This window comes from Rhodonellum sp. (assembly GCF_030656585.1).
Classification (GTDB): Bacteria; Bacteroidota; Bacteroidia; order Cytophagales; family Cyclobacteriaceae; genus Rhodonellum; species Rhodonellum psychrophilum.
Genome location: NZ_JAUSPP010000052.1, coordinates 1 through 43,597, shown reverse-complemented (window position 1 = coordinate 43,597; position 43,597 = coordinate 1). Strand labels below are relative to the sequence as shown.

35 protein-coding genes are annotated in these 43,597 nt (G+C 41.3%); 16 read left to right on the top strand and 19 right to left on the bottom strand.

The annotated features are described in order from the left end of the window. Positions 1-4: 4 nt before the first annotated feature. A complete protein-coding gene (locus Q7J63_RS12780; protein WP_304886635.1) occupies positions 5-610 on the bottom strand; it encodes a hypothetical protein in 606 nt (201 codons plus the stop codon). 112 nt (positions 611-722) lie between these two features. On the opposite strand from Q7J63_RS12780, the gene Q7J63_RS12775 reads away from it, so the two are divergent. The 4 genes from Q7J63_RS12775 to Q7J63_RS12760 all read left to right on the top strand — a co-directional run bounded on the left by Q7J63_RS12775 (position 723) and on the right by Q7J63_RS12760 (position 7,044). Continuing rightward, a complete protein-coding gene (locus tag Q7J63_RS12775) occupies positions 723-866 on the top strand; it encodes a hypothetical protein (protein ID WP_304886634.1) in 144 nt (47 codons plus the stop codon). A 184-nt stretch (positions 867-1,050) separates the two neighbouring features. After that, entirely contained in the window at positions 1,051-5,037 is a 3,987-nt protein-coding gene (locus Q7J63_RS12770; protein WP_304886632.1) for a two-component regulator propeller domain-containing protein, read from the top strand. A gap of 946 nt (positions 5,038-5,983) precedes the next feature. After that, on the top strand, positions 5,984-6,286 hold the full coding sequence (locus tag Q7J63_RS12765; RefSeq protein WP_304886631.1) for a hypothetical protein: 303 nt from the start codon (positions 5,984-5,986) through the stop codon (positions 6,284-6,286). A gap of 35 nt (positions 6,287-6,321) precedes the next feature. Beyond that, entirely contained in the window at positions 6,322-7,044 is a 723-nt protein-coding gene (locus tag Q7J63_RS12760; protein ID WP_304886629.1) for a hypothetical protein, read from the top strand. Positions 7,045-7,203: 159 nt separating this feature from the next. Here the strand turns inward: Q7J63_RS12760 and Q7J63_RS12755 are convergent, their stop codons facing one another. From Q7J63_RS12755 to Q7J63_RS12725, 7 genes are all read right to left on the bottom strand, one after another. Then, a complete protein-coding gene (locus Q7J63_RS12755; RefSeq protein WP_304886639.1) occupies positions 7,204-7,722 on the bottom strand; it encodes an IS3 family transposase in 519 nt (172 codons plus the stop codon). A 3-nt stretch (positions 7,723-7,725) separates the two neighbouring features. After that, on the bottom strand, positions 7,726-8,040 hold the full coding sequence (locus Q7J63_RS12750; protein ID WP_304886627.1) for a hypothetical protein: 315 nt from the start codon (positions 8,038-8,040) through the stop codon (positions 7,726-7,728). Beyond that, entirely contained in the window at positions 8,037-8,330 is a 294-nt protein-coding gene (locus Q7J63_RS12745; RefSeq protein WP_304886625.1) for a transposase, read from the bottom strand. The genes Q7J63_RS12750 and Q7J63_RS12745 overlap by 4 nt, the downstream gene beginning before the upstream one ends. A gap of 28 nt (positions 8,331-8,358) precedes the next feature. After that, positions 8,359-8,625, bottom strand: coding sequence for a type I restriction endonuclease (locus Q7J63_RS12740; RefSeq protein ID WP_370691910.1), 267 nt, complete (start codon positions 8,623-8,625; stop codon positions 8,359-8,361). A 534-nt stretch (positions 8,626-9,159) separates the two neighbouring features. Continuing rightward, positions 9,160-9,492: a hypothetical protein gene (locus Q7J63_RS12735; protein WP_304886623.1), complete on the bottom strand. Its 333-nt coding sequence runs from the start codon at positions 9,490-9,492 to the stop codon at positions 9,160-9,162. 1,348 nt (positions 9,493-10,840) lie between these two features. After that, positions 10,841-13,108, bottom strand: coding sequence for a catalase/peroxidase HPI (gene katG, locus Q7J63_RS12730; RefSeq protein WP_370691909.1), 2,268 nt, complete (start codon positions 13,106-13,108; stop codon positions 10,841-10,843). 930 nt (positions 13,109-14,038) lie between these two features. Then, complete coding sequence (locus Q7J63_RS12725; protein WP_019598231.1) at positions 14,039-14,908, bottom strand: sugar phosphate isomerase/epimerase; 870 nt, start codon at positions 14,906-14,908, stop codon at positions 14,039-14,041. Positions 14,909-15,501: 593 nt separating this feature from the next. Here Q7J63_RS12725 and Q7J63_RS12720 point away from each other — a divergent pair. From Q7J63_RS12720 to Q7J63_RS12670, 11 genes are all read left to right on the top strand, one after another. Continuing rightward, entirely contained in the window at positions 15,502-16,941 is a 1,440-nt protein-coding gene (locus Q7J63_RS12720; protein ID WP_304886619.1) for a hypothetical protein, read from the top strand. Between the two features lie 350 nt (positions 16,942-17,291). Beyond that, on the top strand, positions 17,292-18,578 hold the full coding sequence (locus Q7J63_RS12715; RefSeq protein ID WP_304886617.1) for a S8 family serine peptidase: 1,287 nt from the start codon (positions 17,292-17,294) through the stop codon (positions 18,576-18,578). 20 nt (positions 18,579-18,598) lie between these two features. After that, positions 18,599-19,549: a hypothetical protein gene (locus tag Q7J63_RS12710; protein ID WP_019598226.1), complete on the top strand. Its 951-nt coding sequence runs from the start codon at positions 18,599-18,601 to the stop codon at positions 19,547-19,549. Positions 19,550-19,731: 182 nt separating this feature from the next. Next, positions 19,732-20,727: a hypothetical protein gene (locus Q7J63_RS12705; RefSeq protein WP_019598225.1), complete on the top strand. Its 996-nt coding sequence runs from the start codon at positions 19,732-19,734 to the stop codon at positions 20,725-20,727. A gap of 42 nt (positions 20,728-20,769) precedes the next feature. Next, a complete protein-coding gene (locus tag Q7J63_RS12700) occupies positions 20,770-21,798 on the top strand; it encodes a hypothetical protein (RefSeq protein ID WP_304886613.1) in 1,029 nt (342 codons plus the stop codon). 24 nt (positions 21,799-21,822) lie between these two features. Further along, positions 21,823-24,105 (top strand): hypothetical protein, encoded by a 2,283-nt coding sequence (locus Q7J63_RS12695; RefSeq protein ID WP_304886612.1) that lies wholly within the window; start codon positions 21,823-21,825, stop codon positions 24,103-24,105. 175 nt (positions 24,106-24,280) lie between these two features. Then, on the top strand, positions 24,281-24,568 hold the full coding sequence (locus Q7J63_RS12690) for a hypothetical protein (protein ID WP_304886610.1): 288 nt from the start codon (positions 24,281-24,283) through the stop codon (positions 24,566-24,568). Continuing rightward, a complete protein-coding gene (locus Q7J63_RS12685; protein WP_019598220.1) occupies positions 24,552-25,322 on the top strand; it encodes a hypothetical protein in 771 nt (256 codons plus the stop codon). Before Q7J63_RS12690 ends, Q7J63_RS12685 begins: the two co-directional genes overlap by 17 nt. Then, the gene (locus Q7J63_RS12680; RefSeq protein ID WP_304886608.1) at positions 25,294-26,823 is read left to right on the top strand and encodes a hypothetical protein; all 1,530 of its coding nucleotides are present in this window, start codon (positions 25,294-25,296) and stop codon (positions 26,821-26,823) included. The genes Q7J63_RS12685 and Q7J63_RS12680 overlap by 29 nt, the downstream gene beginning before the upstream one ends. Position 26,824: 1 nt before the next feature. Beyond that, on the top strand, positions 26,825-27,592 hold the full coding sequence (locus Q7J63_RS12675; protein WP_019598218.1) for a hypothetical protein: 768 nt from the start codon (positions 26,825-26,827) through the stop codon (positions 27,590-27,592). Positions 27,593-27,701: 109 nt separating this feature from the next. Continuing rightward, positions 27,702-30,137 (top strand): hypothetical protein, encoded by a 2,436-nt coding sequence (locus Q7J63_RS12670; RefSeq protein WP_304886605.1) that lies wholly within the window; start codon positions 27,702-27,704, stop codon positions 30,135-30,137. A gap of 559 nt (positions 30,138-30,696) precedes the next feature. Here the strand turns inward: Q7J63_RS12670 and Q7J63_RS12665 are convergent. The 9 genes from Q7J63_RS12665 to Q7J63_RS12625 all read right to left on the bottom strand — a co-directional run bounded on the left by Q7J63_RS12665 (position 30,697) and on the right by Q7J63_RS12625 (position 40,798). After that, positions 30,697-32,259, bottom strand: coding sequence for a calcineurin-like phosphoesterase C-terminal domain-containing protein (locus tag Q7J63_RS12665; RefSeq protein WP_304886603.1), 1,563 nt, complete (start codon positions 32,257-32,259; stop codon positions 30,697-30,699). 14 nt (positions 32,260-32,273) lie between these two features. Continuing rightward, positions 32,274-33,707: a SusD/RagB family nutrient-binding outer membrane lipoprotein gene (locus Q7J63_RS12660; protein ID WP_304886601.1), complete on the bottom strand. Its 1,434-nt coding sequence runs from the start codon at positions 33,705-33,707 to the stop codon at positions 32,274-32,276. A gap of 14 nt (positions 33,708-33,721) precedes the next feature. Next, positions 33,722-37,204, bottom strand: a complete 3,483-nt coding sequence (locus Q7J63_RS12655; RefSeq protein WP_304886599.1) for a SusC/RagA family TonB-linked outer membrane protein — start codon at positions 37,202-37,204, stop codon at positions 33,722-33,724. Positions 37,205-37,286: 82 nt separating this feature from the next. After that, positions 37,287-38,258 (bottom strand): FecR family protein, encoded by a 972-nt coding sequence (locus Q7J63_RS12650; RefSeq protein WP_304886597.1) that lies wholly within the window; start codon positions 38,256-38,258, stop codon positions 37,287-37,289. 113 nt (positions 38,259-38,371) lie between these two features. After that, positions 38,372-38,899 (bottom strand): sigma-70 family RNA polymerase sigma factor, encoded by a 528-nt coding sequence (locus Q7J63_RS12645; protein WP_304886595.1) that lies wholly within the window; start codon positions 38,897-38,899, stop codon positions 38,372-38,374. An 88-nt stretch (positions 38,900-38,987) separates the two neighbouring features. Beyond that, positions 38,988-39,263 carry a hypothetical protein gene (locus tag Q7J63_RS12640; protein ID WP_304886593.1) on the bottom strand — a complete coding sequence of 92 codons (276 nt, stop codon included), beginning with the start codon at positions 39,261-39,263 and terminating at the stop codon, positions 38,988-38,990. A gap of 10 nt (positions 39,264-39,273) precedes the next feature. After that, positions 39,274-39,564, bottom strand: coding sequence for a hypothetical protein (locus tag Q7J63_RS12635; RefSeq protein WP_304886591.1), 291 nt, complete (start codon positions 39,562-39,564; stop codon positions 39,274-39,276). A gap of 294 nt (positions 39,565-39,858) precedes the next feature. Next, on the bottom strand, positions 39,859-40,167 hold the full coding sequence (locus Q7J63_RS12630; protein WP_304886589.1) for a transcriptional regulator: 309 nt from the start codon (positions 40,165-40,167) through the stop codon (positions 39,859-39,861). Positions 40,168-40,174: 7 nt separating this feature from the next. Next, positions 40,175-40,798 (bottom strand): hypothetical protein, encoded by a 624-nt coding sequence (locus Q7J63_RS12625; protein ID WP_304886587.1) that lies wholly within the window; start codon positions 40,796-40,798, stop codon positions 40,175-40,177. A gap of 366 nt (positions 40,799-41,164) precedes the next feature. On the opposite strand from Q7J63_RS12625, the gene Q7J63_RS12620 reads away from it, so the two are divergent. Beyond that, positions 41,165-41,836, top strand: a complete 672-nt coding sequence (locus tag Q7J63_RS12620) for an ROK family protein (RefSeq protein ID WP_019598203.1) — start codon at positions 41,165-41,167, stop codon at positions 41,834-41,836. A 113-nt stretch (positions 41,837-41,949) separates the two neighbouring features. Here Q7J63_RS12620 and Q7J63_RS12615 read toward each other — a convergent pair whose 3' ends face one another. Together Q7J63_RS12615 and Q7J63_RS12610 are read right to left on the bottom strand one after the other, a co-directional pair. Further along, positions 41,950-42,597: an O-methyltransferase gene (locus tag Q7J63_RS12615; protein WP_304886584.1), complete on the bottom strand. Its 648-nt coding sequence runs from the start codon at positions 42,595-42,597 to the stop codon at positions 41,950-41,952. Between the two features lie 7 nt (positions 42,598-42,604). Beyond that, on the bottom strand, positions 42,605-43,063 hold the full coding sequence (locus Q7J63_RS12610) for a nuclear transport factor 2 family protein (RefSeq protein ID WP_304886582.1): 459 nt from the start codon (positions 43,061-43,063) through the stop codon (positions 42,605-42,607). Positions 43,064-43,597 lie beyond the last annotated feature (534 nt).

Genomic DNA, 43,597 nt, shown 5'->3' with positions numbered 1-43,597 from the left:
AACTTTATTTCAACCCTTCAAAATCCAGCTTTTCCGCAAAAGCCCATACGTCTTCATTCCGGAGATGCTTGCCTTTTACCGAAACAAGAAATCTTCCGGCGTGGATAAATTCAAGTTCAGCGACCCCTTGATTTGTATATTCAGCTTCCCAAACCCTTCGGCCTTTCCTTTCGTGGATCCTGGAAAACCCATTCACTTTCAACTCCTCAAAATCCAGATTTAATTTTTGAATACTTCCTGACAAAAGAACCGATGCAACTGGCCCGGCTCCATCCAGCACCTCCAAAACTATCTGTTTTGTCGAATCTGACTGATGGCTATAGGTTGCTTTTATGGCACTCATGTCAACAGATTCATTGTACCCAATGACGGTCTTGATAATTTTGAAATCTCCCAGAGCTGTTGGAATCCAGTTTTTCAATTCTTCTCTTGTAAATGGGATCTTCAAGGACAAATCCTTTGCTGACAACTCCTCATCCTGCAAGGACTTACCATTGTTTTCAGGTATGAGCGAGCGCTTTTTTTGACAGGAAAAGCCCAGAATTACCAAGAAGATAATCAGGAAGCACATCCAAAATTGCTTGCTGTTGGATTTTGTTTTTTCAGTCATTTTCAATGCTGGATTAAATCAAAATGATGGCAAAAATAATTCGGCCAAAATCAAGAGAATATCTCCATTGTATCAATGGGTATGCGTCCTGTAACAATTCTAAAAAAGCAGGATGGATGTGTTAAGAAATGGGAGCAGATTTATCCCAAAATATGCATTTGATTTCCCAATGGGATTGAAACTGAAGGAAAATCATACTGTTTGGAGAATAAGCCACAATACGGATAGAGTGAAGGCAAAAACAGGCAACATCTGACTGATTGTGAATCCATTTCAGGCTGGAATTGAATGGATCATGCAGCACAGGGGTTTAAAGCATTCGACATCCTTAAATATTGGGGTGGATATCGTCCAAATAAAAATATTCCTTTCTGCGAAATTTGATATATTTGGATAATTGACGAAATATTTGTTGGAGCTTTAAGTTTTATCCAAACATCATGGAATCACTTTTTGGAAAAAATAGCGTTTTAATTCTGCTTCCGATTCTCCTGTATTTGGCGGTGCCGGCAGTTGGCCAGACAGACCTTTCCTTTAGACAACTGTCGGTCAATGATGGCCTTTCCCAAAATTCCGTAGTCTCAGTAGCTCAGGACAACCATGGCTTCCTGTGGATCGCCACCCAAGAGGGACTGAACAGGTATGACGGCAAAGAATTCAAGGTGTTCAACAAAAAATTTGCAGACATCACGCAAGAGTCCCACTTGCAATTGGGGAAAGTAATCGCCGACCGTAAAAACAGGATTTGGATCATCCCGGAATCCTCGGTTCCTGAGCTTTTGAATCCCGGAAAAGATGCATTTGTCCCCATTAAGGGAGTACATGCCGCAAGCAGCATCCACGAGGATATTCATGGGGATATTTGGATCGGAACATTTTCGGGTCAATTGTTTAGATGGAACGAAAGTATCCAATCGCCCGAAATGATATGGACGGCGCCTTCCCGCCAAATTTTGGACATCGCAGACCTTGACGACAATCATCTCCTTCTCACCTTTAAAGAGCGTGTGGTCTTGTGGGACATCCAAAATCAATCCGTCACTGATTTTCAATTCCCCGAAAACGGCAATATCTATTCCTGCGCGATACCAGACCCTGCCGGGAACATTTGGATCGGTACCTTAAATGCAGGGATAATGGTGCTCCCCAAAGGAGAAAAATCCCCAAAATCCATTCAGGCTTTTTTCCATAATCGGCCCGGGAAATTGGACCAAGAAATGATTTTGGATATCATGGTGGATACCAAAGGCACAATCTGGGCGGCAACGTATGGTCAAGGCATCATTCGGCTAAACACAAAAGACAATACCATCCAAAACTATGCTTACCAAAAACAAAACCCGCGTTCTGTTCACTATGACGATATACTCTGTATTTACGAAGATTACACCGGGACGCTCTGGTTTGGAACTGATGGTGCCGGGTTGAGTTTTCACGATACGTATCTGGAAAAATTCAATTTTTTCCACAACCAACAGGTGCCTGAAAACATCAACATCGATGTCGTGCGGGCATTGTATGTGGATGAAAACAATACAATCTGGATTGGCACATCAGGCAAAGGTCTTACCTTCTTTGATCCAAAAACCAAAACTTGGGAAACCCGCACCACTGCAGGAAAATCACCCAATACCATCGCAAACAATAGGGTCATGAGTCTGATGAGCGATGGAAAAGGAAAGCTTTGGATCGGCTATCAGGAAGAAGGACTCAGCATCATGGATATCAAAACAGGCGAGTTCAGGCATTTTAAACCCGACAGTAAAATACCCCTGCCCAGCAATACCATCTGGAAAATATTCCAAGACAGCGCCGGGAGATTTTGGCTGGCGACACGCAATGATGGGCTGATCCAGTTTGACCCGAAAAAAGGTGTGGAACAACAATTTTTACATGATCCCAATGACCCTTTCAGTATCCCTGGAAACAACATCCGGACCATAGTGGAAGGAAGAAAAGGCGAATTATGGGTCGGCACCGAAAACCAGGGAATCGCCCGGTTTGATTTCACTTCCGGAAAATTCCATCCCTTCTCCTACCAAGAGGAGAACCCAAAGTCGATTTCCTCCAATAGCATCAAATCCCTGTACTTTGACGGAGGAAGCCTCCTGTGGATAGGCACAAACGGGTCAGGGATCAACGCCCTGAACATCGACACGAAGGAGTTGAAGAGGATATCCACCAAGGATGGGCTGGCCAATGATGTGGTCTATGGGATTTTGCCCGATGCATCCGGCAACCTGTGGCTGAGCTCGAACAAAGGCATCACAAAAATCACCGTTCCAAGCCCCCAATCCCAAGATTACACCATCACCAACTACACCAATTATGATGGCCTTGCCACGGAGTTCAATACAGGAGCCTATTTCAAAAACAGGGATGGATCATTGTATTTTGGGAGCTTGGAAGGCTTCTATTGGTTCAGCTCTGAAGATATTTCACTCAATGAAATCCCCCCAAAAACAGCAGTTACCGAACTCTACATTTTTGAGAAACCGGTCGCTCTCAGTGATAAAATCACCTTGCGGCACCATGAAAACACCCTGACCATCAATATGGCAAGCTTGGTATTTTCTTCTCCGAACAAAAATGAGTTCCAATACAAATTGGAAAACCATGATGAAAATTGGGTTTTGGCTGGGAATAACCATCAGGCCCGGTACACCAACTTGTCCCCCGGGGAATATAATTTTTTGGCCAAATCCAGCAACTATGATGGTGTTTGGTCTGAAGAGCCCGTTTCGCTCCAATTCACCATACTGCCGCCTTGGTACCTGAGTATATGGGCCAAATTGGCTTATTTGTTGTTTTTTACCGTGGCAGTGATCTGGGTTTACCAATACCTCAAATGGCGTTGGCAAATAAAATTTTTAATAAAAATGAAAGAGGAAGAGGCCGACCGACTTCTTGAAATCGACAGGTTCAAAACCAATCTGTTCACCAATATTTCTCATGAATTCAGGACGCCATTGACCCTGATCGCCGGACCTGTGGAAAGGCTGATGAGCCAGTCAGAGAGCCCTATTTTCAAGTCTCAGCTCAACTTGATCAAACAGAATTCCCAGCGCCTCCTGAACCTGGTGGACCAACTCCTGGAAGTATCCAAAATAAAATCCGGGAAGCTGCGGTTAAGAATTCAAAAAGGGAATTTGGGCCTTCTTTTACAGTCCATAGTTTCCAACTTCTTCTATTTTGCTGCAGAAAAAGACATCCGGATCAAGACAGAAATCCCCCTGATGACCGAGGTATGGTTTGATCCCGACAAAATCGAAAAGATTGTGGGCAACCTCCTTCAGAATGCCATCAAATACGGCAAGCCCGGGACGGCAGTAATGCTGAAATCCCAAATCATAGAAAAGCAACTGCATCTAAGCGTTTCCAATCAAAGTTTGGTCCGGTATAGCCAAGAAGAGATCTCACATCTTTTTGACAAATTCTATAAACCTGATGCCAAGACAGAGGGTTTTGGGATCGGTCTTCCCTTGGTCAAGGACTTGGTGGAACTCAACAAAGGCCAGATCAACCTGCATTTGGAAGAAAAAGATGGCTTCAAAGTCGACCTGACAATTCCTGTGGAAAAATATGCATTCCGCCCCGAACAGATCGTGGAAGAGGAAGAATATACCGAGGGCAGCGGGCCCAAAGCAAATGAAATACCCGCCGGAGAAGATGCACCACTTGTACTCGTGGTGGAAGATAATTGTAAGGTCCGCTCATTTATCATCAGTGAACTTACACCCTATTACCAAATTCTTGAAGCCGACAATGGTAAAGAGGGGCTTTTTATCGCTTTAAAGAAAATTCCGGATCTGATTATTTCAGATGTGATGATGCCGGAAATGGACGGGATTGAACTCTGTCAGACATTGAAAAACGACGAAAAGACCTCGCACATCCCGATTATCCTGTTGACGGCCAAATCCGAGGAAGACAACATTCTTAAGGGGCTGGAGGTAGGTGCGGATGACTATATGCTCAAACCCTTTGGGATCAAACAGCTATTGGTAAGGATAGAAAAACTGATAGAGTTGCGGCGGAACTTGAGGGTCAGGTATTCAGGAAAAACCAAAATTTCCCCCAATGAAATCGCCATCACTTCCACAGATGAGAAATTTCTCGCGAAAATCCAGCGTATCGTTGACGGGGACCTTGGGGATTCCAATTTCACGGTAGAGGAATTCTGCAAAAAAATCGGCATGAGCAGGATGCAGCTGCACAGGAAGCTGACGGCACTCACCGGACTCTCCACCACAGCATTTATTCGGGACCAAAGACTCCGACTGTCCATACAGAGGCTTGAAAAATCCGGCGAATCCATTTCAGAAATAGCCTATGCGGTAGGTTTCAGTTCCCCCTCCTACTTCATCAAATGTTTCAAAGAAACTTATGGTCTTACGCCAAACGAATTTCTGGAAAAAGAAAAATGAGCATGTCTTATAAAAACACAATGCTATTGCAGTAAGAAGCGGGGAACTTCCTTCTTTACTGAAAATACAGAAAACAGAGGGTTTTTTGGATTTAAACCCGACGTAAATATAGATTAAAGCTTGGTAAAAACTTGATAAACCCCGATGAAAACGGGGTAAACCCGAAATTTCCATTCCGTTTCCTGGTAGGTGTTGAAACTGCAAGAAAATGAGAGTGTTTAGAGAAAAAGGTGTTGCAGCGATATGGGGAAATTAAAAAAACAAACAACTAAATGATTACTAAGTAATTAAAGAATTGAATTGGCAATGCTTAAAATGGGTTAATATTCATGGAAATATATATTGGATTTTTGCAGAAATAAACTTGGGTAGGAAATAAATATTTATTCAGTTCGCTGACGATAATCAATTATGCATTAAAGGAATTAAACTACTTTAGCCAAGTGCTTGGAGAACAGGTGATGTAAACATTGCAATAACATCTACCCTACAGTAATTGGGAATTTTTATCTTTAAAAATAAAATGTATGGTCTTTGAAATTTTTTTTGTTTTATCTTTTCTATAGGTATTACAAAGATTTAAAAAACCATTTTTCCACTAATCACTACCCTAAAATTGGCCGAGCTCACCTACTAGCATTATTAAAGGAATAATTTATTTTTTAAAGAGACCAATATACCCTGTTAAGGGTATTTTCTCATTGAATGAAATTGTGTAGGTTTGATAAAAATGCAACCAACTATCATCTAAAAGACTTCTAATAAAATAATTCTTAAGGTCAGATACGATTTTTTGCACTTATTCTTAAAAATCCTACAGTAATCTTCAGATTCCACACACTTATATATCTATCCACCGCATCAAATAAAAATAAAATAGATTTACTTTACTTCAAATCAAAATCATTCTAGCTTCAACATCACATCCAAGTTAAACAGAATTCACATGACACAAGATTTTCAAAAACCTCAAAATCCATCAGGACAAACAATTATCATCAATCAATCTGAAAACCAGTCCAATGGACTTGGAACAGCTGGTTTCGTCCTCTCATTGATTGGAATATTTTTGGGATGGATTCCAGTATTGGGATGGATTATTTGGTTTTTGGGTTTGATTTTATCCTTCGTTGGGGTATTTAAAGCACCAAAAGGTTTGGCCATTGCAGGCTTGGTGATTTCACTGATTGGGATTATTCTTTTGATAGCTGTTTTTGGAGCCATTGTGGGAGGAGCGGCCCTTTTATAAATCACTTACAGCGATCAGCCTGAAAAATCACCAATATGCCCATAGGAGAAATAGAAACACACCCCTACTTACAACAAGGACAGATTACCGGAGCAACCAAACTGATTTTGGGCAGCTTTCCGGTATATGAATATACTGACCATGACAACGCTATTAAACAGCAAAACAGACAGCACGAAGGATCAGTCAGGTTTTTTTATGGAAGTATTGACAGCGGGCTTTGGGGCCTATACAGTAAACACCTCGACAACTTAATCCTACTGCCTCCGGACCCAAGCTTGATCATACAAAGTTTGGCTCAAAGACAGATCGTTATTTCAGACACCATTGCTTCTTGCGAAAGACATGGTTTAAGTTCAGAGGACAGTAAACTCATCCGCAGGTCCTATAACCGGGAAGGTATTCAATCCTTGATTCAAAACGGGGTCCGGAAAATCCTCTGCACTTCTAAAGGGGTGCTTAAAGACCTTGAAAAACAGATCATTTCCAATGGCAATAACCCATTGGGAGAAGTGGATACCGCATTGAGTGAGAATTTTCAAGCCGATTTTATTGCCGGTCTGGGTGGAAATCACAAGCATATCACAAGCCCAATTTCAAAAGTTTTCTGGATCGGAAATTACCAGGTAACCGCATTGGCGATTCCTTCTCCCGGTTCACCGCAAAGACAATTGGCACGGTTTGGCTTTAACGGTTTGGATTGGAGAGGCTATGCAGATCACTATTTTATAAATGCTTTTGAATGGCTTGAGCAATGAGGTAGGAAAAACGGAAAGCTATAATAAACAGCTTTGGTTTCTCAAAACAACATTATAATAATATTTAGAAACTTAAAATGGCAAGAATTATAACACTCCCCATTTGTTGGACCAGAAGTCTCAGTTGCTAAGTTAATTTATTTGTTCATTACTGTTTGGTTACGCTGCCATTTCTGTTGCCCCTAAATACATCTCATCCGGTTTTTGCTTTGTGGTATGATGGACCTTTTGGTTGTAATATGCCATCTGGTTTTGTAGACCTTTTGCCAACTCGTAGCCGTCATCGCAGGGGTTCAGGTAGATATAGTCATATTTGATGGACTTCCAGAACCTTTCGATATAGATATTGTCCAAGGCCCTGTCTTTCCCGTCCATGGATACCCTTATTCCTTCTTTTTCAAGGTAACCTATCCAAATTGAAGATGTATACTGACTTCCTTGGTCGGAGTTGACGATTTCCGGTTTCCCGTATATCTGGATGGCTTCCTGAAGTACTTGCTTGCACCATTTGGCGTCTTGGCTGTTGGACAGGCCCCAGGAAAGAATTTTTCTGCTGTAGACGTCCATCACGGCTGTCAGGTACAAAAACCCCTTTGGCATCGGGATGTAGGTAATATCGGTAACCCAGACTTGGTTGGGCCTTTCTATTTTGAGGTTTCTGAGTAGATAAGGCCTTATGTATTACCTAAGGCCTGCTTTGGTCAGGTTCTTTCTCCTGTACAGCGTCTCCCTGCCCATCAATCTGAAGAGCCTTCTGATCCGCTTTGGCCCTACGACAAAACCCATTCCGGTCAGAAGATAGACCATCGACACCACTCCTTCTGAAGGATGGTTCATCAGGTGCCTGTCCATGATCCTCATCATTTCAAGGTTCTCTGTCTTTTCCCCTGTCGGTTTGTAATAGAGGCTGCTTCTTGGAATATCCAATATTTCACACTGTCTCCTTACAGACAGTCTATTAAAATCAGGGGAGATTAAATCACATCGTTTTTTCATATCCCCAGCTTCCTGCAACTTTTTTTTAAAAAATCATTCTCAACCTTAAGCTGCCCAATCTGGGAATATAGCTGATCCAGGTCAGGACCTTCATCTTGTTTCTTGACATTATCTTTTTCAAAAACACTTGCCATATTTTCCAAAAACTCCCCTTTCCATTTTGAAATCACAACAGGGCTCACATCAAATTTCTTGGACAATTCCGCCAATGTAAACTGGTTCTTGATCGCTTCAAGGGCTACTTTTGCCTCAAAGTCAGGGCTAAACTTCCTTCTTGTCTGCTTGTTCATAAGGTTAAATTTAAATGGTTTTTTTAACTTAACCTCTGGTCTCAATTTCGGGGAGTATTATATCATCCCCACTCTTGCAGGTCAGTTCGGTGGTGACATGAAAGGAATTCCTTTCGGGATTAGTAAAATCAATCAGTTTTACTACCGAGTTTGAGGTCAGCCGCTCATAAAATTTCTTGCCCAAATCTTCATAATCCAGTTCCAAGCTGATCTCATCCAACAAACGAAGCAGGTCTTCCCTTGTGGTTTCAGGATTGATGGCTTGTAAATTTTCTATAAAAATATCCTCGAAGATGTTTGTATTCTCCCTACGAATCTACTGTTTGACAGGAACATACGCATACCCAAGGTGCATGAGATGAAGAATAGCTGGGATCTTAACCCTAGAGTTTTCATTAAAAGCCATTGAAAATTAAAAAAGCATGCAAATGATTTAGCTGGGAATATATTAGGGGTTTTGCAAGGTTATTTTTTGCAACTGTTTTCTTGTTGAGGGGCTTATTTTCCAAAGTAAAAGTCAAAACAAATCGATCTTAACCAATTTCAATCGGATATTTAAGGATATTTTTTTAATAAAAGTAAATTGCATTTAGAATTATTTAATTCTGGAAAAACCAAAATAAGAATATTGCTTATTCCAAAAAATAAAAAATTACGGTTTCCATCTATAATTTTTTTTAAATTTTAGGATTTTAAATGTTTTTATACAAAGTCATTCCATTAGTGTAAACTATAAAAAACCTGCAAACCAAAGAGATCTACAGGCTTTAAACCTTTTAAAGGAATAATTATTTAATGGGATAAGTTATCGGTTTCACTGAATTATTAACTAGGGTTTCCTATAATTTGGCGCTTTATAGACCGGGGCCTTATAAACCGGAGCTTTGTAAACTGGAGCTTTATAGGCAGGAGCACTATAAGTCGGGGCTTTATAACCAGAATTAGGATTAACTGTTCCTGTTTTCCCTGTATAAGGATTAACATTGGGATAGGTAGAATAATTATCCCTAATGGTACTGTTAGGATTTGTTTTATGATGCCCTTCTACAAAGACACCATTACTTTTGGTGTGAGGTTTCACATAATGATTATTGGGATTAACCTGTGCATTTGCAACAACTGCAAAGAATATTCCCATCCATAATAAAAGTAATTTTTTCATAAAATTTGATTTTAGATTTATATTAAAAATTAAACTGAAAGAATAAAACCGATAAATAATCCTGCTCGCAATATCAAAATAAAAAAAACTAAAAACACGGTGAAATTTCAAAATATAATCTTGAGACAATCAAGATGATTCTTGGATGTGAAAAATCGTTATTCAAATTATGTTCCTAACTGCCTAAATAACTGGACTTGTTTTGCTGGGTGAAAAAGGTATAGTCGAAGAATCAGATTTTTGATTGATAAAACCTAAAGAAGAAAAAATACTTTGAGATTTTTTTTGCGAATATATTGCAATCCTCCATATAAAGGACATCTAAATTTTATAAAAAATCCTCATCTCAATTCAGGGTTAAGAACCAATTTCCAAAAACTGAAATATCCAACAAATTTAATGATGAATTGGTAGGCTTTAAAAATTAAACAAGAAGTGTGCAATAGGTTTACAAAAGGAATTGAAACTGAGAGAAATCAGATTATTGGGAGAATAATTTATGACACCATTAAAGTGAAGTCATAAATTGTCAAAACTAATTGATCACCTATCAATTACAATATTGAATTAGTATTGCATAAAACGGTTTAAAAAAGGAAAATCAGCACCCCTCCCATACAACTCTGGTAGCTTCATTTCGATCGCTCCCCTAAGAAATTACGGGAGAATTTCCTTCATTCACCAAATCCGCCGCTGTACAGCAAGATTAGCCTGCTATTCCATTCCGACCAGCTGCATTTCAAAGTGCGCTACACTTGCTTTTTCCTCCGCACCTCAAAGGCATTGATAGCGCGGTTGTAATTTATTTTGTTCCACAGAAATATGATTGCGGTGGTAGAATGAGCAAACTGCATTCACCTTTGCCTAACTCCAAGGCAAAAGGAAAAAAACTTTCGAAAAACCTTATTATGGTCTAATCCAATCAAAACATATAAGACATCGTTAAAGAAAATTCTTATACCTAAATCTATCATGTCTTATATTATGATAATAATATTCATGTCATCCTATCTTTTTCACTAAGTTTCATAGTCCAAAAGCCATATTTATTTTCAGGCTTGGTGTCATATTTATAGCTTTTTACTTTTTCAAGCTCGCTGATTCCTTGTACCTCAAATAAAAACCTACCAAAATTCTCGATAATGTTTATAATAAAAAAATCCTTATCTCTGGTTCTAATGCGAGCTACTTTAGGGAAGGAATGTTGGTTAACACATTTCTTGTTCAATAAAAAAATGTGTTAAAAAGGATCTTTCTGCTGTTAATCCGTATTTTGAATTAAGAAACCAAATGCCTCACCCTGGTTAAAAACCAAAAAAAGCCAGTCCTCTCAGACTGGCTTTTTAAATTATTTTTTGGAAATCGCTATCGGGTTTTTCTTGTAAACCTCATCAAATCTATCCAAGTTCATCACTTTGTTCCAGGCAGCTATAAAATCCGTCACGAACTTCTCTTTGGCATCTTCCTGTGCATATACCTCGGCCAAGGCTCTCAATTCGGAGTGTGAACCGAAAACCAAATCCACACGACTGGCGGTATAGGTCAGGTCTCCTGATTTTCTGTCTCTGCCCTCGAAGATCTCCTTGGTCTCGTCACCCGCCTTCCATTCGGTACGCATGTCCAAGAGGTTGACGAAGAAATCATTCGTAAGCATGTCCTTCTTGTCGGTAAAGATACCTTCTTTGGAACCGTCATAGTTGGCATTCAGCGTACGCATCCCACCTACCAGTACGGTCATTTCGGGAGCGGTCAATGTCAACAACTGCGCTTTGTCCACCAACAACTCCTCGGTGGAAATTGTGTATTGGGTCTTCAGATAATTTCTGAATCCGTCTGCCATCGGCTCAAGCAAGGAAAAGGATTCGATGTCTGTTTGTGCCGCTGTAGCATCCATACGACCTGCGGTGAAAGGGATTTCGATCTTGTGCCCGGCATTGGCTGCGGCCTTTTCTACGCCCGTATTTCCTGCCAAGACGATCAAGTCTGCCATAGATACCTTCTTCGCTCCTGATTTTGAATTGAAGTCATTCTGGATTTTCTCCAATGCTGTCAATACTTTGTTCAGTTGCGCAGGGTTGTTTACTTCCCAATCTTTTTGTGGAGCCAATCGGATTCTGGCACCATTAGCGCCTCCTCTTCTGTCAGAAATCCTGTAGGTAGAAGCCGAAGCCCAAGCAGTCGTCACCATTTCAGAAATGGATAATCCTGAATTCAACAGGGATTTTTTCAAATTGTCAATATCCCGTCCATTGATCAACGCATGGTTTACAGCTGGAATGGGATCTTGCCAGATCAAATCTTCCGTAGGTGCTTCTGGTCCCAAATAGGTTGTTTTTGGTCCCATGTCGCGGTGTGTCAATTTAAACCAAGCCATGGCAAACGCTTTGTTGAAGGCATCTTGGTCTGCCAGGAATCTCCTGGAAATCTCCTCATACACGGGATCGACTTTCAAAGAAATATCCGTAGTCAACATGTACGGTGGCTGCTTTTTGTTTGCATCAAATGCATCAGGAATAATATTCCCGGCATCTTTGGCAACCCACTGGTGCGCACCTGCAGGGCTTTTCGTCAACTCCCAATCATATTTGAACAGGAATGTCAAATAATCGTGACTCCACTGTGCCGGCGTAGATGTCCAAGTCACTTCCAAACCGGAGGTGATGGCATCAGCGCCCTTGCCTGACTTGTAAGTGCTTTTCCATCCAAAACCTTGCTCCTCGATGGCTGCAGCTTCTGGCTCAGCGCCAACATTTTCTGCTGGACCTGCTCCGTGGGTTTTGCCCAAGGTGTGTCCACCTGCGATCAGCGCAACTGTCTCTTCGTCGTTCATGCCCATTCTTGCAAATGTTTCACGAATGTCAGTCGCGGCAAGCAATGGATCTGGGTTTCCATTAGGTCCTTCTGGGTTCACATAGATCAATCCCATCTGAACCGCTGCCAATGGATTTTCCAATAGACGGTCGCCGGAATAACGCTTGTCGTCCAGCCATTTGGTTTCCTTACCCCAATATACATCCAACTCAGGCTCATAGACATCTTCTCTTCCTCCCGCAAAACCGTAGGTTTCAAAACCCATGGTTTCCAGAGATACATTTCCGGTCAGCACCATCAAATCCGCCCAGGAAATCTTGTTCCCGTACTTTTGCTTGATTGGCCAAAGCAACCTTCTTGCTTTATCCAAGTTGCCATTGTCCGGCCAGCTGTTCAATGGGGCAAAACGCTGTTGCCCGGATCTTGATCCGCCGCGACCGTCAGCACTTCTGTATGTTCCGGCACTGTGCCAGGCCATCCTGATAAAAAGACCGCCATAGGTACCAAAATCCGCAGGCCACCAATCCTGCGAGTCTGTCAAGACTGCACGGATGTCTGTTTTCAACGCTTCATAATCCAAGCTGTTGAATTCCTGGATGTAGTTGAAATCTTCCGCCATTGGGTTGGACTTGGAGGTGTTGTAGCGAAGCATCGTTAAGTTCAGCTGGTTTGGCCACCAATCTATATTGCTGCTCGCTCTCGCTGCACTGGGGCTTTTCTTGGTCGCCCCGGACCAACCGTCTACTGATTCTTTTTTGTAGTCGGTCTCTTGGCCAGATGCGATCAACACACTTGAAAGCAGCATCCCACACAAGAGTAATATTTTTTTCATGTTCATATTCGTTGTTTAAATGATGAATCGTACTAATCGAAATCAAAAGTAGGGTATTATGTTTATGGCTTTAAATCGAAATTTTCTATTTGCAATTGATAAAACAAATCAGAAAACACTAAATTCTTTGGTGCTAGGGGTTTGCCCGCTTCCCTTGCCCTGATTAAGTGGGGAAAAATTAGTTGAAAAATGAAGGGCTTGATTTGAGGGTTCAAGAATTTGAGTTGATCGAGGTTTTTTGCTTACCCTATTGGGTAGCCAGCATCTTTCCCCAAAAGAAAATACACCTGGTCTTTTGGTGCAATACTTCATAGAAGTTCATCGTGTGAATCACATGAGGAAGAGAACCAAAAAAATCGATTGGCTGATCCAGATAAAAGTCATTCGGAAAATTGAATTTGGACGGAACTGATATCTTGTTTTGAGCTGGGTCATCCATTACCAATGCTCTTCCAAGCTGAAATTGTTTGACCATCAGTCATGGTTTCTATTCTTGCCTCCACCGAATCGGTACTGTTCCCTATTCTTTAAACAGTCCGATTTTCTTGCCGTTTCGATCCCGTTTGGAAACGGAATCCAGGTTTCCAACTCCCTTAATCAAGTTAGATGCGTTACTTTTTCGGTGTCTTTCGGGTTTCACCCGAAATATGGATTAGGCTTTCTTAGGATATGGAAACCAAAAGAAATCAGACAACTGGGAGACCAATTCCTGATACCGATAGGGTGAAGTCAATAAAAGTCAGCACCTGACTAATTATCAGATAAATACCGCATTGAATGGCATTCGAAATGCATAAAACGGGTTCAATCCCCGACAATAAAAAAAGCCCCAGATCTTTCGACTTGGGGCTTTTTGGTTGTTGCTCGGTTTCATTTGAGCAAATGAATGAATTGGAAACAATTTTATTTGAAACCAATCTTCTTGATTCCTTCATGACTGATTTTGATGGCGTCCAAGGGAGCCAAACCATCAAAAGTCTGGTCTTGCTCCACAAGGTAATATTTCATTCCCGCAGTTTCTTTTTCCTTGAGAATCCTCTTGAAATCAATATTCCCCTCACCTACCGGGGCGAACCTTCCTTGGTCATCCATGTCTTTGATGTGCCAGATCACGAAGCGTCCTGGATATTTTTTGAAGTAAGAAACCGGATCGGCGCCAGCTTTGGCCACCCAATACAGATCCAATTGGAAATTGACATGATCGGCATCCAATTTCTCAAGCAAATAAACGATGGGAATCACTCCGTTTTTGTTTTCCTCAAACTCAAAACCATGGTTGTGGTACAAAAACTCCAAGCCTGCAGCTTTGCATTTAAGACCCATGGTGTTCAGGATGTCGGCAAGTGTTTCGATATCTTCGGACATGGAGAGACTTTTGGTTTCCGGATCGAATTTAAAAAGACCCATCGGAGGCACGGGAGCGACGAAATACTTGAATCCGGCAGCTTTTGCATCCGCAATGAGTACGTCAATATTGTCCAGCGTGGCGGCACCCATATGGGCACTCAAAGGGGTCAAGCCCAAATCCGAAAGTTCTTTTTTGAAGGCTTCGGGAGACATTCCATAAAATTTACCGTCACTATAATCGGCTGCCTCTATAAACTTGTAGCCAATATCCGCTACTTTTTTCAGGGTTCCTTTGGGATCAGTTCCCATTTCATTTCGGACGGTGTAAAGGCTTACTCCGCCCAGACGATCCTGTGCATCGCTGGTACATCCTACGATAAGCAGGAGAATCATCGCCAGTACCTGTGTGTAAACAATCTTTTTCATTTTGGTTTTTTTAGGTTTTGTGAAGCGTAAAATTGAATTTAAGCCCAAGTTAAACCAGACTTGGGTATAAAAGAAATTTTTTTGTGGCCTGAATTCCACTAAATAATAAAGCAAAAAAATCAATTTAAAGTACTATGGAAATAGTCGTTCTTGCTTTTTGCCCACAAGCATTTCATCAACTCATTGAGGGTGCTGGTTCACTAAGCCAAATATCAATTGCCAAAGGAAGAAATTTTCCTGGTTGTCCCAAGCCAGCTTCTGAATTATACAATCCAACATCTAAAATTCTATGACAGTGTTTTTTTGTCAGCCATTCTGAATTTTGCTAAGGATTGGGAGAAATGACATTCATCCAATCAAAAAAAGTGTGTTGGGGAGCTATATTTTGTGGTTGGAACAAATGGAACTGTTTTTTAATTTAGAAATTATTTATATCTTGAATTAATTACATAAAAATTACAATAAATCATATTAAACTATATTTTAAAATATAAATTCAATTAAAACTCAATTTATTAGTTTAATCATTTTGCGTTTTATGTTGATTTTGCTCCAGCAGTTCTTTTGGTTAAAAATCTAATTTTTGAATCGTCTTGAAAACTTTTAAGGTCATTTTGGATAATTTAAGTGCCTCTGACATCAAGGCTTTTAGGAGCTTTTTGCTCTCAGGAAAGAAGGGTGGTGAAGGAAAGAAACTTATGCTATTTGATGAATGGGTGAATTTTAACCATGAAACTAAAAAAGAAAATTCAACACCATTTTTAGATGAAAAATATTCAAAACAAGCCTATTATCAATTGAGGAAGCGATTATGGGATGATTTGATTATGTTCTTTTTTTTACAAAACAAGGAAAACCATGGGGATGACAAACTAAAAGTAGAGATGGACTGTCATAAAAACCTGTGTTGTTTCACCATTTTTATCGATAAAAAGCTTTTGAAAGAGGCCCATTCTTTAATTTTAGAGATTATTGACAAAGCTATAAAACATCAACTTCCCCATATTTATATTGAGGCAATAGCACTTTATGCAAGATATTTTCCATTTTCTGAAAAAGTATCTGCCTATAGAAATTCAGTAAGGAGTCAAATCAAACTCCTCCATGAAGAAATTGATTTTTATTGCTACTTGAATAGATATCAAAAAGAGTCTATAGAAAAATTTCATATCAGTGATGAAGATTTTAGAGAAAAATTACTGAAAGACCAAAATTATTATGCCGATGGTGAAAACAGATGGCTTTTGGAGGAGTTTTTCACCATCAATAAAATGTTTCAAAAAAGAGACTATAAAGAAGCTTACATAGCTTTGATGATTTTTTCGAATGGAATAGAAAATCATCAGGTGTATCGCGATAAAACACAGGTAAGGGGTTTGATTTATATAGAATTAATCAAATGCTGTTTATGCTTAGGCAATAATTTTGAAGGATCAATATGGATACAAAAGGCAGAAGCCGTCTTAGGCAACCATGAATATTGGAAGATTATCATTTGTGAATTGAAATTTCTTCTTGCATTTCGATCTTCGAATCTATCAACCCAATTTTCAATACTCCAGGAAGCGGCAAAAATTGAGATCATGTCAGAACATAAAAATTGCCATTTTAAATGGCAGGCCTATTCGATATTTTCAAGTTTTCAAAAAAAAGACTTCAAAGAAGTCATTAAGGCGATCAATGCCAAGTCCTTTACAATTCTAAAACATCAAAACTGGTTGATTTTGATGAAATTTTTAGAGCTTATCAGTATTTTAGAACTAAAAGACCTTGATTGGTTTCAATTTAAGCTTGAAACAATCTCAAAAAAAAACAAGATGCTAAGCACTCAATACAGGAGGATGCATCATTTGTTGAATATGTTGAAGGACTCCTTCATCACCCCTATTGGAAAATCTGATGCATTGGAAATTTCCAAACGGGTTGAATTTATTGAGACCAATTTTCCATGGCATCCTTTGGGTATCGAAATCTTTGATATCAATAAAACCATTGGCTATCTTCTGCCATTAAACTTAATTTCTCGACCCTAAAAGGATAATTTTTTACGCCTTTTCAAATAATGAAAAACTCTTTTGGGTATGACCCAAAGGGTTTTTCAATGGCACATTGTTCTTGCCAAATAGGATACATTCCTCCATTCCAAAATTATAGCATGTGTAATCAGCAATTGCCAATATACTCTTGGTCAGTGTTTTTTTTAAGATGAAAAACTTCTGTAAATGTCATTTTTTGATAGAAAAAACAATATTAAACCATTGTTTTTCAGTCATATACGAAAAATGGTAATCAATTCTTCTGCTTTACCCAGCCTTTTTAAAATTCTTCTTTTAATCTGAAATAATTCCGTAATTAATACTGAGTTACATTTTGTGGAATCGTCATGAAAAATCACATCATTGTTTGGATGGCACAAGGTAAAGCAGCAGTCGACCTGCCCTATTGGGGAGATATTATATCCAAGAAAATACCTGCCTCAGAATATTTTTTACCGGTTTTTTCGGCCCTTTTTGAAAAATACAACTTACCTGTTTGGTATGCTTCCGAATACAAGTCTGTTGGAAGCAGTTGGTCGCCAGATGAAATTAAGAGTGGTCTACATTGTGTTTACAGGATTATTTTTCAGCAGGACAGGGAAATACCAAAGGGTTTGGTGGAAGAAATAAAACTTATTCCTTCGGTAAAAAAAGTAGAAGCTATTGGAATTGGAGTAACAGATATACCTCAAATTTCCGAGCCGATGGGTTTTAGGCGAAATCCTTCAGAAACGATATTTCTTAATGAAGCCCATGCCTTCAGCTCCGGACATCCGGACATAACCATCGCGGTTTTAGATACCGGAGTTGATCACAATCACTCAGAATTATCCGAGGTCTTGCTCCCGGGTATGGACTTCGTGGATATTTTAGACGGAGCGGATAAGTTTATCGGTGATTACCTCCATCTAGACGATGAGCCTTTTGATGAGGTGGGCCATGGCACCCATGTATGTGGGATTCTGTGTGCCAAGGGAATAAAAATGAACAAGGGCGTAGTTCCCCGATGCAAGATCCTACCTGTAAGAGTATTGGGATCACTAAAAAAAGGCAATGCACTGGTTGGAGCTGGGCTTAAAGGAAACATCAACAATGGCATCAAATGGGCTGTTGATCAAGGAGTTGATGTCATCAACATGAGTTTGGGCATAAAAAATGAAGGTGGTGGATTGCCACATGAAGAGGTGATAAAATATGCATTGAGTAAAGGAGTGACGATAGTTGCCGCATCAGGAAACGATGGAAACAAGGACCTTTATTATCCGGGAGCCCTTCCAGGAGTCATTGCTGTTGGAGCAGTTGATGAAAGGGATCAAGTGGCCGGTTTTTCGACATACGGGCACCATGTTTCTTTTGTGGCTCCAGGGGCCAATATCATCAGTTCCTTCCCAGGCAACAAATATTCCTTATCATCGGGCACCTCCCAGGCATCCCCTTTTGTAGCTGGAGCAATAGCTTTGTTAAAGTCCTACGCATTTAATTTGGGGGTACAACTCAAGGACAATCAGGTGAAATATATCTTGAAGCATACTGCTGACCGACTCGACCATAGAATAAAGGATATCAAGAGCGGATATGGGCGAATAAATCTTTTGGATGCCATAAAACTCCTACAATTTAAACTCAGTATTTAAAAAACCTAATCGGAAATATCATGAGTAATGAAGAAAACAAACCAAAATTCCCCTTTGAAGGATCCATACTGGGATTGGGAAACGGGTCTCGGGCAGCAGTATTAGAACAGCCGACCATCCCTGATTTTCCCCTGTTGAACTTGGGGAAATTTCGCGCTCCCTCTGATTTTAAGATCCATGCCCCGAATGTGAAAATTGATCCGGCAATCATTAAACTAACTACTAAGGTAAATGATGTGCTGTCCAAAAAAAGTTTTAGCTACAATTCAAAAATTAAGGGATGGAAATTGAGTGAAATTTTAGCCTCCGAAGATGCAAATCTGAATACCAAAGCAAAACTAACTCGGGATGGCTTCAATGCGGTGATTGGGGATGTCAGCAGCAGAATTAACAGAAGCAGTACAGATCATTCCTTCCGCTTTTTACTCAGCCACGAATATCTGTATGTGTATGCCTTGAGCTATGTCATCTATAAAGAAAAAGTCAAGGATGCAGCGGGAATCAGTGAAAGGGTGATCATTACCTGTGAAAGAGAGATTAAGCCTTATTTTAACAGGCTGCTTGCACGGGAGGTCATCAAAGGAAAACACCTGAATCTTCAAGAGCAGCAAAGCAAAAAAATATTCGAGGAAGTAGCGAAATCCAATATTTCCTACTTGAATGGGGTGCCCATTAATGCCATTCAAAAAATCATCACAAAATACCTGAATTATGGAAATCTTCATTCCTTGGTTGATGAGTTTTTTGAATCAGGAGGTATTGACCCGTTGAGGGGAACGCCACAGATTCGGCAGCATATGGTCAAATACCTTGCGGAAATTGGTCTTAAAATAACGGATCAGGACATTGAAAAAATCAAGCAAAAAGGTCAGGGAGTTCAGGGTGGCTCCAATGATTCTGATGACTATCAAGAAGATGACCGGGAAGCAAGCGATTTTCAGGAGGATTCTACTGAATCATTTGGTGGATAAAGGTAAATAAAACTGAGGGAGGTTATCTGGAAAGCGAAAAGCGCACAAATTGAAAATCAGATACCTTATTGCCAGGAAATCAGGCCACAACAGTCAAGCCCTGTATTTATCAAAACACTTAAAATATTAGAACCAGTGTCATTCAAATCATTGCTATTGCTAATCATTAATTAAATAAACCCATGAAAGATGTTCTCGAACAGTATGATGAATTTCTGGCTTTGGCATACACAGATGCCCTTAAAAAGTCAATAAAGACAGATGATCCGGTAACCAATGTTTTTCAGAATGGAAGCCCCTATTCTTTTAACTATGTGGTTGATTATTTTGAGACGGCAGATGAACAAGGGGTTGATGTTGAAAACATCTTAGCGGCTGGGACCCTGTATTACATCAAGACCCTTGCCGATGATCTGGGTATTATGAGGGTGGCTGATGCGGTTTTAATGCGTTGGACTTCCGGTATGTTGGACATCCCCCAAGGGAATACCGCCAATAAATTGTACAGTTATTATAAAATGCGTGACGCTTATGCTTCGGCTGAAGAAAGGTCCATGTTCTATAAGATTGTACTCGATAGTGGAGACGGAGAGGTTCTGGATGAGATGGCCATAAATAGAGATTTTTCACCTTTATGGGATTCTTTGATGACAGAATCGGTCAAATATATTGACAAATATGAGTCCAAGGACAACAACTTTAATATCATATCCAAAGCTGGGATTTTTCAGGCGATCAAGGAACTTCAATATAATCTGACGACCTATTCCAGCGGAATGGTAAAGGCAATCCTACCGGAAATGTATACCCAATTCGAAAAAGCAGTTGCCATCATTGATGATGATAATGTAAAGGCCCAATTGGGTTGGGGATACAGAAGATCCATGTGGAATGTAATTGAAAGGATCTGTCAGGAAGAATTCCAATACAAGCCAAATGTCTCTGCCATGAGGACCGCTGCGGTAAGTGGTCATAAAATCTTTGCCACTATTGCCAGCTTTGATGAAGGCTTGATGTCTGAAAGTGCTTTTCAGGAATTTTTGAAAAATATTGAATCCTTTATCATCTCCCAAAGCCAATTAGGGGATTCTCCAAGCACGACTGAAAATAAGAAGGAGAAATTGAAGCCTAAAAAAGCTGAAATGGATGAATTTGGGGAAGATGATTGGGATTTCTAAATGGTTTGAAAACTAACTTTCTTAAAGTTAAAAACATAAAAAATGATGCGATCAACCAATTTTACTGATATGAAAGAAGCCGCCAAAGAGCGGACAAGGAACATTTTGGCAAGTTCTTCCTCTTTCCCTCACATGCCTTATGTGGACCAAAAGAAAATTTACCAGGATGTCATGAATGAACAGATGGCAATAATGATGGGCAATGGAAACCATGAGCTTGCCTCTCAAATGAATAAAAATACCGTAAAAAAATCGAGTGATTTATTGAATGACAAACGCCATGAAAGAGGTTTTGAGGGAGGAGTAGACGCTTTTGAGGATTTAATTGATTCTGTTGATTTCCCAAAATTTGTAAGAGACCTGCTCAAAGCTGTTTTTGACGCGAACATTTCTGTGATGAAAGCCCAAACGGATGACTATATCCGGTTGATGAAGCAGGCTACAACAGGATTGTCCACCTTTATACAGCAAGTGGACAATACGACCACTTTTGCTTACCTCGCAGAAAACAACAGTGATGAGTTTGGAATTGTAATGGAGGATGATAAAGAAGGTGGAGAAAAGATGGAATTGACCAATGCCAAAGGAGAAAAAGTGGACATTGGAGACAATGAGGTAAAAGCCAAAATCATGGATGCCAAAATCAAAATGGCCCAAGAACACCGTGCAGCCTTGCGGGAAATGATTTTGATGGGAGTGACTCGATTGGTGGTAGAAAAGGGAGAGGTGGAAGCTGAAGTCAATTTTGAATTCAAGGGAACACGTGAGTTAGACAAAGCTGATAAAGCAGCTGTAAAAACCAGCTCCTCCTCCGGAACATCGGGAGGCTTCAGTGGGGGCTTATTGGGTTCTATTTTTGGGGGGCCAAGATTCGGGAGTACTAGCAGTACAAGACAAACCCAATTCAGTGTCTCCACAACAAAAAGTAAATCAGAAGATGAATTAAAGGCAAAATTGAGAGGATTTGTTAAAATTCAGTTCAAAACAGATTATTTCAAACTGGATAATTTTGCCCAAATGTATGGTCCTGTTTCACAGGAAGAGAAAAATGCAGCAACCCAACAGAGGTGATGGAATTTCTGAAAGGTAGAACCCATGGCTTTAGCGATACTGAAACACATCAATAATGTAGGTGATAAATATATTTTCGAAGCGGATATTGGTAACAATGCATACTATCAGTATAAGATTGGGAAATCAAAAAGAAATTTCAACGGGCTGGACTTCATAGATGACATTCAATACCAATCTGAATCAATTCTATCCCGGGTTCCTAACAGAAATGGGTTCAATACGAAATTCCCGATTGCGGTGCCAAAAAATGTGATGGATAGGAATTCAAGGTTTATTCAGCTTTTCAGCTTTAAAAACCCCAGCCAATTATCACCTGCCATTTCAGAGGTTGTCACCTTATCAGGTACGGTTTCAGGGGAAAATGATGATTTTAAATTACCTAAGATTATGACGTTATCAACTCAAAAACCAATGTTGAATCATGACATTATCGTTGAGCACGCTCCATTTCGGTTAAAAGAAGAGAAATTAGGTGAGGCCATGTTTTTCAATGTTCTTCTCGGAGCCTTGCCTTCTTTGTTGGGGACCGCATTACCGGCAATTGGAAAGTTGATTCCTGGCTTGGTGAATGCCCTGCCTACCATTGGAAAAATAGTGGAAACTGCCGGACAAGTGTTGCCTGAAATCGGGAAAACAATCCCCCAGAACGAAAAACCTGGGCAGGGAGGCTTGCAACAGATCATGCAGCAGATTTCTCCTGAAGTTTTACAGGCAATTTTACAAGTTATTCAAAGCCAAACGCCAAAAACAGAAAATGGAAACGGATTGGCAGAAAACAAATCCATCTACAGCCGTGATTTATCCATCAATCCCGCGCTGTTGCTGCAGCTTGCGCCTTTGCTGGAAAAAGTGCTTTCTCCAGAAACCATTACAGCCATAGGAGATAGTCCAGTAAAGCTTTTTCAGGCAGTCTCTGACAGTGCCCTGAAGTTTCAAAAAATGGAACTTGATCATTTGGAAAAAATTAACCCGGGTGTAAATGATACCGGGTTGGATAAAATTGTTTCAGCAATGAGACATCCCAATGGTAGCAATGGTGCCAATAGCAAATATAGCCAGGCAAAAGTCGCTCCGGCCTTGTTGGCGGCCCTACCAGCCCTTATGCCATTGCTGCAGAATTTATTGTCTCCAGAAACGATTAAAGCTGTAGGAGAACAGCCTTTGAAACTTTTTAATGCCATCGCAGATGCAGGTCTTAAACACTCCAAGCAGGAACTGGATCATCTCGAAAGGATTAACCCAGGTGTAGATGATCCTGCTTTGGATCAAATAGTGAATTCAATGAGCTTTAAATCAGCTGTTTCGATTAAGGCAAAATTCGATGATTCCTTGTCCATAAAATTCCTTCATGCGCATACTACTCCCATCTCCGGCAAAGCGAAAGTAGTGTATGACTCTAGGCAGAAAATCCATTTTCCTGTTCAATTGATGAATGAAGACCCGGAATCAAAACAAGGAGCAAATATTCCAAAAGGTATTTTTCAATTGATCATTCAGGATGGAAATACGATGGAAATATTGCTTGAAAAAAAGTACCGCATCAAAAACATACCTCTAGGACTCCCTATCCAAGATATTTTCCTAGAGGCGGATGAAATCTCCAAATTGCCACTACAAAAAGACCTGAAAGTAGAATTGACTTTCAATTGGAAAAGAGAAAATAAAACAGTGGGGACATTTAAAAACCACTATATCTACCTCTCAAACGGGTACCTCTTCCAGAGAGTCGGTGGCCGTATGCGGGATCATTTCATGCTAAATGATGTCAATCGATTCCGAAATTATTGGCATAAGATCTGGGAAGGAGGGCCAACCACGCACAAGAGATGGAATATTGACATGGAATGCAAATACTATTACCATATCAATGAGGAAAGTGAAAACATAAAGAAATTAGAGGTAAGGCGGAAAGTAATCCACGATTCAGCCCGGGATGAGTCGTCAGATTACAGACGCAAAATCAGCACAAAAATCATGTCCGGTATGGAAGTAAGTCTGGAAGCCTACAATGAGTTGATGAAGCATTTTCAAAAAGAACCATTGGATGACGAACGATTGATGGCATTCCGAAGTGAAAATTATGTCTCCGAATCCGGGTTGGCGGCTAGAGTAAGTGTGGATTTTAAAGGACAAAAAGGAGAAACATCTTCTTTGTGGGTATATCCCGAAGGTAGTTTTCAATCTTATGTTATCAGTAAAATCATGGGAACAGATGCCGCAGGAATGGTAAATGAAATATTGGATGAGGAGGTTTATTTTCCAAAATTTTCTTCCGCCCACTTTATCGGAACAAAATCACAATGACCCTATGGAACAGCAAAACATATTCCCGGAAACAATTCATATCGAAGGAAAAGAGCAACCTGAGATACAGCTGGAAGGCCGAAAAGTTCTTTTTGACAAAAAGGTAAGTCTTCTACCGGAAAAAATAAAAAGATCCTTTCCCGATAAAAGACAAACAACACTTCATGAATAAATTATGGAAATCGATGAGGCAATGCTCGAAATGAGTGGTTTTGTAAGTCAGATGGTTGATTTGGATGGATTACTGTTTGATTTAGAAGAAAAGGTTCTTGTGCAGCTTGAAAAAGCGGATTTGGAAATACCCATTCAGCTTGAGATTTTGAATACAAATGATGAGGGCTTAAAAATAGGTTGTTCTCCTCCATTATATTATGTGGAAACCACTGTTTTGCCAGTCTTTCATCAATTAAAAGTCAACATTGAAATAACTGAAAATAAAGCAAGTCATGGCGACAGTCTCTAATGCAATGTGGAACTTGGAATCATTTATTGATTCATTGGTAGTGGAACTTGATAAGGCAAGGGAAACATTGGCCATTAAGGCAATCAATAAGCCTTTGACCTATACCGTAAAAGATGTTGGCTTGGACCTGCATCTTTTCCCCACATATAATGGTGATGAGGTGAAATTTATTACCGCGCAGCCTGGACAGAGTGGTGCTTCCCGATTGTCAATTCAATTGGGGTCTATTACGGATCAACAAATACGGCAGACCACGAGAGAACCTGTTTCAAAGGATGCCATAACTATCGATAAAATCGATGTGGACAATGAAACAAGGAAATCATTGAGAAAAATGGGGGTTACCTCAGTGAATGATCTGGAGAAACTTGAAAATAAAAATGTAGATATAGCCAATGTCAGCAACAACAAGATTTCCTATAAAAACCTTGCAGACATCATCAAAAAATCAAAAAGGCACAGCACACCCCCGTCGGTGGGAAAAGTAAGTCTCAATATGTCAGGGGCAAAACCAATCATCATTGTGGATGGAAACAATCTCCATTTGGATGCTGGATTTGAACCGGTTGCGGTGGTTAACAACAAGCTGGTCCATGTGCTCACCTCAGACAACAGGAAACTCGAAATCGAGGTGGGTCCAGACACCTTGAAAAAAGGGAAAAACGAATTGGTGATGACCCTTGACCCCTTTGCTATTTTTAAAATCGACATAAATCAGCAAGACAATGAAAGAGAACAAAGGAAAACTTTTTGAACTCGCAGAAGAATTCAAAAAGTATAGGCCACAGGCAAAAAAGGAAAAAAAAACAGTTCAGGTAAAGGGAACCCGTTTTGACGAAGGCCTGTCCATCAATCTTTCCTATAGCTTAGATTTATATCCACAATCCATCTATGATGGATACAGAAACGGAAATCCCGCTGTTCAGTTGAGCTTTGAGGACGGTCTTCAAAGCGAAGCTTTTTATGTAGAATCCTTTGATCAAGAAAAAGAAGATACCCGTTATGCGGAGGTTTTGGGAACGGAAGAAGAGGAGGAAATATTAGAGAGAGTGGTTTCGACACAGCCTTCAAAAGAACCTCAAAATGGTGAAAAAAAGGATGAAAATCCTGGAAACAATACTGATCCCATGATGAAAGAGGATGTTGAAAACACCTCAAAAGACATCCAAAAAGATGAAGGAACTGAGGCACATGGAAAAGAAAGCCCTGAAAATGAGCACAATACCTCTTCTTTCGAAGTGAGCAATGAAGAACTTGCCAATGACATCAAGGCCATTTTGCAAGGGGAAAAGATTTTTGATCCAACCCAAAAGAAAACGATAAGCAGGAAAGAGATTTCTCCCACTGAAATCCTCAGGCAAAACGATACTGAAGGTACTTCCCAATTAAATAAATTCCCTGAAAAAATTGAGTCCACTTATGATCCTGAAAAAAATGAACATCAAATATTCGAGAAAATTGCCCAAAGCATGAGGTATGCCAATTCTTATGATCTTGGATCCATTGCCATGGAAACCAGATTTGATCTTTTGGAAAAAGACATTGAAGAGGAGGAAATCAAAAACATCCATGATAAGAAGAGAGAAAACACAACACAGGATGCGGAAATTGTAGTGGAGGAGCTTCCAACATCTGATAAAGGAATGTTCAATCCTGAAACTGCGCTGGACACTTCCAATGGAGGACAATCAATCAAAGAAGATCAACTGCAACCTGCAGATTTGATTCTTTTTACCCCGACACAGAATCAACCAGATATTAGCAATAAACTTTGTTATGGAGGAGTGTATGATGGAAATGGGAAAATAATTTATGCAACAAATGATCATATCCCAATGGAGAGGGATTTATCAGAAATTTTGGGAGAAAGTGAGGTGGTTGCTGCACTGAGGGCCAAATCCATCACTGAAGAGAATGGAAAAAATGTAGTGGAAAAAGTTTTGGAAACCATGAATCATGAAAAGGATAAAGCGGATCTAGTCCATTTAAATTATCCACATGTAAGCATACATCCTTCGGTTTGTGAAAAGCTACCTTCTGATCAATCCAATAAATGCCAGCTTTACAACGGAAAAATATACTTAGGCAACGACAATGAAACCTTCAGCTGTGCAAGGATGATTTTGAATGCTTTTGGAAACTTTGACCTTCATTTTCTTGCCCTGGTAAAAAATGAGAAGGATTCATCTCTTATTGATCCATTGGAAAAACCAAACAACCCTTTACAGTATTTAGGCCACTTAAAACAAAATTAAGATGAACAGGATAATCGCTCTAAGGAAAGAAATAAATGATTTCAGTGGCTGGAAAAGAAAGAAACGTCCGGCAGTGTCAAACGGATATTCACAAACCAAAGCTGCACCGGCCTTGTTTGGTATTGCCGGCCTGACTGCAGTTGAAGCGGCGGGTTTAGGTTTATCCGGGATTTCTCTGCTATCGCCAGCTGTTACAAAGTCCGGGAATCTAACCATTGTCTCCGACAATGCTGAACGTTTATTGACCGCTCAGGCAAAACAAAAACTACAGGGAAGGCCAAAAAGACCCTATACCTTTCCACTCATCTGGCTAAGTGGGGGAGCTTTGGCTTCAAGTGCTGCTGCCCTCATTGAAGTGTCCTGGGAAGGAAATGACTATGGCGAAATCGGAGGGGCTTATGTTCGCCGAAACCTAACCCATACTACCGCCTTTACCAAATCCTCACTAAACGTAAGCTTTAACAGATTGAATAAAATCCCACCGGATCAAATGAAAGATCCCAGGGAATGGCCGATTGTATTTGCCTATGATGGCACTTATGACCCTATGGGAAATGGCCAATTTGAATTTCAGGGGGAATTTGAAATCAATGCATTTGGAGGCTTGAAGTTTAACCGGCATCAAGTAAAAAGCGTTTCCTTTACGGATTTTTTAATTCCTGGAAAATCTGAGGACTATGTCAAGAAATACAGTGACAGAAACTATACTGTACCAGCATTGCCACCGGATCAAAAAAAATATCTGCTGGAACATCTTGGAAACCCTTAAAAGCAAAAATTATCGAGTTTTCTTATCACTCATGAAAATGGCCGAGCGGATCGATTCCAGATAAATAGGTTTTTTCTTTTGGCTGTCCATTAGTCTAAATTTTAAGGTTATGAAAGGGAATAGAATTTTGATGTTGCAAGAAAATCTGAAGGAGTTTAAGCGGCAGGAAAAACCGACCAGGGATAAATCGAATTTTTCAGAAGGTGCTTCCTTTCGTGAGATTGAAGAAGAAATAGGTAGAATCAGCAACCGTATCGTTGATGAAGATGTTTTTATCGTAGAAATACTTGATTTTTTTTTCAACAGAAATATAAGCGAAAACCAAATTTCAGATGAACTTCGGGAAATTGCGGCAGAATGTCTTTTTTATGCCATCAAAGAAATCAACACGAACCTTATCCCGTTTCCTCCTGATGAAAAACCTTCGGTCAGCTGGCTGACATCGGAAATTGTCCAGAATGGCTATCATGAACTTAGAAAGAAAAATGCTTTTTTGGGATTCAAGAGTCAGGTCGGTTTAAAATTTAAAGATGATTTTGAAACTGCTTTACTCAACAGTAAAATAAGTGCCGCACCAAAAACAATGGCACAAAGCATGTCCTCAGCCAAAACTGCCTTGGTGGTATTTATGGAAAACACGGGTGCTTTGCCTTTTCAATGGGAAAACAGTGTCGGGAAATTGGTTCAGGAAGGCCTCGAAAAAATAATTGACTATGTCTCAGAGGAATTTGTAAAATGGCTGAACAAATTCAAAGAGGCAAAAGGCAAAAAATACCAGGAAGTAATTATTCTGGAAGATGGCAAAGCTACCTATGAGAACCTTAAAGTTACTTTGATTGATTTGTCCCAAAAAGGTTACATCATAGATGTCTTTACGCTGGCCCATGGGAATGCCTCATCCTTCAGTGGGTATCAAGGCATAAGCATCAGTGATCGCGATCTCCAAAATATCAGGAACTCCTATGGCAGCCCTTTACCTTTGAGAGTGGTTTATATGATGAACTGTGTGGGTTCAGGATTGAATGATGATTGGCTTTATGTGGGGGCCAAAGCGGTGGCAGGATCCATCCGCAATAATTATATCCCAGAACCCATGATGTCAAAGTTTTGGCAAAATTGGCTTCGTGGGGATACTTTTGAAAGCGCAGTCAAAACCGCTTACAATGATTCGGTAAAATTGATCACCCATACCATCTCCAATATAAAAGTAATTTGGCCTATTCCAGGAGTAGTCATAAAAGCGGCACTTGAACCCCATATCAACCGATTACTTGTTGATAGTGAACCTAAAATAGAAGGAAATGCAAGCCTGAGAATTGATTCGGTTTCCTTGGTTTCAGGAAAATCCCTTTCCTTAACTGGCCGATATAGCAAGGCCAAATATGACACCGGTGAACATGTGCTTGCTGGTCTGGTTTCGGCATTTCCCGTGACTCCAACATACAATATTCCTATTAAGGGGGTAGATTTCACCTATGCGGAGTTAATTGCCATGGGAGATTTTTATGAGGATTATGATAAAATGGCCAAGGCAAGTGCAAGCGAACTGGTCAAATTGAAGGCCCTGATTGATAAAAGTAAGCGGTACTATGAAGGCAAACTAAAGGGTAGCCCCGTTGGTGCTAACCCGGAAGACAGTGATTGGCAACAAGCAACTTCCGGCCGCTATCTAAAGCTTGCCGAAGACAATTTTGCCCATTTTGCGCCTTCCAATAGCACTTACATTGCCAGTTTTTCAAGTGCCAAGCCCAATCATAAGTCTGAGTGGGAAAAATATCACGGCCAGGCAATCAGTATCATGAGAAAGGGCATGGATAGCAGTGCCATCAATGATGCATTGGTGGTTAACGGATTTGGCGATCATTTCCTTACTGATGCTTTTGCTGCAGGCCATCTTTTCAACAAAGATGAAATATCAAATTATTTTAAAATGTTGGTTTTGAATTCATCCGGTAAAATCAATAAGCAGGGTGAAGAAATGTTTGGGAAAATTGCCAGTAAATCCTTTAAGGGAAAATTGAAAGATGAATTTAGTAAGCATGAAACTGTAGACAGGTTAGGGGGTGTCTGGCGACCCAATATTAATTCTGCTGATCGGTTTACAAAGCTATTAATTGGGATTATGGAGCAAGAACCCGACATCATGGGCAAAACTATGGTGGTAAAGCTGATCCATGATGCATTAAACAACTATAGCGGGGGAATTTCTGTCACCAACAACATGGGCAATAAATGGCAGTTAAGAGGAGATGCAAAACTGGATGAAAAAAATCTGGAAGCCATGAGAAAGGCCGTGGTCCAATCCATCAATAATCTCTCCGATGCATTAAATGACAGCAGTCCTGCGAGTATGTTTTTTAAAAAAGTATGGGATTATACCCCCCAGCCAACCGCTGCTTCTGTCACCATTATAAAAAACCTCATCAGGAACTACACCAATCCAGCGAGACAGGAAATAGTGGATGGTGCGGTTCAGTTGCTTCAAAAAAATTATCAGTCCTTGTTAGACGAACTCATTAAACGAAACATCCTTAAAAAAGCATGAGAATATTCTATGTAGGTCTGCAACTTCATATTACGCATTCATTCTCCGGCCTTTGTTTTTAACATGGCTGGGCGGCCATACCTTTCCCCTTAAGTCCCCTACCCCCGTAATGCCATTACAAAATTCATTGATTCAACCCGAAATATGCAGTAGGTTTTCAAATGGGATTGAAACTGAAAGAAAATCAGCCTATTGGGAGAATATTTCCTGACTCCAATAGGGCGAAGTCAAAAATAGTCAACAAACAATTGATTGTCAGTTAATTATAATATTGCATTGAGTCTGTTATGCATAAAACAGGCTCAATTGACTAATATTCAATAAATTGATTGCTTTTGTTTTTGACATCATCACAGCCGTAATACACCTTAATTCTTCAAATTGCCTGATTTTCTTCCGGTTTGTAAAGTCGTTTTTCATCGGAGTCTAACCCGTTTTGCATCGGGTTAAAACCCGCAACAATTCCGATACCCAGCAAAAATTTCAAATTCCCCAAAACCAAAAAACCTCTTCTCCAATGATGGAGAAAGAGGTTTTTACATTCACGGTCAAACAGTGGTTATTCCAAAATCCTGAAAGTCTTGCTCCCAGTATGTTTTTGTCCAAACATATCTGTGGCTTCCACCTCAATCAAATGCTCACCAACCGACAAATTGGACGGAGCATTGATCCTCCAAAGATGGTGGTTCAATTGTGCATTGGAGGGCCGTTTTCCTTCCAAAAGCTCTTCGGTGGTATCCCACTTGAGCATATCCACCAAATAGGCTGGATCCGGGCTGATGGTGTGCGTCATTTTTCTCCATGGCCCATTGTCGATCCGAACCTTAACCTCGTCGTCTTGAGCGCCCATAAAGAAATTGACAAAAATCCCTGAAGTGGTCCTCTTGTCTTTTTCCAGTACCTTGGGCGCAAAGATTTCCATTTGATATTCCGGATTCTTTCCTGCTACCTGATAGCGTATTTTATACTGATTTCCATCAAAATCAAAATAAGCATATCCTTTCGGGGTTCCATCTCTCATGGTGGAGACGGGGATTCCCTCTTCGCTCAGATCACCTCGGTACCAATCCCCAGACGTGGTACCCACATTGTAATGGTGATGCGGTTTGGATTGCTTCCAACCAGCCTCTTCCCCAAACATGACCTGTCTTTGATAATGGGTATGGGCCGAAAGGGAAAGCGTATTCGGATATGCTGCCAACAATTCGAAGAGTTCCAGGATGTCCTCGTCCCGGAAAGAATCGCCTTCTTCAAACAATGGGATGTGCATGGCCAATACGATCAAGTGATCCTTTGGCACAAATTTCAGATCATTTTTGATAAATGCCATTTGGTCAGGCCTAAAACCTCCCCAATACCCCTCTCCATCCCTTGGATCAGGATATAGGATATTTTCCAGTACTATAAAATGCACCTTTCCTTGGTTGAAGGAAAAAGTACTTGATCCAAAATAGGTCTCAAACGTTTCATCCCCCAAGGCATCGGTTTCCACATCAAAATTATGGTCATGATTGCCCATCACATTGTACCAAGGCAAATTGACTTTTGCCACCGCATCGATATAATGTGGAAAAAGGGATAGGTCATCCCCGACCAAGTCTCCCAGAGAAAGCCCGAATTTCACGCCCTGAACTCCCTCCACTTCTTTGACGATGCCTTTGTCAAAAAAGCCTACTTCTTCCAAGTTATAGGGTTGGGGATCTCCGAAAACCAAGGCCGTAAACTTCTCCTCCTTTTCCGAAGGCACCAAGCCAAAATCCACCGATTTTGGAAGTGGACCGGTTGGTTTCGATCCAGGGTATTTTAATTCCGGTGATCCTGCTGGTTTGTGGATATAATAGAATTGTGGAAGGTTTTGCGCATTGACGGGCAAATCAAATGCTGCAGGTTTGATCACAAAAATGATCTGGTCCTCCCTAACGGGAATACTGTATTTCCCCTCCGCATCGGTCTGTACGACCAATTCCCCATTGGATACTGAAACCATGGAAATTCCTTTTTCCCGCCTTTCCTTTTTTTGATTTCCGTTGAGGTCTTCAAAGACATAACCTGTTGCCATCTGCTGGGCATAGCCGCCCATCGAAAAGCACAATAGACTGAATAAAATGAGTTGTTTTTTCATTGTGTTTGTTTTAGTTATTTTTCCCACCAAACCTTGGTGTTGATGTCATCTGCACCCATTCTACCGACTGCTGTATTGTAGTTTTCACGGTTGTTGATCTGGACAGCCAATGGATACCGGAACCTTACCGGCAGCTTTTGATCATTGAGCATCCCTTCCGTTTTGGGCAATATTGGAAGTCCCGTTCTTCGGTGTTCGAACCATTGCTGATAATCGTTGAAGTAAAGTCCAATGTATTTTTGCAACATGATCCTGTCCAAAGTTCCATCATAGGCGGCCTTTGGATTTTCAAAATACCCGTCGGTCATTGTCACGCTCCATTGTTCCATCGCAGCTTTCACGGCGTTTTCAAAATGAATTTGGGGTGCTGAATCCAAGTGTCCTCTTTGGGCCAGTTCGGCTTTGATGAATTGAACCTCTGCATAGGTCAGGATCAAAGAAATCATCGGTGCCTGTACCAAGGCGACATTGTGGTTGCTGGGAATAAACCCAAATTGGCTATCCGGACCATCGTATCCGCTGGTCACTCCTTTATAGCCGATGGTGGTGATGCCGTCCAATTCCCTTGCCTGGGTAAAGAACTTGGCTCTTCTTGGATCATTCAACTCGTTCAATTTGTCAATGAAAAATTCTGATCCAGCCTTGAAAGTGGTGAAATCTATCGCCCTTCCCCAAGGAGAAAGGTTGGGCGTGACGCCCGTGATTTTTAATATGGCTGACTCCGCCGTGTTTTCGAAAACAGGATAGGCAACCGGATCTTTGATGATTTGTGCCATTTTTGCAAAACTGTTCATTTCAGACCTGTTCGAGACCCTCAGAAGCAATCTTAAATGCAGGGAATTGCAGAATTTTCTCCATTTGTGCACATTGTTCTGAAACAGGATTTCTTCCCCAAAGACCATTGGCCGGGTCGTGGTAAATAGACTGTTGGCCAGCGTAAGGTCCTCGAACAACTTGCTGTAAATTTCTTCCTGGGTGTTGAATTTGGGTCTTAAAATCCCCGCTTCCGCGGCACTTGCCTCCATCATTGGCACCTCGCCAAAGCTGTCTGTCAGTTGGCTGTAGACCCAAGCATTTAAGGTTAGGGCTATTGCTTCATAATTTGGATCCTGCGCTATGATCGCCGCCTCCCGCATTTCCTTGATATTGATCAGCCATCTGTAATAGGTATTCCAAGTGGAATTGCCGGCATTTTCGGTGATGTCATACCGATGCGCACCACCGGATGCATTTGGAAACGGCAAGGCCACCTGCATGACCTGAAAGGTGAATGCATCTGCCCTGGAGGTATTGAAACTTGAAATGCCATACAAAATGGGGTTCAACAGCGTTCCTGGGCTGATCCGTTCTATTCTGTTGGGATCTGTATTGATTTCTTCAAAATCTTCTGTACAGGAAACCATTCCTACCAAGAGGACAATAAGGATATATTGATTGATTTTTTTCATGATTGTCTATAGAATTAAAATTGGAGGGTAAGGTTGACACCGAAGGTTCTTGGCGTGGGAAGCTGTCCCATTTCAACACCTGGAAGCAGACTGCCGCCATTCAAGGCCGCTGTTTCGGGATCGAAAATCGGGAACTTGGTCCACATGGCTAAATCTCTTCCGTAAAAGGCAATAGTCGCTCTGCTTACTGCCACTTTTTGCAAAAATCTGGCTGGTACCGAGTATTCAAATCTCATTTCCCTCAACTTCACGAACGAGGCATCAAAGGAGTTGGACTCGACATTTGCCCTTCGGTAATATTCGGTGTAGTAATTGGGAAGTAAAGCTTGGGTGGTGTTGGGAGAGAATGTTCCATCACCATTGTCCACTACCCCATCTCCAACAATAAATCCATCTTCTCTTCCTTTGAGGGTATGTTTGAGTTTTCCCTGTTCGGACATTTTGTGGTGGGTTTGGGAATAGATCATGCCTCCATATTGGCCATCCAGTAAAACAGTCATGCGCAGGTTTTTGTACACAAACTCATTCCGAAAACCACCTTTCCATTTTGCATAGGCATTGCCGATATATTGGATTTCTTGCGGTCTGGCGGGGAGTCCATTCTTCAAATACACAATCTCCCCTTCTGGAGAGCGGACAAATCCAAATCCATAAATGTCACCCGTTGTTCCTCCCACTTTGGCGATGACAGTGGCGTTTCCTCCCGATCCCAATATCTGCTCGGCATCCACCTCATCGGCCAATGCCAACACTTCATTTTGGTTTTTGGCCCAGGTAATAAATGAATTCCATTTAAAATTCCGTGTGGCAATCGGGGATCCGTTCAATACCACTTCCACCCCTCTGTTCATCACCTTGCCTGCATTGAGGATCGCCCGGGAAAAGCCGGTGGTGATGTCAATCGGTACTTCAAGAATCTGATTTTTAGTCACCGTCTGGTAGAAGTTGATGTCTGTCCCCAACCTTCTGTTGAAAAAAATCAGTTCCAGACCTGTTTCATAACTCGTGGTGATTTCCGGTTTGAAATCGATGTTGTGAAGCGTTGTCGGTACCGAAGCTGAACCCGGAAATTCACTTTGACCGTAATATTTGAACGTTCTGTAAGGTTCTGTATCATTTCCAACCTGAGCTCCCGAAAGCCTCAGTTTGGCAAAGGAAACCGGAGTGGGCAACTTGAAAATATCCGTCAGGATAAAACTGGAGCTAATCGATGGATAGAAGAAGGAATTGTTCTGTACAGGAAGCGTACTGGACCAGTCATTTCTTCCGGAGACATCGACGAACACTTTTTCGTCAAAGGAGAATGTCGCCAAACCATAAAGACTGTTGATCACCCTGTTGTTGTCTCTGGTGGAGATAAAAGGATTGTTGATTCCATTGGAAAGTTTGAACACCCCCGGGATCACCAATCCATCCACCTCTGCACTGATCAACCTGAAATTTCTCCGCATCTGATTCCCACCGATACTGCCGGTAAAGTTGATTTTCTCTCCAAGTTTTTCCTTGTAGGTCAACAAAAAATCCGTGTTGAGCTCGTAGTTGGTGATGTCCTGCTGCTTGTAATATCCCCTTTGGAAATTCGCGGTGCTGTATGGTCTTCTTTGGTCTCTTTCTTCCTGACTCATGGCAAGTCCAGACCGCACCAAAAGGTCGATTTTATCAGAAAAGGAATAGGTTGCTGAAAAATTTCCCACGACCGAATTGTTGTTCACTCCATTGGTCATCTGATAAGCGATGAGGTAAGGATTGTCAATAAAGGAACTGAAAGGATGTACCTGATCTACATTTTCAAAACCTTCCCTCCAAATCGGCCGATACCATTCCAGATCCACGTTTGGATTTTGGAAAATCATGAAGTAGGCAATGGATTGGTTGTTGTATCCTGTGGCAGGAAGATTGTCACTTTTCTTGTTTGTGAAATTCACCTTCGCATTCAACCGCAGCCTGCTGTTGATTTCCTGAGAAACACTCAATGCAGCCACGAATCTTTCGAAACCCGTATTGGGCATGATCCATTCGTTTTTGGTATGGGTAATGGATGCGCGAACGGAACCTGTTTTGCTGCTGCCTTCCAGCGCGATATTGTTCACGACATTGACTCCAGTCCTCCAAAAATCCTTCACGTTGTTGCGATACGGTCTCCAAGGCTGTCTTTCCAAAGATTGCCCTTCAATGGTCGGGTCATATTGGAAATAAGATTGCCCATTGAATTTGGGTCCAAAAGCACTACTGGTTCCTCCGGTACTGGAGCCATCTGCAGAGGCGCCATAGGAATAATACAGTTCGCCTTCTTTGTTTAAAGCCCTTCCAGTTCCCTGACCATATTCATGCTGATAATCAGGCCATTTCAACACATCATTGAAACTGATGTTTGAATTGAAACTGACGCCCAATCCTTTGTTTTTTCTCTGCCCACTTTTGGTCGTAATGATCAAGGCACCATTGGCGGCCCTGCTTCCGTACAACGCTGTGGCGCTTGCTCCTTTCAGCACCGTGACGCTCTCGATATCGTCTGGATTGATATCCGCTATTCCATTTCCAAAATCGATGGGAACGTCATTTCCCGAACCCGCTCCATAAGCATTTCCAACACCGGAAGAAGTCAAACCGCTGTTCATGGGTACGCCATCCAGCACAATCAGGGCACCGTTTCCGTTTGGATTCAAGGAATTGTCTCCGCGCAAACTGATCTGGGACGAATTCATCGGGCCTGAGCCTGCCGATAACACATTCAATCCCGCCACTTTACCAATCAAGGCGTCCGACCAGTTGTTGGATCGGGCATCCAGAAGCTCCTCGCTGGAAACTTTCTGGGTCGCATATCCCAAGGCTTTTTCTTCCCTTTTGATCCCGAGGGCTGTCACAATCACTTCCTGCAGCGAATTGTCATCCAATTTCAGAGAAACATCCATCCTGGTTTGATTCCCTACAGTCAATTCCTCTTTTGCAAAACCCACGTAGGAAAATACCAAAACTTGCCCAAGGTCCAATTCAAGCGCGTAATTACCATCGATATCGGTGATGGTACCCGTGTTGGTTCCTTTGATCACCACGTTGACTCCCGGGAGGCTTTCACCGGTTTCCCCATCCCTGACCTGTCCCGAAATCCTGATTTTTTCCATCCCCGTTGCTTTTCTCGGAATCTCCTTGGTGGAGACCGCCAGGGTATGGTTGATCTGTTTGAATTTTAAGGAAGTGTTTTTGGAAATCTCCGTAAGCATGCTTTCCAAATTTTGATATCTTTTGTCCAAGGCGACTGTCTGCTGCAGCTCCAAGTTGCTTTGGTAGGAGAACCGAAAACTTGTCTGCGCTTCAATTTCTTTGAAGAATTCGGAAACCTTTTGCTTGTTTTTGGAAACCCTAACAAAGGTTTCGTCCAGTTTTTGGGCGTTTGGATTTGCTGCCTCAGCTATGCCAACTGCCCAGCAGAGCAGGAATAAGAGGGTAAACAGTCTCTTTGCAATCCTCTTTATTGAGAAGAGTAATTTTTTTTCCATAATTTCGGTGGTTCTGTTTTAATTTTTGAAGGAATTAGAAGTGGACAAATTGATGGGGCTGGTGGTACAGCCCCATCTTCGTTTAATTGCAGTTTTTGAATTGAATGTTTACTTTTTTGGCATCGATCTGGTACGTCATTGGAAGTGAATACTGAATGGCTTGGAGGAGATTTTCGAGACTCATGTTCAGATAAGTGCCTGAAATTCTGCAGGTATTGTTTGGTGATAGGTTGTGCTCTATTTGAATTCCATACCAAGCATCCAGTACCTTTACCAAATTGAATAAATCGCTGTTCTCGAAGACTATTTTGTCTTCGGCCCAACCAAAAACCAAATCCCGATTGGTGATTTGCTGCACTGTTCCGGCACCTATTGAATAGATCAGCTGCTGGTCTTTGTGAAGTTCAAAATTGGTTTGTGCATCGCTAACGCTGACTTTCCCGGTTTTTACGGACACTTTGGTTTCTTCGAGACCAGCCGTTTTGATGCTGAAAGAAGTGCCCAACACTTCCGTGGTCAAACCATCGGTTTGGACCCTGAAGGGCAATTCCGGATTGGCCACCACTTCAAAAAATGCCTCTCCTTCCAGTTTCACGAACCTGTTGTTTGAAAAATCCCGATCAAATTCTATCGTGGTATTATGAAACAATTGGATCCTGGAGCCATCAGGGAGTTTGATCTTCTTTACCATTCCGACCCCGTTCTCCACTTTTTGGAAAGCGATTTTATCGGAGAAATCTACTTTTGGTTTTTGGGTAAGTTCAGATAAAACAAACCCCAATCCGATGACCATCACAACAGAAGCGGCTATACCAAACAATCTTTTGAAATTCCGATTCCCGGAATTTGGAGCGTTGGAAATCCGACCTCGCTGTATTTTGTTAAAAAGTTCTTTCCTGATAAGCGATTTTGTACGCCCCTTAAAATCCTGAATCAGAAGTTCGTCTTCTTCTTGATGATCATACCAATCGTTGACAGCATTGAATTCCTGTGGGGAAGCCTGACCTCTCAGGACTTTTTGAATGTGTTGTGCTATGGATTTTTCCTTTCTCATCTCTTGAGTCTTCCTCTATAGAGTGCTCAAAACACAAATTCACTACCTCTCAAAATCTTTATTGAATTGTTATCAATTTGATGGGTTTGTTAATGAATACTTAATCGGGAAAATCAGAGATTGATAAAAAGCAAAAACCCAGGGGCAAGATGTTTCATTTCCGCTCTGACATATGTCAGGGATTTGGAGAGATGATTGTGAACAGTCTGTTGGGAAATCCCGAGTTTTTCAGCGATTTCATCTGAAGAAAACCCTTCCAATCTGCTCATTTGAAAGACAAGTCTGTTTCTAGGTGGCAATTTGGCAATCACCACCTCCAATTGATGGTAGAGGTCTTCAAACCCCAGCACATCAACATCCAAATAGGGAACATCGGCGCCTTCAATTTCACGCGCCCTTTTTTCCCTTGCCTTGTCCATATACTTGAGCACCCGATACTTGACCGCGGTGAGCAGATAGGCTTTGAGGGTAGATTGGATGGTGATTTCAGTTCTCCTTTGCCAGATATCGATAAAAATTTCCTGGAGCAGATCTTCCACCACCTCCTGTTCCCTGATTCTGCTGAAAGCCGATTTGTACATTATCTCCCAGTATTCATTGAAAATACGCTCAAACTGAAGATCGTTTTGAATCAACAACATGGATTTATTTGATAAAATGGGAATGGATTAATTCCCTAAAAGTAAGGCTATACTCCTTTTGGGCTTTCGAAATGAAGTTATGTTATCATTAAAAAAAATCATCAATCATCTCCCCTAGGTCACTTACCCCTAATGTGAACATGAAAATGGCTATGCCTAAAATGATTTTTACCAACAGCGGAATTGTAAAGGCGAATCTCTCCTTGAGCCAACCTGCGGCCGGAGGCAAATAGACCAAGGAGAGTAGCAGATACACCAAGCCTGGCACAGGGTGGACCAAAATCAGATTCAGGATACCTACCGTAAAAACAAGTATTCCAAATACCCAACCGAATACCGGTGTGTGTTTGCCCTGAATTTTCATGGGTTCCAATTTAGGATCCCGCAAAAGGGGTTCCGAAGATCCCGACTGCGAGTTCTGCCCAAATGAGGAGGAATCCCAACAGAATCACCCCAATGATGGCGATTCTGGTGTTCAGGTTTTTCACATTTCTGATGATAAATTCACTCAGTAGTCCTGTACCGAGGAGCAGCAGGCCCATGACCACAAAGTCCAACAGCGTCCAGACCACTTCCTCTGTAAACTGCATTGCGATCAATGGAATGAGCAATAGAAATGCTACAGCGAGCACAATGCCGATCAATCTTTTGTTTTTCGTTTTCATCAATTTTCTGGTTTTAATATGCGTGTTAAGTATTGCTATTTATGGTCAATCGTCAAGCATTTCACATCATGGCCATCTTTTCAAACCATTCCCCTACTCCCATTGCTGACCAGACAATGAAGATGAATAGGATGTTTATCAACCGCCCCCCGTCTTCCAGCCCTTTGTATAGCCAAATGGTGAGCAGTGGCAGAATAGTCGATCATCCGATTTTCATTTATTCCATACGCTTCAAAACAAATAATATTATCATATAAAGTACTTTGAAATTCAAAGTTGAGTGTCAAAAAAATATCAACTCTCCTTTCTATTGTTCAAAATGAGCTGCTCCAGTGCATCCAAATGGTTTTTGAAAGCTTCACGACCTTGATCCGTTGCTTGATAGGTGGTATTTGGCTTCCTACCCACAAACTTTTTCTCCACTACAAGATAGGACGCTTCCTCCAAGGCCCGCAAGTGACTGGCCAAGTTGCCATCCGTCAGCTCCAGCGTTTCTTTGAGCGTACTGAAATCCACGCGTTCTTCCACCATCAGGACTGACATAATGCCCAGCCGCACCCTGCTTTCAAATGCCTTGTTGATATTTTCAAGATAATCTTTCACGGTCCTGCTAGCGTTCGTATTTGAAATACACCAGCGCACCATACACGATGTGAAGGACACCAAATCCAAGCGTCCAAGCCAACAATCCAAAGCCCAGATAAAAGCTTGCAAACAAGCCCAATAGTATTTCCAAAATCCCCAGATAGCGAATATCGCTGATGGTATACTTACTGGCATTCAACAAGGCGCAACCATAAAATAGCAGCATCACGGGAGCCACCAAATACGGCAATTCATGGTGAAACAGCGCTGCACAGAAAATCCCACCTGCAGCCAAGGGAATGGCCAAGTTGACCAACATGCGTTCGGACTTGCTGTCCCATACCTGATGGCTCTTTCTTTTGGCATTGCGTGCAGTGAAATATATCGCCGAACTGACCGCGAGCAAAAACACGCCTACCGCTACCGAAAGGACAAATACGATGGACTCACTTGTCAACTCGCGCCCGAGTGTCTCGCGATACTGGATATCTTCTTCAAGGAAATGCCATCTTACAAGCGCTGCTCCCAAGAGTGCCGACAGCCCCGCTGCCACACCAGAAAGCCCACTCAATGAAATAAAGCGGGAAGAACGGTCCATGATATTCCGGATCTCGTGCAGGGTTGCTAATGGGTCGTGCTGCTTGTTCATATTGAAAGTACTTTGCGATTCAAAGTTAATAAAAAATTCAAATGATCAAACGATTGTTGGTTTTTAGAACTAAAAAAAGGATAAAACTTTGCATCTCGATGCATAACCTTCTCCTCTATTGATCAGCAAGCCAAGCAACCGACCCTCCATTTTGAAGGATTCGAAATCGCAGGAGGTGGAAGCCCGCATCCTCTTCATCCCAGAAAGGGTGAAAGCGCAGTCCCGACAATTCAATATTAATTCTCTATTTTTCAATATATTACTGGAGGACATGATTTATTTAACCTAATTTTTGATGTGGATATCAAAATTGAAGTTTATTTTAGCACAACATTCCATGTTCCACCCATTTAAAATTTTTACGATTTGAAACTACTCGTCATCGATATCGGAGGTACCAACGTCAAGGTTAAAGCAAACAATGAGGATGAAAGAAGGAAAATCCCTTCCGGAGATTTCATGACCCCTGAAAAGATGGTCGCTGCCGTTTTGGAAAACACCCAAGATTGGGAGTTTGAAGCCATTTCGATTGGCTATCCGGGTGTAATCAAAAAAGGAAAAATCATGACCGAACCCAAAAACTTGGGCGAAGGTTGGACTTCTTTTGATTTTGATGCCGCTTTCGGAAAACCGGTGAGAATCATCAACGATGCCGCCATGCAGGCTTTGGGTTCATACGAGGAAGGCGTTTTGCTGTTTTTGGGCTTGGGGACAGGACTTGGATCCGCCATTGTATTTGATGGAACTGTCCTCCCGCTTGAATTGGCACACCTTCCCTACCGAAAAGGCACCTACGAAGATTACATTGGTTTACGGGGTTTGGAAAGGATGGAACAGGAAAAATGGCAGGAACATGTATTGTCCATTATCAAAAAATTTAGCGCTGCATTCCTGCCCGAGGATATCGTCATCGGTGGCGGAAATTCCAAACTGCTTACAAAAATCCCAAAAGGTTGCCGCTTGGGAAACAACAAATTGGCTTTTGAAGGTGGCTTTAGGTTGTGGGAAAACACCTTTCGCAAAAAAGAAGTCCAGTAAGGGTCAATGAATAGGGTTTCATGGAGCCCTATTCATGTATAAAAGATTGTCTTTATTTCCTCCCCTCCTAAAAAAATTGATAACGGCAGTATTGGACCATTTCTTTTGCTGTCTTATTTTTTTCGGCTGATAGAGATTCCTGAAGAACTGCTCCTGTCCACTGTGGTTTCATATCCCGGATGATCCTTAACATACTCCATAAATGTGCGGATTCCACCGATATTGTTCAAGACATTGTGTGCCGTAAATCGTCCTCCTTTTTTGAGCTTGGGATCGATATCCTTGAAATATTGGACATACCAATCCTTGTCTGCATCCGAAAAGACAAAATCGAAAGGCCCTTCAAGTTCTTTCACGATTTGATGAGCATCTCCTAATCTGAAGTCCACAAAATCAGAAAGTCCCAAAGCCTCCAGTTTTTTGATGGCTTCCTTTTGTCTCCTTTCATCCATTTCCAAAGTGATCAATTTCCCACCGGTTTTGCTGAGTGCCCAGGCAATCCAAATGGTCGAATGCCCCGTGGAAGTGCCGATCTCCAAAGCGGATTTGTAATTGTTGTCCACGATGAGCTTGTACAATACCTGCCCATCTTCATACGGAATATTCAGGTCACGCCATTGCCTTCTATTTTGCTCCAAGAATTCTTGTACACGGGCATCTCTGGATTCTTGGCCTTTCATATTTTGTGCATAGGCAATTGTTCCAATGCTGATTACGAATAAAAATATCAAAATGGCTTGAATGTTGAAAGTTGATTTCATCTCTGCGTTAGTTTTGGGTTGAAGTGGGCAACATGTTTCTGATTCCAGTGATTTTCCACCGTCCTTCGGTGAAGACAGCCAGGAAGGTACTCCACATTTTTCTGGTGGGGCCATCCGGATTTTCGATTTCATACCGGCAATCCACAATGGCTGAAGCCTGATCCAGCAAGCGAATTTTATCAACGATCAAGTTTCGGCTGCCGGGATTGGCCGCGGAACTACTCATCATCCCATCAATCGCCTGATCGATGCCTGTTCTCCATTCCCCAGAGGAAACCAACTGATCGATTTCAGGGGTCAAAATGGTCTTGAGCAATAAAGTATCCTTGTTGTCCCTGGCCTCGTTGTATTGCTCAATCAATGCATAGAGCTCCTTGCGGATATCTTCCTCCAGTATTCCTTGCTGCGCAAATAACGATTGAGAAGTCAAATTCAGCAATAGAATAACAAGAGAAAAATATTTCATAGTATATTGATTTTATGTAACTTATATTGATTTGAATAGGATTTAATTTAAATATGAATTGAATTAAAAAACCTTATTTCAATTTAAGGATTTTTGAAACAAAAACAGCCATTTGCCATAGGGAAGTCCTACTGCAAATCCAAGATTGGCCGGATCAATCCCATAATTGTTCAAACTTTATTTCTTAGCAGGCTTCTCTTGTTCAATTGGTTCTGAATTTTTTCATGCAGCGTGCGCGAAGTGTTTCGCAGAGTACGCAAAGATTTTTAGGGAGACTAGAAATGGATTCCGGCAAGTGATAACTATTGGGATTTTATCTCTTGGCGGACTTTGCGATGTTCTCCGCGGAATTTGCGTGAAAAAATAATTCTGAATATTTTCACGCAGAGCGCGCTAAGTATTTCGCAGAGTACGCAAAGATTTTTAGGGAGACCAGAAATGGATTCCGGTAAATGATAACTATTGGGATTTTATCTCTTGGCAGGATTTGCGAAGTTCTCTGCGGACTTTGCGCGAAAATTGGTTCTGAATATT

Coding starts and splice junctions, on each gene's coding strand:
- Q7J63_RS12780 (WP_304886635.1), bottom strand. CDS start 610: ATGACTGAAAAAACAAAATCCAACAGCAAGCAATTTTGGATGTGCTTC.
- Q7J63_RS12775 (WP_304886634.1), top strand. CDS start 723: ATGGATGTGTTAAGAAATGGGAGCAGATTTATCCCAAAATATGCATTT.
- Q7J63_RS12770 (WP_304886632.1), top strand. CDS start 1,051: ATGGAATCACTTTTTGGAAAAAATAGCGTTTTAATTCTGCTTCCGATT.
- Q7J63_RS12765 (WP_304886631.1), top strand. CDS start 5,984: ATGACACAAGATTTTCAAAAACCTCAAAATCCATCAGGACAAACAATT.
- Q7J63_RS12760 (WP_304886629.1), top strand. CDS start 6,322: ATGCCCATAGGAGAAATAGAAACACACCCCTACTTACAACAAGGACAG.
- Q7J63_RS12750 (WP_304886627.1), bottom strand. CDS start 8,040: ATGAAAAAACGATGTGATTTAATCTCCCCTGATTTTAATAGACTGTCT.
- Q7J63_RS12745 (WP_304886625.1), bottom strand. CDS start 8,330: ATGAACAAGCAGACAAGAAGGAAGTTTAGCCCTGACTTTGAGGCAAAA.
- Q7J63_RS12735 (WP_304886623.1), bottom strand. CDS start 9,492: ATGAAAAAATTACTTTTATTATGGATGGGAATATTCTTTGCAGTTGTT.
- katG (WP_370691909.1), bottom strand. CDS start 13,108: ATGCTGCTTTCAAGTGTGTTGATCGCATCTGGCCAAGAGACCGACTAC.
- Q7J63_RS12725 (WP_019598231.1), bottom strand. CDS start 14,908: ATGAAAAAGATTGTTTACACACAGGTACTGGCGATGATTCTCCTGCTT.
- Q7J63_RS12715 (WP_304886617.1), top strand. CDS start 17,292: ATGAAAAATCACATCATTGTTTGGATGGCACAAGGTAAAGCAGCAGTC.
- Q7J63_RS12710 (WP_019598226.1), top strand. CDS start 18,599: ATGAGTAATGAAGAAAACAAACCAAAATTCCCCTTTGAAGGATCCATA.
- Q7J63_RS12705 (WP_019598225.1), top strand. CDS start 19,732: ATGAAAGATGTTCTCGAACAGTATGATGAATTTCTGGCTTTGGCATAC.
- Q7J63_RS12700 (WP_304886613.1), top strand. CDS start 20,770: ATGATGCGATCAACCAATTTTACTGATATGAAAGAAGCCGCCAAAGAG.
- Q7J63_RS12695 (WP_304886612.1), top strand. CDS start 21,823: ATGGCTTTAGCGATACTGAAACACATCAATAATGTAGGTGATAAATAT.
- Q7J63_RS12690 (WP_304886610.1), top strand. CDS start 24,281: ATGGAAATCGATGAGGCAATGCTCGAAATGAGTGGTTTTGTAAGTCAG.
- Q7J63_RS12685 (WP_019598220.1), top strand. CDS start 24,552: ATGGCGACAGTCTCTAATGCAATGTGGAACTTGGAATCATTTATTGAT.
- Q7J63_RS12680 (WP_304886608.1), top strand. CDS start 25,294: ATGAAAGAGAACAAAGGAAAACTTTTTGAACTCGCAGAAGAATTCAAA.
- Q7J63_RS12675 (WP_019598218.1), top strand. CDS start 26,825: ATGAACAGGATAATCGCTCTAAGGAAAGAAATAAATGATTTCAGTGGC.
- Q7J63_RS12670 (WP_304886605.1), top strand. CDS start 27,702: ATGAAAGGGAATAGAATTTTGATGTTGCAAGAAAATCTGAAGGAGTTT.
- Q7J63_RS12665 (WP_304886603.1), bottom strand. CDS start 32,259: ATGAAAAAACAACTCATTTTATTCAGTCTATTGTGCTTTTCGATGGGC.
- Q7J63_RS12660 (WP_304886601.1), bottom strand. CDS start 33,707: ATGAAAAAAATCAATCAATATATCCTTATTGTCCTCTTGGTAGGAATG.
- Q7J63_RS12655 (WP_304886599.1), bottom strand. CDS start 37,204: ATGGAAAAAAAATTACTCTTCTCAATAAAGAGGATTGCAAAGAGACTG.
- Q7J63_RS12650 (WP_304886597.1), bottom strand. CDS start 38,258: ATGAGAAAGGAAAAATCCATAGCACAACACATTCAAAAAGTCCTGAGA.
- Q7J63_RS12645 (WP_304886595.1), bottom strand. CDS start 38,899: ATGTTGTTGATTCAAAACGATCTTCAGTTTGAGCGTATTTTCAATGAA.
- Q7J63_RS12640 (WP_304886593.1), bottom strand. CDS start 39,263: ATGAAAATTCAGGGCAAACACACACCGGTATTCGGTTGGGTATTTGGA.
- Q7J63_RS12635 (WP_304886591.1), bottom strand. CDS start 39,564: ATGAAAACGAAAAACAAAAGATTGATCGGCATTGTGCTCGCTGTAGCA.
- Q7J63_RS12625 (WP_304886587.1), bottom strand. CDS start 40,798: ATGAACAAGCAGCACGACCCATTAGCAACCCTGCACGAGATCCGGAAT.
- Q7J63_RS12615 (WP_304886584.1), bottom strand. CDS start 42,597: ATGAAATCAACTTTCAACATTCAAGCCATTTTGATATTTTTATTCGTA.
- Q7J63_RS12610 (WP_304886582.1), bottom strand. CDS start 43,063: ATGAAATATTTTTCTCTTGTTATTCTATTGCTGAATTTGACTTCTCAA.